Origin of the sequence: Kitasatospora sp. NPDC005856, from assembly GCF_040629945.1 — a bacterium.
Taxonomy (GTDB): Bacteria; Actinomycetota; Actinomycetes; order Streptomycetales; family Streptomycetaceae; genus Kitasatospora.
Map to the genome: position 1 here is coordinate 111,516 of NZ_JBEXWT010000005.1, position 56,152 is coordinate 167,667.

51 protein-coding genes and 1 tRNA gene (1 of these 52 running past the window's edge) are annotated in these 56,152 nt (G+C 73.4%); 31 read left to right on the top strand and 21 right to left on the bottom strand.

Going from position 1 to position 56,152, the window contains the following annotated elements:
* From ABZ449_RS05575 to ABZ449_RS05590, 4 genes are all read right to left on the bottom strand, one after another.
* Positions 1-629, bottom strand: partial view of an alpha/beta hydrolase gene (locus ABZ449_RS05575; protein ID WP_360340619.1) — the 5' portion only. Its footprint begins 496 nt before the window's first position; only the first 629 of its 1,125 coding nucleotides appear in the window; it begins with the start codon at positions 627-629; the stop codon falls past the left edge of the window.
* A 177-nt stretch (positions 630-806) separates the two neighbouring features.
* Positions 807-1,481: a response regulator transcription factor gene (locus tag ABZ449_RS05580; protein WP_360340622.1), complete on the bottom strand. Its 675-nt coding sequence runs from the start codon at positions 1,479-1,481 to the stop codon at positions 807-809.
* Positions 1,478-2,791 (bottom strand): sensor histidine kinase, encoded by a 1,314-nt coding sequence (locus tag ABZ449_RS05585; protein ID WP_360340625.1) that lies wholly within the window; start codon positions 2,789-2,791, stop codon positions 1,478-1,480. Before ABZ449_RS05585 ends, ABZ449_RS05580 begins: the two co-directional genes overlap by 4 nt.
* Positions 2,792-2,906: 115 nt before the next feature.
* Positions 2,907-3,593, bottom strand: a complete 687-nt coding sequence (locus ABZ449_RS05590; RefSeq protein ID WP_360340628.1) for a TetR family transcriptional regulator — start codon at positions 3,591-3,593, stop codon at positions 2,907-2,909.
* A 218-nt stretch (positions 3,594-3,811) separates the two neighbouring features.
* On the opposite strand from ABZ449_RS05590, the gene ABZ449_RS05595 reads away from it, so the two are divergent.
* On the top strand, positions 3,812-5,410 hold the full coding sequence (locus ABZ449_RS05595) for an MFS transporter (RefSeq protein ID WP_360340631.1): 1,599 nt from the start codon (positions 3,812-3,814) through the stop codon (positions 5,408-5,410).
* A 164-nt stretch (positions 5,411-5,574) separates the two neighbouring features.
* Here ABZ449_RS05595 and aceE read toward each other — a convergent pair whose 3' ends face one another.
* Positions 5,575-8,325 (bottom strand): pyruvate dehydrogenase (acetyl-transferring), homodimeric type, encoded by a 2,751-nt coding sequence (aceE, locus tag ABZ449_RS05600; protein ID WP_360340634.1) that lies wholly within the window; start codon positions 8,323-8,325, stop codon positions 5,575-5,577.
* A 516-nt stretch (positions 8,326-8,841) separates the two neighbouring features.
* Between aceE and ABZ449_RS05605 the strand changes: the two genes are divergently transcribed.
* The 5 genes from ABZ449_RS05605 (at position 8,842) to ABZ449_RS05625 (ending at position 12,981) form a co-directional block, all read left to right on the top strand.
* A complete protein-coding gene (locus tag ABZ449_RS05605) occupies positions 8,842-9,279 on the top strand; it encodes a DUF3052 domain-containing protein (protein ID WP_360340637.1) in 438 nt (145 codons plus the stop codon).
* 364 nt (positions 9,280-9,643) lie between these two features.
* A complete protein-coding gene (locus ABZ449_RS05610; RefSeq protein ID WP_360340640.1) occupies positions 9,644-10,102 on the top strand; it encodes a peroxiredoxin in 459 nt (152 codons plus the stop codon).
* A 230-nt stretch (positions 10,103-10,332) separates the two neighbouring features.
* Entirely contained in the window at positions 10,333-10,908 is a 576-nt protein-coding gene (locus tag ABZ449_RS05615; protein ID WP_360340643.1) for a TerD family protein, read from the top strand.
* A 251-nt stretch (positions 10,909-11,159) separates the two neighbouring features.
* Positions 11,160-11,738, top strand: a complete 579-nt coding sequence (locus ABZ449_RS05620; RefSeq protein ID WP_360340646.1) for a TerD family protein — start codon at positions 11,160-11,162, stop codon at positions 11,736-11,738.
* A 148-nt stretch (positions 11,739-11,886) separates the two neighbouring features.
* Positions 11,887-12,981, top strand: coding sequence for a DUF475 domain-containing protein (locus ABZ449_RS05625; protein WP_360340649.1), 1,095 nt, complete (start codon positions 11,887-11,889; stop codon positions 12,979-12,981).
* A gap of 94 nt (positions 12,982-13,075) precedes the next feature.
* Here the strand turns inward: ABZ449_RS05625 and ABZ449_RS05630 are convergent, their stop codons facing one another.
* On the bottom strand, positions 13,076-14,242 hold the full coding sequence (locus ABZ449_RS05630; protein ID WP_360340652.1) for a DUF2637 domain-containing protein: 1,167 nt from the start codon (positions 14,240-14,242) through the stop codon (positions 13,076-13,078).
* Positions 14,243-14,582: 340 nt separating this feature from the next.
* Between ABZ449_RS05630 and ABZ449_RS05635 the strand changes: the two genes are divergently transcribed.
* On the top strand, positions 14,583-15,323 hold the full coding sequence (locus ABZ449_RS05635) for a Tellurium resistance (protein ID WP_360340655.1): 741 nt from the start codon (positions 14,583-14,585) through the stop codon (positions 15,321-15,323).
* Between the two features lie 209 nt (positions 15,324-15,532).
* Here ABZ449_RS05635 and ABZ449_RS05640 read toward each other — a convergent pair whose 3' ends face one another.
* Complete coding sequence (locus ABZ449_RS05640; RefSeq protein WP_360340658.1) at positions 15,533-16,741, bottom strand: TerD family protein; 1,209 nt, start codon at positions 16,739-16,741, stop codon at positions 15,533-15,535.
* A 359-nt stretch (positions 16,742-17,100) separates the two neighbouring features.
* Here ABZ449_RS05640 and ABZ449_RS05645 point away from each other — a divergent pair, with 359 nt between their 5' ends.
* The 3 genes from ABZ449_RS05645 (at position 17,101) to ABZ449_RS05655 (ending at position 21,973) form a co-directional block, all read left to right on the top strand.
* Complete coding sequence (locus ABZ449_RS05645) at positions 17,101-18,309, top strand: HpcH/HpaI aldolase/citrate lyase family protein (RefSeq protein ID WP_360340661.1); 1,209 nt, start codon at positions 17,101-17,103, stop codon at positions 18,307-18,309.
* A 236-nt stretch (positions 18,310-18,545) separates the two neighbouring features.
* On the top strand, positions 18,546-21,140 hold the full coding sequence (locus tag ABZ449_RS05650) for a phosphoribosyltransferase (RefSeq protein WP_360340664.1): 2,595 nt from the start codon (positions 18,546-18,548) through the stop codon (positions 21,138-21,140).
* Entirely contained in the window at positions 21,140-21,973 is an 834-nt protein-coding gene (locus tag ABZ449_RS05655; protein ID WP_360340667.1) for an HAD family hydrolase, read from the top strand. The genes ABZ449_RS05650 and ABZ449_RS05655 overlap by 1 nt, the downstream gene beginning before the upstream one ends.
* A gap of 36 nt (positions 21,974-22,009) precedes the next feature.
* Here ABZ449_RS05655 and ABZ449_RS05660 read toward each other — a convergent pair whose 3' ends face one another.
* Complete coding sequence (locus tag ABZ449_RS05660) at positions 22,010-22,228, bottom strand: zinc ribbon domain-containing protein (protein WP_360340670.1); 219 nt, start codon at positions 22,226-22,228, stop codon at positions 22,010-22,012.
* A 175-nt stretch (positions 22,229-22,403) separates the two neighbouring features.
* Positions 22,404-23,708: a hypothetical protein gene (locus tag ABZ449_RS05665; protein ID WP_360340796.1), complete on the bottom strand. Its 1,305-nt coding sequence runs from the start codon at positions 23,706-23,708 to the stop codon at positions 22,404-22,406.
* A 300-nt stretch (positions 23,709-24,008) separates the two neighbouring features.
* Here ABZ449_RS05665 and ABZ449_RS05670 point away from each other — a divergent pair.
* Positions 24,009-24,080, top strand: a tRNA-Val gene (locus ABZ449_RS05670).
* A 206-nt stretch (positions 24,081-24,286) separates the two neighbouring features.
* Complete coding sequence (locus ABZ449_RS05675) at positions 24,287-24,907, top strand: HAD-IA family hydrolase (RefSeq protein ID WP_360340673.1); 621 nt, start codon at positions 24,287-24,289, stop codon at positions 24,905-24,907.
* Here ABZ449_RS05675 and ABZ449_RS05680 read toward each other — a convergent pair.
* Positions 24,904-25,077 carry a hypothetical protein gene (locus tag ABZ449_RS05680; RefSeq protein WP_360340676.1) on the bottom strand — a complete coding sequence of 58 codons (174 nt, stop codon included), beginning with the start codon at positions 25,075-25,077 and terminating at the stop codon, positions 24,904-24,906. The two genes, ABZ449_RS05675 and ABZ449_RS05680, sit on opposite strands and share 4 nt — an antisense overlap.
* A gap of 16 nt (positions 25,078-25,093) precedes the next feature.
* Between ABZ449_RS05680 and ABZ449_RS05685 the strand changes: the two genes are divergently transcribed.
* The 7 genes from ABZ449_RS05685 to ABZ449_RS05715 all read left to right on the top strand — a co-directional run bounded on the left by ABZ449_RS05685 (position 25,094) and on the right by ABZ449_RS05715 (position 34,612).
* Entirely contained in the window at positions 25,094-25,798 is a 705-nt protein-coding gene (locus ABZ449_RS05685) for a VIT family protein (RefSeq protein ID WP_360340679.1), read from the top strand.
* Positions 25,799-26,025: 227 nt separating this feature from the next.
* Entirely contained in the window at positions 26,026-28,593 is a 2,568-nt protein-coding gene (locus ABZ449_RS05690) for an ATP-dependent Clp protease ATP-binding subunit (RefSeq protein ID WP_360340682.1), read from the top strand.
* A 163-nt stretch (positions 28,594-28,756) separates the two neighbouring features.
* On the top strand, positions 28,757-30,013 hold the full coding sequence (locus ABZ449_RS05695; protein ID WP_360340685.1) for a sensor histidine kinase: 1,257 nt from the start codon (positions 28,757-28,759) through the stop codon (positions 30,011-30,013).
* Positions 30,010-30,687, top strand: a complete 678-nt coding sequence (locus ABZ449_RS05700) for a response regulator transcription factor (RefSeq protein WP_360340688.1) — start codon at positions 30,010-30,012, stop codon at positions 30,685-30,687. The genes ABZ449_RS05695 and ABZ449_RS05700 overlap by 4 nt, the downstream gene beginning before the upstream one ends.
* 315 nt (positions 30,688-31,002) lie before the next feature.
* Complete coding sequence (locus tag ABZ449_RS05705; protein WP_360340691.1) at positions 31,003-31,290, top strand: SHOCT domain-containing protein; 288 nt, start codon at positions 31,003-31,005, stop codon at positions 31,288-31,290.
* A complete protein-coding gene (locus ABZ449_RS05710) occupies positions 31,287-32,042 on the top strand; it encodes an ABC transporter ATP-binding protein (protein WP_360340694.1) in 756 nt (251 codons plus the stop codon). The genes ABZ449_RS05705 and ABZ449_RS05710 overlap by 4 nt, the downstream gene beginning before the upstream one ends.
* Positions 32,039-34,612, top strand: a complete 2,574-nt coding sequence (locus ABZ449_RS05715) for an ABC transporter permease (protein WP_360340697.1) — start codon at positions 32,039-32,041, stop codon at positions 34,610-34,612. Before ABZ449_RS05710 ends, ABZ449_RS05715 begins: the two co-directional genes overlap by 4 nt.
* Positions 34,613-34,714: 102 nt before the next feature.
* Here ABZ449_RS05715 and ABZ449_RS05720 read toward each other — a convergent pair whose 3' ends face one another.
* The 3 genes from ABZ449_RS05720 to ABZ449_RS05730 all read right to left on the bottom strand — a co-directional run bounded on the left by ABZ449_RS05720 (position 34,715) and on the right by ABZ449_RS05730 (position 36,444).
* The gene (locus ABZ449_RS05720) at positions 34,715-35,599 is read right to left on the bottom strand and encodes a metallophosphoesterase (protein ID WP_360340700.1); all 885 of its coding nucleotides are present in this window, start codon (positions 35,597-35,599) and stop codon (positions 34,715-34,717) included.
* A 233-nt stretch (positions 35,600-35,832) separates the two neighbouring features.
* Complete coding sequence (locus ABZ449_RS05725) at positions 35,833-36,231, bottom strand: hypothetical protein (RefSeq protein ID WP_360340703.1); 399 nt, start codon at positions 36,229-36,231, stop codon at positions 35,833-35,835.
* Between the two features lie 57 nt (positions 36,232-36,288).
* The gene (locus tag ABZ449_RS05730; protein ID WP_224277104.1) at positions 36,289-36,444 is read right to left on the bottom strand and encodes a hypothetical protein; all 156 of its coding nucleotides are present in this window, start codon (positions 36,442-36,444) and stop codon (positions 36,289-36,291) included.
* Positions 36,445-36,564: 120 nt separating this feature from the next.
* Between ABZ449_RS05730 and ABZ449_RS05735 the strand changes: the two genes are divergently transcribed.
* The 6 genes from ABZ449_RS05735 (at position 36,565) to ABZ449_RS05760 (ending at position 43,623) form a co-directional block, all read left to right on the top strand.
* Positions 36,565-37,194: a TetR family transcriptional regulator gene (locus tag ABZ449_RS05735; protein ID WP_360340706.1), complete on the top strand. Its 630-nt coding sequence runs from the start codon at positions 36,565-36,567 to the stop codon at positions 37,192-37,194.
* A 326-nt stretch (positions 37,195-37,520) separates the two neighbouring features.
* The gene (locus ABZ449_RS05740) at positions 37,521-38,375 is read left to right on the top strand and encodes a serine protease (protein WP_360340709.1); all 855 of its coding nucleotides are present in this window, start codon (positions 37,521-37,523) and stop codon (positions 38,373-38,375) included.
* A 181-nt stretch (positions 38,376-38,556) separates the two neighbouring features.
* The gene (locus ABZ449_RS05745) at positions 38,557-40,095 is read left to right on the top strand and encodes a S28 family serine protease (RefSeq protein ID WP_360340712.1); all 1,539 of its coding nucleotides are present in this window, start codon (positions 38,557-38,559) and stop codon (positions 40,093-40,095) included.
* Between the two features lie 225 nt (positions 40,096-40,320).
* Entirely contained in the window at positions 40,321-41,046 is a 726-nt protein-coding gene (locus ABZ449_RS05750) for a TetR/AcrR family transcriptional regulator (protein WP_360340715.1), read from the top strand.
* Positions 41,030-42,664, top strand: coding sequence for an acyl-CoA dehydrogenase family protein (locus tag ABZ449_RS05755; protein ID WP_360340718.1), 1,635 nt, complete (start codon positions 41,030-41,032; stop codon positions 42,662-42,664). Before ABZ449_RS05750 ends, ABZ449_RS05755 begins: the two co-directional genes overlap by 17 nt.
* On the top strand, positions 42,661-43,623 hold the full coding sequence (locus tag ABZ449_RS05760) for an amidohydrolase family protein (protein WP_360340721.1): 963 nt from the start codon (positions 42,661-42,663) through the stop codon (positions 43,621-43,623). Before ABZ449_RS05755 ends, ABZ449_RS05760 begins: the two co-directional genes overlap by 4 nt.
* Before the next feature lie 102 nt (positions 43,624-43,725).
* Here the strand turns inward: ABZ449_RS05760 and ABZ449_RS05765 are convergent, their stop codons facing one another.
* The gene (locus ABZ449_RS05765; protein WP_360340724.1) at positions 43,726-44,529 is read right to left on the bottom strand and encodes an inositol monophosphatase family protein; all 804 of its coding nucleotides are present in this window, start codon (positions 44,527-44,529) and stop codon (positions 43,726-43,728) included.
* A 185-nt stretch (positions 44,530-44,714) separates the two neighbouring features.
* On the opposite strand from ABZ449_RS05765, the gene ABZ449_RS05770 reads away from it, so the two are divergent.
* Positions 44,715-45,707, top strand: coding sequence for an Lrp/AsnC family transcriptional regulator (locus ABZ449_RS05770; protein ID WP_360340727.1), 993 nt, complete (start codon positions 44,715-44,717; stop codon positions 45,705-45,707).
* Positions 45,708-45,873: 166 nt separating this feature from the next.
* Positions 45,874-46,305, top strand: coding sequence for a hypothetical protein (locus ABZ449_RS05775; RefSeq protein ID WP_360340730.1), 432 nt, complete (start codon positions 45,874-45,876; stop codon positions 46,303-46,305).
* Between the two features lie 92 nt (positions 46,306-46,397).
* On the opposite strand, the gene ABZ449_RS05780 is transcribed toward ABZ449_RS05775, so the two are convergent.
* From ABZ449_RS05780 to ABZ449_RS05790, 3 genes are all read right to left on the bottom strand, one after another.
* On the bottom strand, positions 46,398-47,228 hold the full coding sequence (locus ABZ449_RS05780) for a helix-turn-helix transcriptional regulator (RefSeq protein WP_360340733.1): 831 nt from the start codon (positions 47,226-47,228) through the stop codon (positions 46,398-46,400).
* A gap of 131 nt (positions 47,229-47,359) precedes the next feature.
* Positions 47,360-47,842, bottom strand: coding sequence for a hypothetical protein (locus ABZ449_RS05785; RefSeq protein WP_360340736.1), 483 nt, complete (start codon positions 47,840-47,842; stop codon positions 47,360-47,362).
* Positions 47,843-48,017: 175 nt separating this feature from the next.
* Positions 48,018-48,725, bottom strand: coding sequence for a 4'-phosphopantetheinyl transferase superfamily protein (locus tag ABZ449_RS05790; protein ID WP_360340739.1), 708 nt, complete (start codon positions 48,723-48,725; stop codon positions 48,018-48,020).
* 348 nt (positions 48,726-49,073) lie between these two features.
* Here ABZ449_RS05790 and ABZ449_RS05795 point away from each other — a divergent pair, with 348 nt between their 5' ends.
* Positions 49,074-50,492 carry a choice-of-anchor A family protein gene (locus tag ABZ449_RS05795; RefSeq protein WP_360340741.1) on the top strand — a complete coding sequence of 473 codons (1,419 nt, stop codon included), beginning with the start codon at positions 49,074-49,076 and terminating at the stop codon, positions 50,490-50,492.
* A 119-nt stretch (positions 50,493-50,611) separates the two neighbouring features.
* On the opposite strand, the gene ABZ449_RS05800 is transcribed toward ABZ449_RS05795, so the two are convergent.
* On the bottom strand, positions 50,612-50,848 hold the full coding sequence (locus tag ABZ449_RS05800) for a DUF6059 family protein (RefSeq protein ID WP_360340744.1): 237 nt from the start codon (positions 50,846-50,848) through the stop codon (positions 50,612-50,614).
* 220 nt (positions 50,849-51,068) lie between these two features.
* Between ABZ449_RS05800 and ABZ449_RS05805 the strand changes: the two genes are divergently transcribed.
* Positions 51,069-51,653, top strand: coding sequence for a flavin reductase family protein (locus ABZ449_RS05805; RefSeq protein ID WP_360340747.1), 585 nt, complete (start codon positions 51,069-51,071; stop codon positions 51,651-51,653).
* Between the two features lie 99 nt (positions 51,654-51,752).
* On the opposite strand, the gene ABZ449_RS05810 is transcribed toward ABZ449_RS05805, so the two are convergent.
* Positions 51,753-52,064 (bottom strand): co-chaperone GroES, encoded by a 312-nt coding sequence (locus tag ABZ449_RS05810; protein ID WP_360340750.1) that lies wholly within the window; start codon positions 52,062-52,064, stop codon positions 51,753-51,755.
* A 381-nt stretch (positions 52,065-52,445) separates the two neighbouring features.
* Here ABZ449_RS05810 and ABZ449_RS05815 point away from each other — a divergent pair, with 381 nt between their 5' ends.
* Both ABZ449_RS05815 and rfbH read left to right on the top strand, forming a co-directional pair.
* Entirely contained in the window at positions 52,446-53,051 is a 606-nt protein-coding gene (locus ABZ449_RS05815) for a TetR/AcrR family transcriptional regulator (RefSeq protein ID WP_360340752.1), read from the top strand.
* 517 nt (positions 53,052-53,568) lie between these two features.
* Positions 53,569-54,870, top strand: a complete 1,302-nt coding sequence (gene rfbH / locus ABZ449_RS05820; RefSeq protein WP_360340755.1) for a lipopolysaccharide biosynthesis protein RfbH — start codon at positions 53,569-53,571, stop codon at positions 54,868-54,870.
* Here the strand turns inward: rfbH and ABZ449_RS05825 are convergent.
* The gene (locus ABZ449_RS05825) at positions 54,842-55,747 is read right to left on the bottom strand and encodes a sugar nucleotide-binding protein (protein WP_360340758.1); all 906 of its coding nucleotides are present in this window, start codon (positions 55,745-55,747) and stop codon (positions 54,842-54,844) included. The two genes, rfbH and ABZ449_RS05825, sit on opposite strands and share 29 nt — an antisense overlap.
* Before the next feature lie 179 nt (positions 55,748-55,926).
* On the bottom strand, positions 55,927-56,121 hold the full coding sequence (locus tag ABZ449_RS05830; protein ID WP_360340761.1) for a ferredoxin: 195 nt from the start codon (positions 56,119-56,121) through the stop codon (positions 55,927-55,929).
* Between the last annotated feature and the right edge of the window lie 31 nt (positions 56,122-56,152).

The following is a 56,152-nucleotide window of genomic DNA, read 5'->3' on the forward strand; positions in this document are numbered from 1 at the left end:
CGCCCGTCGGTGGCGTCCAGGAGTGCGCGGGCCATGCCGGCGGGGGTGCCGTACGGGTCGGACGCGCGGTCGAAGCGGAGCAGGTCGATGTCCGAGCCGGGGACGATCACGGCGGTGCGGCGGGCGGTGGCGAGGTCGCCGTACACCTCGGCGACCTGGCCGCGGCCGCGCGGGTCGAAGGCGAGGATCCGCCGGCCGCCGTCCAGCAGGGCGCGGTAGCGCTCGGCGCGGGTGCGGGCGGCCTCGTGGTCCTGCGGGGTGAGGGCGGGGTCGGCGGCCCGGGCGAGTTCGCGGGCGCGTTCGGCGGCCAGGGCCAGGGCGTTGGCCCGGTAGCGCAGGGCGACGGGGGCGCCGTCCAGGTTGCCGACCACCAGCGGGTGCCGTACGGCCAGGGCGTCCTGTTGGGCGGGGCTCAACCCGGCGAAGAAGTCGGCGACCCGGGCCGGGGTGGTGCCGGCCGGGTCGGGCGGCCGCAGGCCGAGCGAGGTGTCGGCCGTCCAGGCGGCGCTGCCGGGCGGCGGGCCGGTGACGGGGGTCTGGGTGTCGGCGGCCCAGCCGCCCGTGCCGAGTACGACCGCCAGTGCCAGCGCGGCGGCGGCGAGCGCCCGCCTGGCCCGAGACCTGCGCATGTCCCTGTCCCCCTCGTCCGTTCGGCCGCCGACGGGTTCGGCTTCCGACGGAGGGGAAGGTAGGAACGCGAAGGCCCCGCGGACGTCACACCGCGGGGCCAACTCCCTTGTGCTACCGGGGTATCAGGAGGATTTCCACCCTCCTGGGCGGGTGTCACCGGGGTGGGGGAAGCCCCCCTACTGTCCGGGGGTCACCAGGCCGGACTCGTAGGCCAGGACCACCGCCTGGGCGCGGTCGCGCAGGCCGAGCTTGGCGAGGATCCGCCCGATGTGGGTCTTGACGGTCTGCTCGGCGAGCACCAGCCCGGCGGCTATCTCCTGGTTGGACAGGCCGCGGGCGATCAGCTCCAGCACCTCGGTCTCGCGCGGGGTCAGGCCGTTGAGCCGCACCTTGGGGTCGCGGCGTCTGGCCGGGCGGGTGCGGGCGAAGTCCTCGATCAGCCGGCGGGTCACCGAGGGGGCGAGCAGCGCCTCGCCGGCCGCGACCACCCGGACCGCGGCGATCAGGTCGGCCGGCGGGGCGTCCTTGAGCAGGAAGCCGCTGGCCCCGGCGCGCAGCGCCTCGTACACGTAGTCGTCCACGTCGAAGGTGGTCAGCATCAGCACCTTGGGCCGGTGGGCGCCGGGCACGGTGGGGTCGAGCAGCCGCCGGGCCGCCTCCAGGCCGTCCATGACGGGCATCCGGACGTCCATCAGCACCAGGTCCGGGTGGGTGCGGCCGTTGACCTCCAGGGCCTGGGCGCCGTCCGCCGCGTCCCCCACCACGTCGATGTCGCTCTGGGCGTTGAGCAGGGCCGCGAAGCCCGCGCGCACCATGGCCTGGTCGTCGACGATGATCACGCGGATGGTCATGCGGTGGTCTCCCGGGGGGTGTCTGGGCGGTCGAGGGGCAGGACGGCGGCCACCTTGAAGCCGCCGTCCGGCAGCGGGCCGGTGTCCAGCCTGCCATCGACCAGCCGGACGCGTTCGCGCATTCCCACCAGCCCCTGTCCGGTGCCCTCGACCGAGGCCTCCAGCGACTCGGTGCGCTCCGGCGGGGGCCCGTTGACCACCGTCACCAGCAGCTCCGGGCCGTCGGCGGTCAACGACACCCAGGCCCGCGCGCCGGGGGCGTGGCGCACCACGTTGGCCAGGGCCTCCTGCACGATCCGGTACGCGACCAGGCCGACGGCCTGCGGCACCCCGTCCGCCAGGCCCGGCTCCACGGTCAGCTCGGCCGGCACCCCGGCCCGGCCCACCGTCTCGACCAGTTGGGCGAGTTGGCCCACCCCGGGCTGGGGGGCCCGCTCCCCGCCGGACTCCTCGCTGCGCAGCACGCCGAGCAGCCGGCGCATCTCGGCCAGCGATTCGCGGGCGGTGCCGGCGATCGCGGTGAACTCCTCGGCGGCCTCCTGCGGCACCCCGGCGATCCGGTACGGCGCGCTGGCCGCCTGCACCGCGACGACCGACATGTGGTGGGCCACCACGTCGTGCAACTCCCGTGCGATCCGGGCGCGTTCCTCCAGCAGGGTGCGCCGCTCCCGTTCCACCTCGCTGATCTGCTCCTGCTCGGTGAGCAGCCGGCGGGCCACGGCGCGGTCCCGGACGGCCCAGCCGAGCAGCAGCGCGGCGCCGCTGAGCGCGATCAGCAGCACGGTGGTGCCGTCGCCGGAGCGGGGCAGGCCGAGGGTGGTGGTGAGCGCGGTGAGCAGGACGGTGGCGACCCAGACCGAGACCAGGGTGGCCCGGCTCTCCCGCAGCGCCAGGGCGAGCAGCAGGAAGACGTACGCGATGACCATCGGAGCCGTCCACGGCCAACTGCCCATCACCTGGTGGTGGCGGGCGGTGATGGCGGCGGTGGTGACCATGGTGGCGGCGCTGATCCACCAGGCGGCCAACGGCCGGGTGAGGGCGAGGAACAGCGGCGTGGTCTGGGCGACGGTGAGCGCGGCGGCCACCGGCAGCACCAGGTCGTAGAAGCCGACCAGGCTGGCGATCCCGGTGGGGATCAGCGAGGCCTGGAGGGCGATCACGACGACGTACGGGAGCCGGCGCACCCAGCGCCGGCGGGAGTCGCCGAACAGCGGGGTGTCGTCCTCGCTCGGGGTGGTCAGGTGGTGCCGCAGGGTGCGCAGCTGGCGCAGCGCGAACCCGGGGGCGTCGGCTTTGGTGGGCGTGTTCATCGCGGGCCAGCCTAGGAGGGCGGGGCCCGCGGGGCGTCGCACTGGAGCCCGAACTTCCGGGTGGTACCGGGGTCTCGGGTGATACCCGGGTATGACCGGGGTGTGCCGTCGGGTGCTACGCGGGGCCGCTCCAGTGGCCGGCCAGGGCCGGGCCGAGCTGGTCGAAGTAGCGCTCGATCACCGTGACCATGCCCTCGGGGCCGGCCGGTGCGTGCTCGCTGCTCCAGGAGAGGTGGGCCGCGCGCAGCAGGCTGCCGAAGACGGCGGCGAGCACGGCCGGGCGAAGGTCCTCGGCCGGGTCCAGGCCCTCGCGTTCGGCGAGCACCTGGACGACCAGGCGCTCCTGTTCGGTGACCCGGCGCAGGTGGGCGGCGAGCAGCGGGGGCGTCTCCTCGATCATCCGCATGAGTTCGAGGGCGCTGTGGATCGAACCGGGGCCGGCGGACTCCTCGCTGCCGAGGTCGCGCCAGGCCTTGACGATCGAGGCGCGCAGGGCCTGGAGCGGGGTCTCCTCGGCCGGGCGGTGGCGCAGGCACTCGATGAAGTAGTCCTCGGCCACGGCCATCACGGCGAGCGCGACCTCGTCCTTGTTGGCGAAGTAGCGGAAGAAGGTGCGCTGGGAGACGTCGACGGCGGAGGCGATCTCGTCGACGGTCGTGTGGGCGAAGCCCTGCCGGAGGAAGAGCACGTGGGCGGCCTGGATCAGGGCGTAGCGGGTCTGCTGCTTCTTGCGCTCGCGCAGTCCGGGCGCGCGGTCGGGGCCCGCCGGGGTGCCGGTGGTGCGGGGGGTGTGAGCGGCCATGGCGAGGGCCTTCCGGAGCGCTTGGTGGGGCGGGTGGGATCACGATTTTAGCGCTCTGACAAATGTCAGCAATGGCCAGAAGTCACTGTTTGCCCAATGTCAGCAGCTGACATAATCTGCCGAGGTGGCGTCCGTCGGGCCGGGGCACCTGTGGGGACGGGTGGGCCGGGGCGCCACGCCCAGTCCTGCACCCCAGCCATGCCCCCCGGAGGGCCCAGATGAGTCAGTCCGTCGTGAAGAACTCCGAGGCGGACGCGCCGCCGAATCCACCGTCGGGGGGCGGTCTCAAGGGACACCCCTGGCTGACCCTGCTGACCGTCGCGGTCGGCGTCATGATGGTCGCGCTGGACGGCACGATCGTCGCCATCGCCAACCCGGTGATCCAGGAGAAGCTGAACGCGGCGCCCTCCGAGATCCAGTGGGTCACCAGCGGCTACCTGCTGGCCCTGGCGGTCTTCCTGATCACCGCCGGCAAGATCGGTGACCGCTTCGGCCACAAGGCCACCTTCCTGGTCGGCGCGGCGGGCTTCGCCGCCACCTCGGCCGCGATCGGCTTCGCCGGCAACATCCAGACCGTGATCGCCTTCCGGGTGCTCCAGGGCCTGTTCGGCGCGCTCCTCCAGCCCGCCGCGCTGGGCCTGCTGCGCGGGGCCTTCCCGGCCGAGAGGCTCAACATGGCGATCGGCATCTGGGGCGGTGTGATCGGCGCCTCCACCGCGGCCGGCCCGATCGTCGGCGGCCTGCTGGTCGAGCACGTCAACTGGGAGTCGGTGTTCTTCATCAACATCCCGGTCGGCCTGATCGCGCTGGCGCTGGGTGTGTGGATCCTCAAGGACGTCCGGGCCGAGAAGGCCGCCAAGTCCTTCGACCTGCCCGGCATCGCGCTGCTCTCGGTGGGGATGTTCGCGCTGGTCTTCGGCATCATCAAGGCCCCCGAGTGGGGCTGGGGCGACGCGAGGACGCTGCTGTTCCTGATCGGCGCGGTGGTCCTGATGGTGCTGTTCGCGCTCTGGCAGGGCAAGGCCCGCGAACCGCTGATCCCGCTGAGCCTGTTCCGCTCGGTGCCGCTGTCGGCGGGCGTCCTGCTGATGGTGCTGATGGCCTTCGCGTTCTTCGGCGCGCTCTTCTTCGTGACCTTCTACCTCCAGAACGTGCACGGGATGACGCCGGTCGAGGCCGGCGTCCACCTGCTGCCGATGACCGGCATGATGATCATCGGCTCGCCGCTGGCCGGCCTCGCGATCGGCAAGCTGGGCCCGCGCGTCCCGATCGTGGCCGGCATGCTGATCACCACCGTCGCGATGTTCGGCATGTCCACCCTGGAGACCGGCTCCGGCAACGGCGTGCTCTCGCTCTGGTTCGTCCTGCTGGGCCTCGGCCTCAGCCCGGTCATGGTCGGCGCCACCGAGGTGGTCGTCGGCAACGCCCCGCTGGAGCTGTCCGGCGTGGCCGGCGGCCTCCAGCAGGCCGCGATGCAGGTCGGCGGCAGCCTCGGCACCGCGGTGCTGGGCGCGCTGATGGCCGCCAAGGTCGGCGACGTCCTGCCGGGCAACTGGGCGAAGGCCGGCCTGCCGCCGGTCGAGGGCGCGGCGGGCGAGGGCCTCAAGCAGGCCGCCCAGCTCGGCATCGCCCCGCCGGCCCCGGCCGGCACCCCGCAGCAGGCGGTGGAGGCGATGGCCGGAGCCGTCCACGAGTCCTTCGTGAGCGGTATGTCGCTGGCCTTCGTGGTGGCCGCGGTGGTGGCCTTCGCCGCCGCCGTGCTCGGCCTGCTCACCCGCCGCGGCACCACCGACGCGGGCCCGGCCGTGCACATCTGACGGACCGCGCAACGCCACGGCCCCGGACTCCGCGGAGTCCGGGGCCGTCGTGCCGTTCCCGGTGGGCGCCGTGCCCGCCACCGCCGGCGCCCTCGCGGAGCCCCGCGGACGCCGAAGGGCCGGACCCCCGACGGGAGTCCGGCCCCTCAGTGGCTACGGGCGGATCAGGCGTCGCCGCCGGCGGCGCCCGGGTCGGCCGCGGTCACGTCCAGCAGCTGGTAGCGGTCGATCGCGTCCTTCAGCGCCGAGCGGTCGACCTTGCCCTGCTTGGCGAGCTCGGTGAGCACCGCCAGGACGACCGACTGCGCGTCGATGTGGAAGAAGCGACGGGCCGCGCCACGGGTGTCGGCGAAGCCGAAGCCGTCGGCGCCCAGCGACTGGTACTGACCCGGCACCCAGCGGGCGATCTGGTCCGGCACCGCGCGCATCCAGTCGGACACCGCGACGACCGGGCCCTCGGCGCCCTGGAGCTTCTGGGTGACGTACGGCACGCGCTGCTGCTCCTCGGGGTGCAGCAGGTTGAACTCCTCGGCCTCCACCGCGTCGCGGCGCAGCTCGTTCCAGGAGGTCGCGGACCAGACGTCGGCCTTGACGTTCCACTCCTCGGCGAGGATGCGCTGGGCCTCCAGGGCCCACGGCACGGCCACGCCGGAGGCGAGGATCTGGGCCGGGACCTGGCCGGCGGTGCCCGGCGCGTACTTGTGCAGACCCTTGAGGATGCCCTCGACGTCCACGTTCTCGGGCTCGGCCGGCATCTTGATCGGCTCGTTGTAGACGGTCATGTAGTAGAACACGTCTTCACCGTGCGGGTGCTCGGCCGTGGAGCCGTACATCCGGCGCAGACCGTCCTGGACGATGTGCGCGATCTCGAAGCCGTACGCCGGGTCGTACGCGACGACGCCGGGGTTGGTCGAGGCCAGCAGGTGCGAGTGGCCGTCGGCGTGCTGCAGGCCCTCACCGGTCAGCGTGGTGCGGCCGGCGGTGGCGCCGATGACGAAGCCGCGGGCCAGCTGGTCGGCCATCTGCCAGAACTGGTCGCCGGTGCGCTGGAACCCGAACATCGAGTAGAAGACGTACACCGGGATCAGCGGCTCGCCGTGGGTCGCGTAGGACGACCCGGCGGCGATCAGCGAGGCGGTGCAGCCGGCCTCGGAGATGCCGTCGTGCAGCATCTGGCCGGTCGGCGACTCCTTGTAGGCCAGCAGCAGGTCGCGGTCGACCGACTCGTAGGTCTGGCCCAGCGGGTTGTAGATCTTCGCCGACGGGAACAGCGAGTCCATGCCGAAGGTGCGGTACTCGTCCGGCGCGATCGGCACGAAGCGGTTGCCGATGCCCTTGTCCCGCATGAGGTCCTTGAGCACCCGGACGAACGCCATGGTGGTGGCGATGGTCTGGTTGCCGGAGCCCTTCTTGACCGCCTTGTACGCGTCGTCGCCGGGCAGCACCAGCGGGCGCGGGCGCACCTTGCGGGTGGGCACGTAGCCGCCCAGCTCGCTGCGGCGGTCGTGCATGTACTGGATCTCTTCCGAGTCGCGGCCCGGGTGGTAGTAGGGCGGGTAGCCCTCGTCGAGCTGCTTGTCGGTGATCGGCAGGTGCAGCCGGTCGCGGAAGCGCTTCAGGTCCTCGACCGTCAGCTTCTTCATCTGGTGGGTGGCGTTGCGGCCCTCGAAGTTGGGGCCCAGCGTCCAGCCCTTGACCGTCTGGGCGAGGATGACCGTCGGCTGGCCCTTGTGCTCGCGGGCCGCCTTGAACGCCGCGTAGATCTTCTTGTGGTCGTGACCGCCGCGACCCAGGTGCTGGATCTGCTGGTCGGTCATGCTCTCGACCATGGCGCGCAGGCGCAGGTCGCCGCCGAAGAAGTGCTCGCGGATGTAGTCGCCGGTCTCGGTGGCGTAGGTCTGGAACTGGCCGTCCGGGGTGGTGTTCATCTTGTTCACCAGGACGCCGTCGCGGTCCTGCGCGAGCAGCGGGTCCCAGCTGCGGTCCCAGATGAGCTTGATCACGTTCCAGCCGGCGCCCCGGAACTGGGACTCCAGCTCCTGGATGATCTTGCCGTTGCCGCGGACCGGGCCGTCCAGGCGCTGCAGGTTGCAGTTGACCACGAAGGTCAGGTTGTCCAGGCCCTCGCGGGCGGCCAGCGACAGCTGGCCGAGCGACTCGGGCTCGTCCATCTCGCCGTCGCCGAGGAAGGCGTACACCTGCGAGTCCGAGGTGTCCTTGATGCCGCGGTGCTCCAGGTAGCGGTTCATCCGCGCCTGGTAGATCGCGCCGAGCGGGCCGAGGCCCATCGAGACGGTCGGGAACTCCCAGAAGTCCGGCATCAGCCGCGGGTGCGGGTAGCTGGACAGGCCGTACGGGGCCTTCGACTTCTCCTGGCGGAACGCGTCGAGCTGCTGCTCGGTGAGTCGGTCCAGCAGGAAGGCGCGGGCGTAGATGCCGGGGGAGGCGTGACCCTGGAAGAAGATCTGGTCGCCGGACTCGCCCTCGGCGTCCTTGCCGCGGAAGAAGTAGTTGAAGCCGACGTCGTACAGGGACGCGGAGGAGGCGAAGGTGGCGATGTGCCCACCGACGCCGATGCCGGGGCGCTGAGCCCGGGAGACCATGACGGCCGCGTTCCACCGGGTCGCGTTGAGGATCTTCCGCTCGATCTCCTCGTTGCCGGGGAAGAACGGTTCGTCCTTGGTCGCGATGGTGTTGACGTAGTCCGTGCTGCGCATCTCGGGCACGGCGACGCGCTTCTCGCGGGCGCGCTCGATCAGCCGCAGCATCAGGTAACGGGCACGCTCACGCCCCCGCTCGTCGATGGCCGCATCGAGCGACTCCAGCCATTCCGCGGTCTCCTCGGGATCGAAGTCCGGGACCTGACTCGGAAGGCCGCCAATGATGATCGGGTTGCGATCGGATCCGGAAGCCACGCTGTTCCTTCACTGTCGGTCGAAACTGAGGTGTGTCGCGCCGCCTCCATCGTGCTACCGCGCTCGGAGATCCGTCATCTCTACCGATCGGTAACCGTTCCGCCTTGTGGACGGTCCGGTCTGGCGGCGTGCGGTGCGGGCGTCTTCGTCCGCTCCGCACACCCCCGGGTGTTACGAAAAGAGGTGGTCCGACCTGGTGTCCCGTCCGCCCGATGGCGGGCGGCCGGGGTGAGGGCCAACAGGAGACTCTACGCCCGCGCATGCGCGGACCCGAATGCCGTTCGCATCTCGGGCATGCGTACGGCCTGTGGGCCGGGACCACCCGAAGCATCCTTGTCCCACGCAGAGAAGGGCAAATCGGTGTGATTCCCGACACCTCGCGCGGCGTGTCCCGGTGCGACACGTCAACCTTTGGAGGGGATCGGGGGTCGGGTACTTGCGCGAACCGCCGCGCCCGTGTGGACTACGGCCACAGCCTCGGCATGGATGCCGAGCCGAATACTGGAGGTTATTCCCGTGAGCGCGACCGCGGACCCCGCGGACAAGTCCAACCCGGCGACCCGTCTCGGCTTCGAAGAGGGCCAGATCGTCCAGGAGCTGGGGTACGACGACGACACTGACCAGGACCTCCGCGAGGGCATCGAGGAGGTCACCGGGACGGATCTCGTCGACGAGGACTACGACGACGTCGCCGACGCCGTCCTGCTGTGGCACCGCGACGACGACGGGGACCTCACCGACGCCCTCGTCGACGCGCTGGAGTACCTCGCGGAGGGCGGCCTGATCTGGCTGATGACGCCCAAGACCGGGCGGGACGGCCACATCGAGGCGTCCGACATCAACGACGCGGCCAAGACCGCGGGCCTCTCCCAGACCAGCTCGATCAACATCGTCAAGGACTGGGCGGCCACCAGGCTCGCGACCAAGTCCACGGCGAAGGGCGCCAAGCGCTGAGCGGGCGCTGAAGCCCCGTACCGGGCCCCGTCGGAGGAATCCCTCCGGCGGGGCCCGGCGCATGTCCGCCGCAGCATGTCCGCCGCCGCGTGCCCGCCGCCGCGTGCCCGCCGCCGCGTGCCCGCCGCCGGGTGTCCGTCGCCGGGTGTCCGCCGCCCGTCCGCCGTCGCGGCGGGGCCGGCCGCGCGCCGGTCGGCAATCCGGACGGCACCCCGGACGGTCCGCCGGGGCGTTCGCGGACGGCGAACGCGGCGGGGCCGCGACCACCCTCCTCATCCGTTCGGCCGAACGGCCGTAAGCGAGTGCGAGGATGTGGCCTGCCGCGCCCGCCGCGCGGCGCGGTCGCGTCAGAAAGGTCCCGCCCATGGCCATCGAGGTCGGCACCCCGGCTCCGGACTTCGAGCTCAACAACCAGCACGGCGAGGCCGTCCGGCTCTCCGACTACCGGGGCCGGAAGAACGTCGTCCTGGTCTTCTACCCGTTCGCCTTCACCGGCGTGTGCACCGGCGAGCTGGGCGCGATCCAGCGGGAGCTGGCGGGCCTGCAGAACGACACCGTGCAGGTGCTCGGCCTCTCCTGCGACTCGCAGTTCTCCCAGCGGGTCTTCGCCGACCGGGAGGGCCTGGAGTTCCCGCTGCTGGCCGACTTCTGGCCGCACGGCGAGGTCGCCCGGGCGTACGGCGTCCTCGACTCCGAGCGCGGCTGCCCGCTGCGTGGCACCTTCGTGATCGACACCGCGGGCACGGTGCGCTGGAGCGTCGTCAACGGCCTCCCGGACGCCCGGGACGAGCAGGAGTACCTGAAGGTCCTCGCGGCCCTCTGAGGCCCCGCCCTGGCCCCCTGGCCGCCCCGCGGGCGCCGGGGGCGGCCTCCCGGCACCCTCCGGCCGGGTGCCGGGACGCCGTGTCCGGCCTGATCAGGGGTGCGGACGGGAACCCCGTACTACGCTCGGGCCGTTGGCGGGGTGGGACGCGGGAGCCGATGGGCCTCCCGCCGCCCCGGACCGCACCACCGGGGGCACCACGGACGTGCCTCCCGATTCTTGGAGGACTAGTGGGAGTCAGCCTCAGCAAGGGCGGCAACGTCTCGCTCACCAAGCAGGCACCGGGCCTCACCGCCGTGCTCGTCGGCCTGGGCTGGGACGTCCGGACCACCACCGGTGCGGACTTCGACCTGGACGCCAGCGCCCTGCTGTGCAATGCCCAGGGGAAGGTCACCTCGGACGGCAACTTCGTGTTCTTCAACAACCTGAAGAGCCCGGACGGCTCGGTCGAGCACACCGGCGACAACCTGACCGGTGAGGGCGAGGGCGACGACGAGGCGATCAAGGTCAACCTGGTCGGCGTGCCGGCGGACGTCGAGAAGATCGTCTTCCCGGTGTCGATCTACGACGCCGAGACCCGCGGCCAGAACTTCGGCCAGGTCCGCAACGCGTTCATCCGCGTGGTGAACCAGGCCGACAACACGGAGCTGGCCCGCTACGACCTCTCCGAGGACGCCTCCACCGAGACCGCGATGGTCTTCGGCGAGCTGTACCGCAACGGCGCGGAGTGGAAGTTCCGCGCCATCGGCCAGGGCTACGCCTCCGGCCTGCGGGGCATCGCGCAGGACTTCGGCGTCAACGTCTGATCCGCCCGCGGCGCCCTGCGGCGCGGGCTGCGCGCCGTTCTCCCGGGGCGGCCCCGGACCTCCGTGGTCCGGGGCCGCCCCGGTTGCGTCCCCCCGGTGCCGCCCCGGCCGCGGCGACCCGGTGCCGCGGCGGTTTCCCGCGCTGCGAGGATGTGAGTTCAGGAAGTTCAGCCGACCGGAACCGGTCGGCCGGGGCCGCGGGGGATTACACCTGGATGGCGCCCCGGGAGAAGCAAGGGAGGAAGAACGTCATGGTGGTCACGCTCGCCAAGGGTGGCAACGTCTCGCTCACCAAGGCCGCGCCGAACCTGACGCAGGTCCAGATCGGCCTCGGCTGGTCCGCCCGTTCGACCACGGGCGCCCCGTTCGACCTCGACGCGAGCGCCCTGATCTGCGGTGGCGGCCGGGTGCTCGGTGACGAGTACTTCGTCTTCTACAACAGCCTCAAGAGCCCCGAGGGCTCCGTGGAGCACCAGGGCGACAACCTCACCGGCGGCGACGACTCGGGTGACGACGAGGTGGTCCTGGTCAACCTGGACCTCGTCCCGGCGCAGGCCGACAAGGTGATCTTCGCGGTCTCGATCTACGAGGCCGAGGCGCGGCTCCAGAACTTCGGTCAGGTCCGCAACGCCTACATCCGGGTCGTCAACTCGGTCGACGGCCAGGAGATCGCCCGCTACGACCTGTCCGAGGACGCGTCCAGCGAGACTGCGATGATCTTCGGTGAGCTGTACCGCTACGCGGGCGAGTGGAAGTTCCGCGCAGTGGGCCAGGGGTACGCCTCCGGCCTGCGTGGCATCGCGCTCGACTTCGGCGTGAACGTACAGTAAGGGCGGAAATCGGACTTGTCGCACCCGACCCGATCATGAGAACAGAGGGCAGTGCGGGGGTGACCTGACCGGGCCGAGGCCCGGTCAGGACGTCTCGGGGACGAGGTCGCCCCCGGCACGGCCAGAACCCGAAAGGTAACCAACTCCCGTGTTCCTCCGCACATTCGGCTGGTCGTTCGCGATCACCGCCATCGGCCTGGTCGCGGCCGGACTGCTCTGGGGAGCCCAAGGCTTCGGCATCGTGCTGATCCTCTCCATCCTGGAGATCTCCCTGTCGTTCGACAACGCGGTGGTCAACGCCACGGTGTTGAAGCGGATGAACCCGTACTGGCAGAAGATCTTCCTGACCGTCGGTGTCCTCATCGCGGTCTTCGGCATGCGCCTGGTCTTCCCGCTGCTGGTCGTCGGCCTGACCGCGAAGCTCAGCCCCGCGACGGTCATCGACCTCGCGCTGCACTCCGACAAGACCTACGAGGGCCTCACCTACGGCCAGTACCTGGAGGCGGCCAACCCGGCCATCGCGGCCTTCGGCGGCGTCTTCCTGCTGATGATCTTCCTCGACTTCATCTTCGAGGAGAAGGACTACAACTGGCTGGCCTGGATCGAGCGCCCGCTGGAGAAGGTCGGCAAGCTGGAGGCCTTCTCCACCGTCGTCGCCCTGGTCGCCCTGCTGCTCGCCTCCAACTTCTTCGCCGGGGAGCACGCGGAAACCGTTCTGCTCGCCGGTGTCCTCGGCCTGGTCACCTACCTCGCCGTCAACGGCCTCTCCTCGATCTTCGAGTCGGGGCTGGAGGCCGAGGAGGAGCGCGAGGAAGCGGCGGAGAAGGCCGGCAAGTCGATCGTCCAGGTCGGCGGCAAGGCCGCGTTCTTCCTCTTCCTCTACCTGGAGGTCCTGGACGCCTCGTTCTCCTTCGACGGCGTGGTCGGCGCGTTCGCCATCTCCAGCGACATCTTCCAGATCACCCTGGGCCTCGGCATCGGCGCGATGTACATCCGCTCGCTGACCGTCTTCCTGGTCCGCAAGGGCACCCTGGACGACTACGTCTACCTGGAGCACGGCGCGCACTACGCGATCGGCGCCCTGGCGGTGATCCTGATGGTCGGGATCAAGTACCACATCCCGGAGATCGTCACCGGCCTGATCGGCGTCGCCTTCATCGGGCTGGCGCTCGGCTCGTCGATCCTGCGCAACCGGCGCGAGGGCGCGGACGAGGAGCCGGAGCTGGTCGGCACCGGCAAGTAGTCCTGCCGCAGGGCAAGCGAAACGGCCGCCTCCGGGAAATCCCGGGGGCGGCCGTTCCACGTGGTCCCTGGTGGGTACCCGAGGGGCGCCGGGGTCAGCCGAGCTGCTGCTCGATCGCGCGCAGCTTGCGCTCCAGCGAGTCCAGCTTCGGCATCGACAGCGTGTCGTCGTCGGCCGTCAGGTCGATGCTCGAGCCGCTGCGGGACGACCCGGTGCCGGAGGCGGAGGAGGACGACGAGTAGGACGAGGACGACGAGTAGGACGAGGACGAGTAGGTGGAGGACGTGTACGAGGAGCCGACGGCGGCGCGGGGGCGGTGGCCGGCGTCCAGGGCGGCCGGCTCGAGCGAGTCGGCGGACGGGCGCGAGGTCGAGGTGGAGGCGTCGGGTCCCGCGGCTAGGGCAGGCTCCGTAGCGCTCGGGCCGTCTCCGGCAGCCGTGAGGGCGGGAACCTGGCGGCCGCCGCGGGTCCGGGCGAGCATGCCGCCCTGGCGGGAGATGGCCTTCAGCTCGGCCCGCTCGCGACGGTCGGCCGTACGGGCGCGGGCCTTGGCGTCCAGCTTCGCCTGGCGTTCCTCGCGCACCTCCTCGACCGCCTCGTCCAGGCTGCGGACGTTCTCCAGCAGCATCAGCGACCAGGCCGCGTAGGTCTCGCGCGGGGCGCGCAGCCAGCGGACGATGCGGATCTGCGGCAGCGGGCGCGGCACCAGGCCCTGCTCGCGCAGCGCGGCCTTGCGGGTCTGCTTCAGCGCCCGGTCGAAGAGGATCGCCGCCGAGATCGACATGCCGGAGAAGAACTGCGGGGCACCGTCGTGGGACACGCCGCGCGGGGCGTGCACCCAGTTGAACCAGGCCGAGGCGATCGCGAACACCCAGACCAGCAGGCGCGAGCCGAGCGCCGCGTCACCGTGGCTGGCCTCGCGGACGGCGAGCACCGAGCAGAACATCGCGGCGCCGTCCAGCCCGAACGGGACGAGGTACTCCCAGCCGCCGGACAGGCCCAGGTTCTCCTTGCCGAAGCCGACCAGGCCGTGGAAGGAGAGGGCGGCCGCGACACCGGCACAGCAGAACAGCAGCGTGTACGAGGAGATGCCGTAGATCATCTCCTTGCGCCGACGGCGCTCCTCGCTGCGCTCCCAGGAGTCGCCGGACTCGTCCTTCTTCGAGCTCTTGAATCGCAGTGTCGCCATCAGGACGGCGACGAACAGCAGGGCTGCGCCGCCGACGACGGTCCAGACCAGCTGTATGGAGGTCAGGTTCATTGCGGGTCGGGCCTCGGGTTTCCGCAGGGGACAGGATCACAGCGCGACACAGGCGGTCAGGACCCGCCGTGCGGGCACTGCCTGACGGTTCGTTCGTCGCCGCACGGCATGCCCGCCGCACCCGCGCAGGGGCGGACGGGACACCTGTGCGGCTAGACGATATCGCGTCCGAAGGGGCGGCATGTTACGGGAGGGCGGCTTCCTCCGGCCAATCGACCCGCCGATCGGGCCCGGTTGGGTAGGGGAGGGGGCGGACGGGGTATCCGACGGCCGGGCCGATGCCCGATCATTGGTCGGCGGACCGTCAGAGCGCCTGGCGGGAGCAGGGGGAGAGGACGGGATGGTCTCGATCTGGGAGTACCTGCGCGGGGACAAGAGCTACACCTTCGACAACCCCGGCGGTCAGCACAAGGTCATACTCACCAAGTCGGCCCCGCAGCACGCGATCACCGGGTCGGCCGCCACCACCGGCTACCTCTACGTCAACCTGCACTGGACGATGGGCGCCGGAGGCGCCCCCCGGCCGAGCGCCCGGGAGTCCGTCAGGCGGTTCCTCAGCCCGCGGATCCTGCGGCCGCAGGACCCGGACTCGCCGCAGGGCACCGAGCCGACCAACGTCGACCTCGACCTCGCCTGCATGTACGAGCTCTCCGACGGGAGCACCGGCGTGGTGCAGCCGCTCGGCGGGCTCTTCGGCGACCTCCAGAACGTGCCGTACATCAAGCTCAGCGGCGACGACCAGTACGGGGCGCCGTCCGGCGAGACGATGTACGTCAACCTGGAGAAGAAGGACAAGTTCAAGCGGCTGCTGATCTTCGTCTACATCTACGACGGCACGCCGGCCTTCGAACAGGCGAACGCGGTGCTCACGATCGTGCCGCAGACCGGGCCGCGGATCGAGATCAAGCTGGAGGAGCGGGCCCGGGCGGCGCGCTCCTGCGCGGTGGTGCTGATCGAGAACGCGGGGGACAACCAGCTGACGGTGCGCCGCGAGGTGCGGTACGTCAACGGGTTCCAGGCGGACATCGACCGGCTGTACGGCTTCGGGCTGCAGTGGCAGCGCGGGTACAAGAGCGACTGACGGCGGGCCGCGGGTCCTTGGCGGTTCCACGGCGGCCCGGCGGCGGTCCGTTGGCGGCCCGGGGGTGGGCCGTTGGCGGTTCCGCGGCGGTCCGTTGGCGGCCCGGGGGTGGGCTGGGCCGTTGACGTACCGCACCTCGCGGCGGGCCGGGCCGGGTTCGGTTCCGGCGGGACCGAGGGCCTCGGACGGCCCCGGTCCCGCCGGGGGCGTCAGCGGGGCTGGAACTGCGGGCCCTGCGGGGGCAGTGCGAACTCCTCGCCGGTAGGCGCCGGGGGCTGGGCCGTCGGGGGCTGGGCCGTCGGCGGCTGCGGCGGGACGGGCGGCTGCTGGCCCGTGCCGGGCTGCGGGTAGCCGTAGCCGGCGGGGCGCTGCTGCTGCGGCGGGACGGGCTGGTTCGGCTGGGGGTAGCCGTAGCCGCCCGGCTGCTGCTGGTAGCCCTGCCGGCCGAAGCCGGCCGTGGGCTGCTGCTGGGGGTAGCCGTACCCCGTGCCGGGCTGCTGGGGGTAGCCGTAGCCGGTACCGGGCTGGTGGGCGGGGGGCGCGGTGGGCGGCGGGGGCATGGTCGGAGGGGCGGTGGGCGGCGGCGGGGTCACCGGTGCGGGCGAGGGGCTCGCGGCGCCCGCTGCGGCGGTGGTGGCCGGGGCCGGTGCGGTGGCCGGGCCGGCGGCCGGCGGCTGGGCCGGGCCCTGGGTGGGCCGCTGGGCGGGCTGGGCCGGCGGCGACTGCGGGACGGCCGGGGCCAGGGTGAAGGTGTCCGGCTCGGGAGCGGTCGAGCGCGGGTCCGGCATCGCGGCGCCGCGCGGGTCGGGCGCGCCGGACGGGGTGGCGGTGGACGCGGGCGCCTGGGCCGGCACCGGGTCGGCCTCCGCCGCGTCGTCCACCATGATGCCGAAGTCGGTGGCGAGGCCGATCAGCCCGGAGGTGTAGCCCTGGCCGATCGCCCGGAACTTCCAGCCCCCGGACCGACGGTACAGCTCGCCCGCGACCAGCGCGGTGACGTTCTCGGCGTCGTCGATCGCGAACTCGGCGAGTGCGGGCGCGCCGTCGCCGGCGGTGGCGTCGAAGAGCAGCAGGCGCAGCCCCGGCACCGCGCGGAACGGGCCGCCCTCGGAGGAGCCGGCCAGCACCACGCGGTCCACCTCGGCGGGCAGCTTGCCCAGCTCGACCTCGACCGTGTCGATGATCTCGGCGCCGCCGGAGGTCTGCTGCTTGGGCAGGTGGCGGACCAGGCCGGAGGGGTGACGGGGCTGGTTGTAGAAGACGAAGTCGGCGTCCGAGCGGACCTTGCCGGAGGCGCCGAGCAGCAGCGCGGACGCGTCCACGTCCGGCGCACCGGGCGTGGCGCTCCAGCGCAGCACGGCGCGGACCGCCGCCGCCGGCAGTGCGATGTTGGCGCCCTTGGCCATCACGTGCGTCATAGCCGACCATCCTGCCTGTTCGCCACCCCTTCGGACAACGTGACCGGACCGGTCCGTGCCGGTTCGGACTTTGCCAAGACTTGCGCTTTCCGAGGTTTGCCGCCGTCGTTTCCGGGGTTCGCCGGCGCCACGCCCGTGATCGTCCAAGTGGACCGGGATGTTCCGGGAGTTCAGTGCCGGGGAACCGGGACCGGCCGGATCCCGTCCGTACGATGGGCGGTCGAAAGGTCCCCGGGGATTTTCGGTGGAGGGGCGCCCGGCGGAGGCGTGCCCGGGAACCATGGCGCCCGGTCCGCCGGTTGACCAGGGTGTCGTCGGCAACGGGCCGCAGGCCCGTCCACTTCCTGGAGGAGAGCACCTTGCGCCATTTCGGCCACCTCGCCGAGGACGTACGCCGCCGGCTCTTCCTGGAACAGCCGCGCCCGTTCAGCGCGGACAGCGAGCCGACGGTGCTCGCCACCGCCCTCGGCGGCACCCTCTACAGCCCGGCCACCAGGCCCGCCCTGGCCGCCGACATCCGCAAACTCGCTGGTCGGGGCGTGGTGTCGATGGTGCTCTGCCTGGAGGACGCGATCGCCGACCATGAGGTGGACGAGGGCGAGCGGAACCTGGTCGAACAGTTGAATGACCTGGTCAAGGATTTCACCTCCTGTGCACAGCCCCATCCCCTGCTCTTCATCAGGGTCCGTGCCGCCGCCCAGATCCTCGACCTGGCCGAGCGGCTCGGACCGGCCGTCGAACTGCTCAGCGGTTTCGTGCTGCCGAAGTTCACCCCCGCGAACGGCGGGGAGTACCTGGCCGCGCTGGCCGCCGCCGAGGCCGCGACCGGGCGGCGGCTGTTCGCCATGCCCGTCCTGGAGTCGCCCGAGCTCGCCCACCTGGAGACCAGGCGGGACCAGCTCTTCGGCCTCGCCGAACTGCTCGCCGGCCACCGCGAGCGGGTACTCGCCGTCCGGCTCGGCGTCACCGACCTCTGCTCCGCGTACGGCCTGCGGCGCTCGCCCGACCTCACCGCGTACGACGTGGCGCTGGTCGCGGCGGTGATCGGGGACGTGGTCAACGTGCTCGGCCGGGCGGACGGCACCGGGTACACCGTCACCGGGCCGGTCTGGGAGTACTTCCCGGTGCAGGAGCGGATGTTCAAGCCGCAGCTGCGCCGGACCCCGTTCGCCGGGGCGTCCCTCTCCGCCGCGGCCGGGGCGCTGACCGCCTCCGGGGAGGAGGTCCGCCGGCGGATCATCGAACACGACCTGGACGGGCTGATCAGGGAGGTCGAGCTCGACCGGGCCAACGGCCTGCTCGGCAAGACCTGTATCCACCCCAGTCATGTGCCGGCCGTGCACGCCCTCTCCGTGGTCACGCACGAGGAGTACTGCGACGCCCGCGACATCCTCCGGCAGGAGCAGGAAGGCGGCGGGGTACTGCGCTCGGCGTACACCAACAAGATGAACGAGGCCCGGCCGCACCGGGCCTGGGCGGAGCGGGTGCTGCTGCGGGCGGAGGTGTTCGGAGTGGCCCGGGAGGACGTGAGCTTCGCGGAACTGCTGTCGGCCTGCCTGTGCGGCTGACTGTTTCCGTGGCCGAGCCCGAGCCGTTCCCTCCGGTTCTCCAGGCGCGGGTATGACGGAGCCGTGAGCGCGGACACGACCGGGGCGCGGAGGCGCCGACGTACCGAGGCGCCCATGTGCCTTGCGCGCGAAGCGGCAATGCACCAGCGCGCCAACGCACCAGCGCACCAACGCATGAACGCACCAACGCACCAACGCATGAACGCACCAACGCACCATCGAAGGCAGGACCAGCAGTGACAGCAACACCGCAGACGTGGACCGGCCGTTGGGTCGCCGACCGTGCCGGGATCGCACTGACCGGCTCCGACCGCCTCCCCGAACTCGTCGGCCTGGCGCTGCGCGCGGGGAACCCCAAGCGCGCCCACCTGCTGGTCTCCAACGTGCTCGGCAAGCACGTGCCGCAGCGGCCCTCGGTGGTCCACGGCACCGGGCTCGAACTCGGCCGCCGGGTCCGTGAACTGCTCGGCGCCGAGGCCACCGCGCGTGCCGTCGTGCTCGGTTACGCGGAGACGGCCACCGGCCTCGGCCACAGCGTCGCCGACGGCCTGGACGCCCCCTACCTGCATTCCACCCGCCGACCGGTGCCCGGCCTGGCCCCCGTCGGCGGCTTCGAGGAGGAGCACTCGCACGCCACCTCGCACCTGCTGCTCCCGGCCGACCCCGCACTCCTCGCCGGGGACGGGCCGCTGGTGCTGGTGGACGACGAGTTCTCCACCGGCCGGACGGTCCTCAACACCATCCGCGACCTGCACGCCCGCCACCCGCGCAGCCACTACGTGGTGGTCGCCCTGGTGGACCTGCGTTCCGCCGTCGACCGGCGCCGGCTCGACGAGGCCGCCGCCGAACTCGGCGTCCGGCTGGACCTGGTGGCCACCGCGAGCGGGGCCGTCGAGCTGCCCGAGGACGTGGTGGCGCGGGCCGGGCGACTGATCGCCGAGGCGGCGCCGGGGGAAGCGCCGCCGGCGGCCCCCGCCGCGCCGCTGGCCCGGGTCGAGCTGGACTGGCCCGCCGGGCTCCCGGACGGCGGCCGGCACGGCTTCACCGCCCGCGACCGTGCCCGGCTGGACGCCGCGCTGCCCCGACTGGCCGGACAGCTGGCCGAGGCCCTGCCCGAAGGGGCGCGGCGGGTGCTGGTGCTCGGCTTCGAGGAGCTGATGTACGTGCCGCTGCGCCTCGCCGACGCACTCACCGAGCGGCTCGGCGGCGACCGCGTCCGGTTCTCCACCACCACCCGCTCGCCCGTCCTGGCGGTGGACGACCCGGGCTACGCCATCCGCACCCGGCTCGCCTTCCCGGCCCACGACGACCCGCAGGACGGCGGCTCGCCCGAGCGCTACGCGTACAACGTCGCCCCCGGCAGCGATCCGGCGCGGCGCTTCGACTCGGTGGTGCTGGTGGTCGACGACGTGGCCGACACCCCGGCGCTGCACGAGGGCGAGCGGGCGCTGCTCGGGCAGCTGCGGGGGGTGACCGACCGGGTGGTGCTCGCGGTGCTGCCCTCGCACCGGCCGGTGCCCGGGGCTGCCTCGTCGCCGGTGCCCCCGCTGTCGTCCGCGTCCGCCGCGGTGCCGGTCCCGGTGCCGGTCCCGGTGCCCGCCGCGCTGCCCGCTCCGTTGTACGGGCCGGCGTTCTCCTCGTACCCGGCCGAGGAGGTGGCCTGGCTGCTCAAGGACCTCTCCGGGGTCGCGCTCGAAGCCCCCACCGAGGAGCGCGAGGAGGCCGTCCAGAACGGCGGCGCGCACTACGCCGAGTCGCTGCCGGTCGAGTATCAGCCCAGCCCCGAGTACCAGGAGCTGTTCCAGCAGGCCCTGCGCGGCTCCGCCGGCCGGATCGCGCTCGCGGTCGGCACCGTCGCCGAGACGCTGCTGCGCGAGCGCGGCCCCGGCCTGGTGCTCGCCTCGCTGGCCCGCGCCGGCACGCCCGTCGGCATCCTGATCCGCCGCTGGCTGGCCTTCGCCCACGGCCTGTCCGTCCCGCACTACGCGGTCTCGATCGTGCGCGGCCGCGGCATCGACCCGGTCGCGCTGCGGTACCTGGCGGCCCACCACCGCGCGCAGGACGTGGTGTTCGTGGACGGCTGGACCGGCAAGGGTGCGATCACCCGTGAACTGGCCGGCGCACTGGCCGGCACCGACTTCGACCCGGACCTCGCGGTGCTGGCCGACCCGGGCCGCTGCGTGCGGACGTACGGCACCCGGGACGACTTCCTGATCCCGTCCGCCTGCCTCAACTCCACGGTCTCCGGGCTGGTTTCGCGCACCGTGCTGCGCGCCGGGCTGATCGGGCCGGACGACTTCCACGGCGCCAAGCACTACGCCGAACTGGCCGGGAGCGACGTCTCGGCGGCCTTCCTGGACGCGGTGGCCGCCCGCTTCGGCGAGGTCCGCGCCGCGGCGGTCGAGGGCGCCGACCGGCTCGCCGACGACCCGCGGCGCACGCCCGACTGGGCCGGCTGGGCGGCGGTCGAGCGGATCAGCGCCGAGTACGGCATCGACAACGTCAACCTGGTCAAGCCGGGCGTCGGCGAGACGACCCGGGTGCTGCTGCGGCGCGTCCCCTGGCGGATCCTCGCCCGGCGCGGCGCCGGGGCCGACCTCGACCACGTCCGGCTGCTCGCCGCCCAGCGCGGGGTCGAGGTCGAGGAGGTGGACGGCCTGCCGTACACCTGCGTCGGCCTGATCCACCCCCGCTACAGCCGAGGGGCGACCGGGGGCGACGGACGCGCCGTCACGGACATCGGTGCCGTGACCGACGTGGATGCCGTGACCGACGTGGGTGCCGTGACGGACGGGCGCGTCGTGACTGTGACTACGGGGAGGGATTCCTGATGGGTGTTCTGGTGGCCAGCGACCTCGACCGCACGCTGATCTACTCCGAACGGGCGATGGCCCTGGCCGAGCCCGACCGGCTCGCGCCGCGGCTGCTCTGCGTCGAGGTGTACCAGGGGCGGCCGCTGTCCTACATGACCGAGCGGGCCGCCGGGCTGCTCGCCGAACTCGCGCGGGAGGTCTGCTTCGTCCCGGCCACCACCCGGACGCCGGAGCAGTACGGGCGGGTCAACCTGCCCGGCCCGATGCCGGACTGGGTCCCCGCGTACGCGATCTGCGCCAACGGCGGGCAGCTGCTGGTGGACGGCGTGCCGGACGGCGACTGGCGGGCTGAGATCACCGCGCGGATAGCGGCCGGCTCCGCCCCGCTGGAGGAGGTGACCCGGCGGCTCGCCCTGTGCGCCGACCCGGAGTGGACACACAAGCGGCAGGTCGCCGACGGGCTGTTCGCCTACCTGGTGGTCGAGCGCACCGCGCTGCCGCAGGGCTGGATCGAGGAGCTGACCGGCTGGTGCGCCGAGCGCGGCTGGTCGGTCTCCCTGCAGGGGCGCAAGGTCTACGCCGTGCCCGCGCCGCTCACCAAGAGCGCCGCGCTGGCCGAGGTCGTCCGGCGCACCGGAGCCGACACGGTACTCGCGGCCGGGGACTCGCTGCTCGACGCGGACCTGCTGCTCGCGGCGGACGCGGGCTGGCGCCCGGGACACGGCGAACTCGCGGACAGCGGCTGGACGGCCCCCGCCGTCACCGCCCTGACGGAGACGGGGGTGACGGCGGGGGAGGAGATCGTCCGGCGGTTCCTCGCGGGGGCGTCGGCCCTGCCGGTCGGGGTCTGACCGGAGCGGGCCCCGGTCAGCCGCGGCAACCGCCGGTCAGCCGCAGCAACCACCGCCGCAGCAACCGCCCCCGCCCCCGGCGGCGGGGGCCTGCTGGGCGGCGGCCGCGCCGCCGGTGACGGCGACGGTGGACAGCAGCTTCACGGTGTCGTCGTGGCCCTGCGGGCAGACGGCGGGGTCGTTGGCCTGGGCCATCGGGCGGCGAAGCTCGAAGGTGGCGCCGCAGGAGCGGCAGCGGAAGTCGTAGCGTGGCATACCGGCAGGGTACCCAGCGGGGGCGGCCGCCGGGTGCCGGTTCCGGCGTTACCGAGCGCTCCCGGTGTTGCTGGGGCTGATGACGCTAACCGGCCTTCCGGCCTTCCGGCCTTCCGGCCTTCCGGCCTTCCGGCCTTCCGGCCTTCCGGCCTTCCGGCCTTCCGGCCTTCCGGCCTCACCGGTGACCGCCGAGGTCCCCCCTGATCAGCTCGATCACCCGCGCCGCCGTGTCCCGCACGCCCGCGAGCTCGGTCAGGAAGTGCCAGTAGTCGGGGTGCCGGCCGGCCGCCTCCAGCGTGGCCACCGCGCGGTCCAGCCGGGCCACCGCCTCGTCCAGCGGGGCGGCGTGCCGCGGGTCCGGCGCGCTGCGCCCGGCCATCGCCAGCCGCTGCGCGTCCCGGATCGCGAAGCGGGCGCGCTCGATCTCCCTGTTCGGGTCGTGCTGCACCTCGTTCAGCTGCCGCAGCCTGTCGTTCACCGCGGACACCGAGCCGTCGGCGGTCTCCAGCAGCGCGCGGACCGTCCCGATCGCGGCGGTGGCGTCCGCCCAGCGCTGCTCGTCCCGGGCACGGGCGGCCTCGGCGAGCTTGCGTTCGGCGGCGCGCCCGGTCTCCGCGACCTGGTCCGGGACCCGCTGGAGGTCCTGCCAGCAGGCGGTGCTGAACCGGCGGCGCAGCTCGCTCAGAGCGGGCTCGACCGTCGCGGCCTTGGTCTCCAGCGCCTGGATGCGGGTCCGCAGGCTCGCCACCCGCCGGTCGAGCTCCCGCGCCCGCTCCGGCAGCTGCCCGGCGTCGGCGGCGATCGCCTCGGCGCGGTGCTTCACGTCGTCCGCGCGCCGCAGGGTGTCCGCGACCCCGTGCCGGGCCGGGCCCTCGTTCAGCCGGCCGAGCTCGGGTGCCAGTTCGGCCAGCCGGGCCGCCAGGTCGTCCGCCCGCAGGCCGGCCCCACGCGCCTCGTCCAGCGCGGTGGTGGCCGCGAGCAGCGCGCGCTTGGCCTGCTCGACCGCCGGGGTGACCCGCATCAGCTGCTGCTCGGCGTGGTGGACGGTCGGCTGCAGGCGGCGCAGGAAGTCGTTCAGCTCCGCCCGGGCCGAGCCCAGCTGGCCCTTCACGTCCTCCAGCTGGCGCTTGGCCTGCGCGGCCGTGCCCGCGTCCAGGGTCTCGAGGTCCAGGTTGTGGGCGTCGAGCGCGGCGAGGTAGTTCACGGTGACCTGGTCGACCCGGCCGGAGATCGCCGCCAGGTCGGCCAGCGCGCGCTGCGCCGTCTGGCCCTCCTCGGCCGCGCGGACCGTCTCCACCGCGAGCTGCACCTCGCGCTGGGTCTCCTCCAACTCGTAGAACGCCTCCTGGGCCGCCGCCCGGGCCTCCCGGGCCTGCGCCCGTCCGCCCTCACCGCCGCCGCGTCGGCCCCACCAGCCGCTGCTCCCGGCGGAGGCCAGCCCGACCGCCCCCAGCGCACCCGCCAGCACCACCGGCAACACCAAAGCGTCGGCCAGCGCACCCCCCGCCCGACGCCGCCCCCGCCCGCTCCCGCCGGCCACCGTCACTGCGCGCTCCCTGCTCCGACCCGCTGATCCGGCCCCCATTCTCCCCGATCCCCCCACCCATCCGGCACCCCCTCCCACCCCACCCACCCCACGGCCCACCCACCCCACGGCCCGCCCGGGCGCGGCGTCGGCCTGCCGTCCCGCCCGCGCCCCCTCCCCTGGCATCTGGCCCACACCACCCCCCAGGACCAGGTACCCTAGGCTCTCGTCGTGCGCCCGCCGGGCCACGACAGGGGGCGCGTAGCTCAGTGGTAGAGCGCTGCTCTTACAAAGCAGATGTCGGCGGTTCGAAACCGTCCGCGCCCACCGCCTTGAGGGCCGGTCCGGGAGGTGCACACCTCCTGGGCCGGCCCTCGGTCGTTCTGTGGGGTTCCGGTCGTCATGAGGCCGGGTGTCGAGGGGTTCCGTCTCCTGAAAATCTCCCAAATGATCATGTGGTCGAGGGCCGCACTCTCCCTCCTCGGCGGCAGTCGGGCTGTCGGGGGCGGTGGCCCGGGTGGTAGGGAGGGGGGATGGTGACCGGGGCGTTCGGTGCGGTGTTGTGTGATGTGGACGGGGTGATCCGGTTCTTCGACGGGGGCCGGGTGGCGGCGTTGGAGCGGGCGGCGGGGCTGGGGGAGGGGAGCACGGCGGCGGTCGGGTTCGCGCCGGAGAACGATCTGCCGTTGTTGCTCGGGCGGATCGGGAAGGCGGAGTGGGTGGACTCGATCGCGCGGGGGCTGGCCGGGCGGGTTCCGTGGGCGCGGGCGCGCGAGCTGGCGGAGGCGTTCGCGGACTCGCCGTTCCGGGCGGACGAGGTGGTGGTGGGCCTGTTGCGGCAGGTGCGGGAGCACTGCCGCGTGGTGTTGGTGACCAACGCGACGGTGTGGCTGGACGAGGACCTGGCGCTGCTGGGACTGACGGACCTGGCGGACGACGTGGTGAACAGCTCCCGGGTGGGCAGCGCCAAGCCGGACCGGCGGATCTACGAGATCGCCGCCGAGCGGGCCGGGGTGGAGCCGGCGCGGTGCCTGTTCGTGGATGACCGGCAGGAGAACGTGGACGCGGCGGTGGCGTTGGGAATGGCCGGGGTGCGTTACCGGGGGCCGGAGGACCTGCGGCGGGCGCTGGCGCCGGTGCTGCCCCGGCTCTAGCGGGTGGTGTGGGCGCCGCCGTTGAGGTGGAGGGTCTGGCCGGTGATGTGGCGGCGCCGGCGGAGCGCGAGGCCCTGGCGGGCCTGCTCGACAGGCTGCTGGCGGACGTGCGGTCGCGGGTGGCGGGGGCTGGGGCGGCGGGCGAGGATCGGGGGGACCGGGCGGACCACTGAGAGTGGTGGGCGGATGGCTGAGCAGGTCGGGGAGTCGCGGGCGGAGCTGTCCTCGCGCCTGAACTGGCTGCGCGCGGCCGTGCTGGGCGCAAATGACGGCGTGGTGTCGACGGCCGGGATCGTGACGGGTGTGGCGGGTGCGGCAGGCTCCCGGACGGCGCTGCTCGCGGCCGGGGTGGCCGGGCTGCTGGCCGGGGCGATGTCGATGGCGGCCGGCGAGTACGTCTCGGTCAGCACCCAACGGGACACCGAGCGGGCCGCGTTGGCGCAGGAGCGGCGGGAGCTCGCGGAGGACCCGGAGGGGGAGCTGGACGAGCTGACCGACTACTACCGGGGCAGCGGGCTGGAGGACGACCTGGCCCGGGAGGTGGCGACGGCGCTGACCGAGCGGGACGCGCTGGCCGCCCACGCGCAGACCGAACTCGGCATCGACCCGGACGTGTTGACCAATCCCTGGGAGGCGGCGCTGGCGAGCGCGGCGGCGTTCACGCTGGGCGCGCTGGTGCCGTTGCTGGCGGTGCTGCTGCCGCCGGAGTCGTGGCGGCTGCCGGCGACGGTGGTGGCGGTGGTGGCCGCGCTGACGCTGTCGGGCTGGACGAGCGCCCGGCTGGGTGGGGCCGGAGCGGGCCGGGCGGTCATGCGCAACGTCGTGGGCGGGCTGCTGGCGATGGCGGTGACGTACAGCGGTGGTGTGCTGCTGGAGCAGATCACCGGGTGAACGTGCACTTCAGGTCGTACGGCCGGCTTCACCACCGGTCGTACGACCCGCCGCCGGACTGCTGCTGACCCGCAGCCGAACTGCAGCCGGTCTGCAGCTGCCCCGCCGTACGACCGGTCGGTGGCGAGGCCCCGGCACGCCGTGTGACGGCCCCGACCGACTCGACAGGCGAGGTGCTGCGGCCTGTGTTTGTGTGACTGCAAACCGCTTGGGAGAGGTGAAACGCCGTGACCATGCCCCCGTTCGGATCGAGCGACCCGTTCTCCGACCTGCTCAGCCGGTTCTTCGGGATGAGCCCGATGGCCTCCCCGCCCGCCGTGCAGCGCGTGCCGATCGGGCGGTTGCTCAGCGAGTCCTCGCAGGAGCTGCTCGCGCTGGCCGCGCAGCGGGCGTCCGAGGACGGCTCCAGCGACCTCGACACCGCGCACCTGGCCTGGGCGGCCACCCGGGTGGAGCCCTCGCGCCGGATGCTGGAACGCGCGGGGATCGACCCGGACCGGCTCTCCGGGGACCTGGAGCAGGCCCTGCCCACGGGCGAACCCGATGCCGTGGACGGCCGGCCGGCGCTCACCCCCTCGGCCAAGCGCGCGCTGCTCGCGGCGCACGCCCGATCGCAGGCGGTGGGCGCCTCGTACATCGGCCCGGAGCACATCCTCGGCGCGCTGCTCGACCAGGAGCGCTCGGGCGCCGGCGTGGCGCTGCGCAACGCGGCGCCCTCGCAGGGGGCGCTGAAGTCGGTGCTGGAGGGGCGCGGAACCGGCGGCGAGCGCAGCAGTACGGGCGCCCACCCGAGCGAGACGCCGACGCTGGACGAGTACGGGCGCGACCTCACCGAGGAGGCCCGCTCCGGCCGGTTGGACCCGGTGGTGGGGCGGGCCGAGGAGATCGAGCAGACCGTCGAGATCCTCTCCCGGCGGACCAAGAACAACCCGGTGCTGATCGGTGAGCCGGGCGTCGGCAAGACCGCGATCGTCGAGGGGCTGGCCCAGCGGATCGTCTCCGGGGACGTGCCGCGGAGCCTCGGCGAGAAGCGGGTGGTCACCCTCGACCTGACCGCGCTGGTGGCCGGTTCCAAGTACCGGGGGGAGTTCGAGGAGCGGCTGAAGAACGTGATCGACGAGGTCACCGCGGCCGAGAAGAGCGTGATCCTCTTCCTGGACGAGCTGCACACCGTGGTCGGCGCGGGCGGCGGCGAGGGCTCGATGGACGCCGGCAACATCCTCAAACCGGCGCTCGCGCGCGGCGAGTTGAGCGTGGTCGGCGCGACCACGCTGGACGAGTACCGCAAGCACGTGGAGAAGGACGCCGCGCTGGAGCGCCGCTTCCAGCCGGTGCTGGTGCCCGAGCCGAGCGTCGACGAGACGATCGAGATCCTGGCGGGGCTGCGCGACGCGTACGAGGCGCACCACCAGGTGCGCTTCACCGACGAGGCGCTGGACGCGGCGGCGACGCTCTCCGACCGGTACGTCAGCGACCGCTTCCTGCCCGACAAGGCGATCGACCTGCTGGACCAGGCCGGCGCCCGGGTCAGGCTGCGCAGCCTGAGCGGGTCCACCGAGGCGACCGGGGTGCAGGACCGGATCACCAAGCTGAAGAGGGAGTTGGACGAGGCCGTCGCGGACGAGGAGTTCGTCCGGGCGGCCAACCTCAAGACCGAGCTGCGGCAGACCGAGGACGAGCTGGCGGCGATCGCCGAGTCCCGCGAGGAGGTCGTCGACGTGACGGCCGACGACATCGCGCAGGTGCTCTCCTCCCGGACCGGCATCCCGGTCGCGGAGCTGACCGCGACCGAGAAGGAACGGCTGCTCAAGCTGGAGGAGCACCTGCACGAGAAGGTGATCGGCCAGGAGGAGGCGGTCACCGCCGTCGCCCAGGCGGTGCGCCGGGGCCGGGCCGGGATGGGCGACCCGGACCGCCCGACCGGCTCCTTCCTGTTCCTCGGGCCGACCGGCGTCGGCAAGACCGAGCTGGCGAAGGCGCTGGCGGCGCTGCTGTTCGGGGACCCGGACCGGATGATCCGCTTCGACATGAGCGAGTTCCAGGAGAAGCACACCGTCTCCCGGCTGGTCGGCTCCCCGCCCGGGTACGTCGGTTACGAGGAGGCCGGACAGCTGACCGAGGCGGTGCGCCGCAAGCCGTACAGCGTGCTGCTCTTCGACGAGGTGGAGAAGGCGCACCCGGACGTCTTCAACCTGCTGCTCCAGGTGTTGGACGACGGGCGGCTGACCGACTCCCAGGGGCGTACGGTCGACTTCCGCAACACCGTGGTGATCATGACCAGCAACATCGGCTCCCAGCGGATCCTGGACCGCGTGGGGGACGTGGACGCCCGGAGCGGAGCTCCTGACGCAGCACTGCGCGACGACCTGATGCGCGACCTGCGGCAGCAGTTCCGGCCGGAGTTCCTCAACCGGATCGACGAGGTGATCGTCTTCCACGCGCTCACCCGGAAGGACCTGCTCTCGGTGGTGGACCTGCTGCTGGAGCGCAGCCGTCGCCGGCTGCGGGCCCAGGACGTCGAGCTGGACGTCACCGAGGCGGGCAAGGAGTACCTGGTCAACCGGGGCTACCAGCCGGAGTTCGGGGCCCGGCCGCTGCGCCGGACGATCCAGTCGGAGCTGGACAACCGGATCTCCAACCTGCTGCTGGACGGCTCGGTGCGGGAGGGGGACACGCTGATCGCGGACGTGAGCGACGGGGAGCTGGTGGTCACGCTGGCGCGGCCGGCGGCGTCGGCGACCTTCGAGGGGGCGGAGGCGAAGGCCAGGGCCGAGGCGGCTGCTGGGGAGGGCTGACGGCGACCGGGGTCGGCGTATCCGGGGCCGGGCTCGGGTCTGCTCGCGTTCGGGTCCACTCAGGTTCGGGCGTGTTCGGGTTCGGGCGTACTCCAGCGGGAGTACGCCCGAACGCCACTGGTGGAGGACGCGCGGGGGCGGGGCTCGGGTCTAGCTTGTGGGCATGATGCCGCCCACGTCCCCGCCGACCGGGTCGCCCTCGGCGGAACGGCCGCCGGAGCAGCCACCGGAGGAGCCGCCCGCGCCCTGGCGCCCGCCGTGGGTGCGCGCGGCCAAGGCGGGCTACCCGCTCGGGCTGGCGGCGGCGGTCGCGGTGCTCCAGGTGGTCGGCTCGACGGTCGCCGGGCACAACCAGCACGGGCGGGCCCCGCTGGACGCCTTCGGCTACCTCCTGCTGCTGCTCGGACCGGCCCTGCTGGTGCTGCGCGACCGCCGGCCGGTCGCGGTGGTGGCCGGCACCTCGGTGGTCACCGCCGGATACCTGGCCGCCGGGTACCCGTACGGGCCGGCCTTCGTGAGCTGGCTGATCGCCTGCTGCGTGGCGATCGGCTCCGGTCACCGCCGGGCGGCCTGGGCCGGTGTGGGGGGCGTCTACCTGGTGCACCTGCTCGGCACCTTCGTCCTGCCGGGGAGCTGGCAGCGCGTGGCTCCTCCGTCCGGGAACGTCTGGCTGCAGGAGCTCGGACTGCTGGCCTGGCTGCTGCTGGTGATGGCGGGGGGCGAACTGGTCCGGTTCCGGCGTGAGCGGATCGCCGCCCACCGGGCCTACCGGCAGCAGCTGGAGGAGCGCCGGGCCAACGAGGAACGGCTCAAGATGGCCCGGGAGTTGCACGACATCCTGGCGCACAGCCTGTCGCTGATCAACATCCAGGCCGGGGTCGCGCTGGCGCTGCTCGACCGTCGGCCGGAGGAGGCCCGCAGTGCGCTGGTCACCATCAAGTCGACCAGCAAGGAGGCGCTCGGCGAGGTCCGCCAGGTGCTCGCGACGCTGCGCGGGCCGGGGGCGGCGCCGCGCGGGCCGGCCCCGGGGCTGGACCGGCTGGACGAACTCACCGAGCAGGCCGGCCGGGTGGGCCTGGAGGCGGAGGTGCAGGAGCGCGGAGAGCGGCGCGCGCTGTCCGCCGCCGTCGACCTCACCGCCTTCCGGATCGTCCAGGAGGCGCTCACCAACGTGGTCCGGCACTCGGTGGCCCGGCAGGCGGTCGTGGTGCTGGACTGGACGGACCCGGCCGCGCTGGTGGTCCGGGTGGAGGACCCGGGGCCCGCGGTGCTCGGCGACGCGGGCGGGTCGGGCAGCGGGCTGGCCGGGATGCGGGAACGCGCGGCGGCGTTCGGTGGCACCATCGCCGCGGGGCCGCTGCCCGACGGCGGCTTCCGGGTCCGGGCGGAGCTGCCGACACCGAAGGCGGAGAGCGATTGATTCGGGTACTGCTGGCGGATGACCAACTGCTGGTCAGGGCGGGCTTCCGGGCCCTGCTGGACCTCCAGGACGACCTCACGGTGGTCGGCGAGGCGGACGACGGTGAGGCCGCGTTGCGGCTCGCCCGCGAACTCGTGCCGGACGTCGTCCTGATGGACGTCCGGATGCCGCGGATGGACGGGCTGGAGGCGACCAGGAGGATCGCCGGGGACCCTGCGCTGTCCTCCGTGCGGGTGGTCGTGCTGACCACCTTCGAGCTGGACGAGTACGTCTTCGAGGCGCTGCGCTCGGGGGCCGCGGGCTTCCTGGTCAAGGACACCGAGCCGGCCGACCTGCTGCGGGCGATCCGGGTCGCGGTCGCGGGGGACGCACTGCTCTCGCCGGGTGTCACCAGGCGGCTGATCAGCGAGTTCGCCGCCCGGTCGAAGGCGCCCGAGGCCGTTCCGGAGGGGCTCTCGGACATCTCGGCGCTGACCGAGCGGGAGCGCGAGGTCCTGGCCCTGGTCGGGATGGGGCTGTCCAACGAGGAGATCGCCCGGCGGCTGGTGGTCAGCCCGCTGACGGCGAAGACGCACGTCAGTCGGGCGATGCTGAAGCTCGGTGCGCGGGACCGGGCGCAACTGGTGGTGCTGGCCTACGAGTCGGGGCTGGTGCGGCCGGGCTGGCTGGGCTGAGCCGGCCCGGCTGGGGTGCGGGCCGTGAGCGGGTGAGGCCCCTGAGTGGGCGCGGGTCGTGAGGGGGCGGCCCCTGAGCGGGCGCGGGTCGTGAGGCGGGCGCGCAGTCTGCGCGGTTGTGCCGTCGCCGGGCGGGCCTTCTTCCGGGCGGGCCTACTCTCGGCCCGGCGTGTCGCGGACGGCCCCTACTCTCCTCGGAGTATCCCAACTGTCGCTGCTGGTAGGACGCGTGATGAGAGCTCGCGGCGGGACGCTCTAGGCACCTCGGGAACCACCCGAGGTCCTGGAGGCCCACCACCGAGGAGTTGAACCACGATGTACACCCAGCTGGCCGACTGGCACGGCCCCGGCCCGTGGATCCTGCTGATCCCCCTGGTCTGGATCGCCGTGGTGGTCCTGGTGATCGCGGTGCTGCGCCGCACGGTCTGGCGGCGGCACGGCTGCGGGTTCGGCGTCGGGGTCGGGGCGGCGGCCGAGCATCCGCTGGCCGTCCTGGGCCGGCGCTACGCCGAGGGCGACATCGACGCCGAGGAGTACCGCGCCAAGCGGGCCGTGCTCAGCGAGTCGCCGCGGGACGACGCCAGGGGAGGTGGCGCCAGGTGACCACCCTGGACGTCGTACGGGGCGCCGCCGCCCGGGTCGCCGACGCCGTGAAGATCCACGGCGTCGGCGGCACCGAGGTCCGCGCGCTGGACCATGTGACGGTGGAGTTCCCGGCCGGTCGGTTCACCGCGATCATGGGCCCGTCCGGCTCGGGCAAGTCCACCCTGATGCACTGCGCGGCAGGGCTGGACAGGCTCACCGCCGGCAGCGCCTGGATCGGCGACACCGAACTCGGACCGCTCGACGACCGGCGGCTCACCCTGCTGCGCCGGGAGCGGATCGGCTTCGTGTTCCAGTCCTTCAACCTGGTGCCCACGCTCACCGTCCTGGAGAACATCACCCTCCCGCTCGACCTGGCCGGAACCGCCCCCGACCGGGCCTGGCTGGAGACGCTGGTCGACGTGGTCGGTCTCGGCGACCGGCTGCGGCACCGTCCGAGCGAGCTCTCCGGTGGCCAGCAGCAGCGGGTCGCGGTGGCCCGGGCACTGGCCGGGCGGCCCCAGGTGGTCTTCGCCGACGAGCCGACGGGCAACCTCGACTCCCGCAGCGGCGGCGAGGTGCTCGGCCTGCTGCGCCGGGCGGTGGACGAGACGGGCCGGGCCGTGGTCATGGTCACCCACGACCCGACGGCCGCCGGCTGGGCCGACGAGGCGCTCTTCCTGGCCGACGGACGGCTGGTGGACCGGATGCGGCGGCCCACCTCGGCCCTGGTGCTGGACCGGATGAAGGCCATCGAACGGGGGCGGTCGTGAACGCCGTTCCCCTGCGGCTCAGCCTGCGATCGCTGCGCGCCCACAAGCGGCGGCTGGTCGGCACCCTCCTGTCCATCCTGCTCGGGGTGAGCTTCCTGACCGGCACGATGGTGCTCGGAGACACCCTGCGGGCCAACTTCGACACCCTCTTCGCCGACGCCAACGCCGGTACCGACGTCGTGGTCCGCAGCGCCGACGTGCTGGACTCCGTGGGCACGGTCGGCGGGGTACGGGCGCCGGTCGCGGTGACGCTCGCCGAGCGGCTGCGCACCGTTCCGGGGGTGGCGGTCGCCGAGCCGTCCGTCCAGGGCGCGGGCCAGCTCATCGGGAGCGACGGCAGACCGATCGGCGGTCAGGGCCCGCCCACCCTGGCCGGCAACTGGCTGGCCGACGGCCGGCTCAATCCGTACCGGCTGGCCGAGGGCCGGGCGCCGGCCGCCCCGGGCGAGGTGGTGGTGAACCGTGGCGCGGCGAAGGCGGGCGGGCTGCACATCGGCTCGACCACCGTGCTGCGCACCCCCGATCCGGTGCCGGTCACCGTCGTCGGCATCGCCACCTTCGGGGCGGACGCGGACGGCATGGGGCCGAGCACCTTCACCGCGATGACCTTCGTGGACGCCGAGCGGTACCTCACGCCCAGGGGCGAGGGGCAGGCCGGCTCGATCCAGGTCCGCGGGGCGGGCGGGGTCTCCCAGCGGGAGCTGGTCGACCGGATCGCCCCGCACCTGCCGGCCGGCGTCCAGGCGATCACCGGCGCGGCGGCCACCCAGGAGTCCACCCAGCAGCTGTCCGGGCGGTTCCTGACCATGTTCACCACGCTGCTGCTGGTCTTCGCCGGGATCGCGCTGCTGGTGGCGACGTTCACCATCCACAACACCTTCGCCATCGTGGTGGCCCAGCGGACCAGGGAGAACGCGCTGCTGCGGGCGCTCGGCGCGGTGCGCGGCCAGGTGCTCGGGGCGACGTTGGCGGAGGCGCTGGCGGTCGGTCTGCTGGCCTCGCTGGGCGGGCTGCTGGGCGGGATCGGGGTGGCCGCCGGGCTCAGGGCGCTCTTCTCCGCACTCGGCTTCGCCCTGCCGACCGGCGGCATGGTGATCGGCACGGCCGCCGTCCTGCTGCCGCTGCTGACCGGCACGCTGGTCGCGGTGGGCTCCGCGCTGCTGCCGGCCGTCCGGGCCGGGCGGACGGCCCCGCTCGCCGCCCTGCGGGAGACCGGGGTCGACCGGGCGGCGCAGGGGCGCTCGGGCGCCGTCCGGGTGGTGCTCGGCAGCCTGTCGCTGGCCGGGGGAGTGCCGGTGGCCGTCCTCGGGGCGACGGACGGCCCGTCCGTGCTGCTGACGGCGCTCGGGGCCCTGGCGGTACTGGCCGGCACGGTGGTGCTCGGCCCGGTGGCCGCGGCCTTCGCGGTGCGGACGCTGGGTGCGCCGCTGCCCAGGCTGCGCGGGGTCTCCGGGGCGCTCGCCCGGCGCAACGCGGCCCGCAACCCGCGCCGGACGGCGGCCACCGCGAGCGCCCTGATGATCGGGGTCGCGGTGGTCACGCTGTTCACCGTCTTCGGAGCCTCGATCAAGGCCACGCTGGACTCCACGGTGAGCAGGTCCTTCGCGGGCGATCTCGCCGTCACCACCGCCTCGTTCGGGGCCGGCGGCAGTGGGATCAGCCCCAAGGTGGCGGACGCCCTGGCCGGCCTGCCCGAGGTGCGGCAGACGGTCGGGCTCGGCCGGGGCGTGGCCCGGATCGACGGGCACGGCCGGACGCTGGACGTGACCGACCCGGCCCGGCTGTCCGGGATCGTCGACCTCGGCCGGGTCGACGGCTCGCTGGCCGCGCTCGGTACGGACGGGCTGGCGGTCTCCCGTAGCGAGGCGCAGCAGCACGGCTGGCGGCTCGGACAGTCCGTCACCGTGGGCTTCACCGACGGTGCGAGCGGACCGTTCACCATTCGGGCCCTGTACGAGGGCGGCAGTCTGGCCGGCGACTACCTGATGACCCGGCAGGCCTGGGGCCCGCACCGGGGGCAGGACGCGGACACCATGGTCGCGGTCGGGTTGCGCGACGGCGTTCCGGTTGCCGCGGGCAGGGCGGCGGTGGAACGGGCGCTGGTCCCGTACGGCAGTCCGCAGGTGCAGGACCGCGCCGAGTACGCGAGGAGCGCGGCCTCCGGCGTCGACACGATGCTCTCGGTGGTCTACGCGCTACTGGCGCTGGCCGTGCTGATCGCGCTGCTGGGCATCGCCAACACCCTGACGCTGGCGGTGCACGAGCGGACCAGGGAGCTGGGGTTGCTGCGGGCGGTCGGTCAAAGCCGCGCCCAGCTGCGCGGCATGGTGCGCTGGGAGTCGGTGCTGGTGGCGGCCTTCGGGACGGTCGGCGGGCTGGGGCTGGGAGCCTTCCTCGGCTGGGCGCTGGTGCGAGCCTCGGACAGCGCGGGGACGGGATCGTTCGCGATACCGCCGCTGCAGCTGGCCGTGGTCCTGGCGGCCGGGCTGCTGGCGGGTGCGGTGGCCGGACTCCGCCCGGCGGGCCGGGCGGCGCGGCTGGACATCCTGCGGGCGATCGCGACGGAGTAGGAGGACGGAGTAGGAGGTGATGTACGGGAGTTGGCGCAACCGGAAACCGGCGCAGCCGGGGAGGGCGGAGGAGAAGGAGGGGGGTGCGGGTGAAGCGGAGACTCAGCCCGCCGTCTGCGGGAAGACCTCCCGCAGCAGCGGGTCCGGCAGTCCTCGCTTGCGCCACTCGCGCGGATAGCCGAGCGAGACCTCCGTGAACGGGACGCCGTCGTAGGTGGTCCGGCGCGGGATGTGGAGGTGGCCGTAGATCATCGCCGCGGTGTTGTACCGGGTGTGCCAGTCGGCGGTCAGCTCGGTCCCGCACCACTGGGCGAACTCGGGGTACCAGAGGATCTCGGTGGGCTGGCGGACCAGCGGGTAGTGGTTGACGAAGACGAGCGGGATGTCCGGGTCGCATTCCGCCAGCCGCTTCTCGGTCAACCGGACGCGCTCGCGGCACCAGGAGTCGCGGTCCGGGAACGGGTCCGGGTAGAGCATCCGCTCGTCCGCGCAGACGACGCCGGTCTCGTAGGCGGCCGCCAGGGAGGCCTCCTTGGTGGTCGTGCCCGGCGCACGGAAGGTGTAGTCGTAGAGGAGGAAGAGCGGGACGATGCGGACCGGTCCGCCGGGGCCCTCCCAGATCGGGTACGGGTCCTCGGGGGTCACCACGCCGAGTCGACGGAAGCGTTCCACCAGGTGCTCGTAGCGGGCCACTCCGCGCAGCTGGACGGGATCCTCGGGGTGGGTCCACAGCTCGTGGTTGCCGGGTACCCACACCACCTTGGCGAAGCGCTCGGCGAGTAGGCCGAGGGCCCACTCGATGCTGGTGGTGATCTCGGCGACGTCACCGGCGACGAGCAACCAGTCGCCGGGGTGGGAGGGTTGGATCTTCTCCACCAGGTCGCGGTTCTCCTGGTAGGAGATGTGCAGATCACTCACGGCGAGCAGCCGTCCACCCGTCGGGGTGAGCCGTTCCGGCTGTGTGTCGCTGCGGTTCTCCGTAGTCACTCCTGCCCCCTGAGGTCGCCCGGCCGATGGGGCCCACCCTACGTGGCGGGCGGGGAGAACGGGGCGGGTTGACGGGATCAGTCGTTCGAACAGGCGGCCCGGGAGCCGGAGACCGTCGGGCGAGTCGTTCGGCGGATCGCCGGGGCGAATCGAGCGCGGAACGGTGGACCGGGGCTGGAGAGCGAGGGCGGAGCGAGAGCAGGATCCGGATACGGAAGGGGAGTTGGGGTGTCTCAGGAGCCGAGGTCGATGAGTACCCCGTGGGAGGTGACGATGGTGACGGCGAGGATCACCAGTGAGGCGACGCCGAGGGTCAGGCCGAGGAGGGCGCGGCCGCGCCGGCTGGTGCCGCGGACCAGGGCCAGGGTGGCCAGGGTGATGGCGATCGGGCCGAGGACGATGTTGAACAGCAGCAGGCCGGGCAGGCCGAGGAGGAAGGAGGCGATGGCGAGGCCGTCGGCCTCGGCGGATGGCTGACGGCCGGTGTCCTGACGGCCAGTGCCCTGTCGGTCGGTCCCCTGACGGCCAGTGCCCTGTCGGTCGGCCCCCTGGCTGCGGCCCTCCGGGTGGCTGACGCGCCAGGGGCCGGCGACCGGACGGGAGGTGGTGAGGCGTTCGGTGACGGTGCTCATGATGGTGCGGGTCCTCTCTGTGGAGTGGCCGCGGGTGCGGTCCGCGGAGCGGCCGGGTCAGCGGTGCCGGAGGCGGGCGATGCCCTCCCGGGCGCCGAAGGCGAGCAGCCAGGCGGTGATGCCGGCGGAGGCGGCGAGGAAGACCGGGAGCGAGGTGTGGGCGGCGGTGCCGATCAGGACGCCCATGGCGACCAGGGCGGAGAACAGGATCACGGCTGGCTCCTTCGGCTGCGGCTGGGACTGCGCCGATTTCGGTTGACAAGTGTTCACTGACTTCGGCATCACTGTATGCCCGACTGGCCAATCTCAGCAAACGAATGTTTACTGAATGGCGTGAGTCACACCGTTGGGGCCAGGCAGGCCCAGAAGCAGCAGAGTCGGCGGGCCCTGCTGGACGCCGGGCTGCACCTGTTGGCCGATCAGAACCTGGCGAGTCTGGGTGTCCGCGAGGTCACCCGGGAGGCGGGGCTCTCCCCGGCCGCCTTCTACCGGCACTTCCCGGACCTCGCCGCCCTCGGGGTGGCGCTGGTCGAGGAGTCGCTGGCCAGCCTGCACGTCATGATCCGCGCGGTGCTCGCCGAGGCCGGCGATGCCGAGGAGCTGATCGACCGTGCGGTGGACGTGATCGAACGGCACGTCCGTGAGCACCGGGGGCACGTCCGCTTCCTGGCGCGCGAGCGACACGGTGGGGTCCGGCAGGTGCGGGAGGCGATCGACGCCGAACTCGGTCGCTTCGCCGCCGAGGTGGGGGCCGCGCTGGCGCTGCAGCCGCAGTCGCGGGGGTGGAGCGAGCGGGATCTGCGGATGCTCGCCGAGCTGTACGTCGACCACATGGTCTCCACGGCCGCCGCCTTCCTGGAGGCGCTGGAGACGGACCCGGCGCGGGAGTCGCGGATCGCCGCCACCGCGCGCTTCCAGCTGCGCCTGATCAGCCTCGGTCGGGAGCACTGGCAAGCGGGTTGACCGTACCGGCCCGGCAGTTGGCCGGGCGGTGGAGGCGCGCGGCCGACCTGCGGTGGGCCGTGGCTCGGCCCGCGGTGCGTCCATGGCTCGGCCCGCGGTGCGTCCATGACTCGGGCCGCGGTGGGCCTATGGCCCGGCCCGTGGACCGGCCCGCGGTTCGGTCGCGAATCGGCCCGTGCACCGAGGGGTGGGTCGGGTGGCGGTGGTAACCGGCCATTGCGGCTTGGGCGGTTCTTGGTAGTGCTTTGACTCTTGACAGTGGGTCATGTCCGCGACAGCTTTGGTGGACCCCCACCCGTGGACCCCCCCACACCGAGAGGTCTCTCATGAAGAAGCCGCTCATAGGCACGGTTGCCACGCTCCTGGTCGCCGGGGCCACCGCCCTCGTCGGAGCCATCCCCGCCCAGGCCGCAGCCCCTGCCACCAAGCCCGCCGCCAATCCCGTCAGTGCCGTCAGCTTCGCCGGGACGGTCGCGCTCAGCAACTGCTCCGGCTCGCTGGTGCGGATGCCCGGCTCGGCCGCGAGCGACCCGGCCCTCATACTCTCCAACGGTCACTGCCTGGAGACCGGTATGCCCGGCCCGGGTCAGGTGGTTCTCAACCGCTCCTCCAGCCGGAGCTTCACCCTGCTCAACGCGAGCGGCGGCGGCGTCGCCACGCTGCGCGCGACCAAGATCGTCTATGGCGCGATGACCGACACCGACGTGTCGATCTACCAGCTGAACACCACCTACGCGTCGATCCAGTCCCGGTACGGGATAGCCCCGTTGACCCTCGCCGCCACCCACCCGGTCCAGGGCGCCTCGATCCGGGTCGTCTCCGGCTACTGGAAGAAGATCTACTCCTGCTCCGTCGACGGCTTCGCCTACCGGCTGAAGGAGGCGGACTGGACCTTCAAGGACTCGCTCCGCTACACCTCCACCTGCAACGTGATCGGCGGCACCTCCGGCTCGCCGGTGGTCGACGCCTCGACCGGCCAGGTGGTCGCCGTCAACAACACGATCAACGAGAACGGCGAGACCTGCACCCTGGACAACCCCTGCGAGGTCGACCAGAACGGCGTGGTGACGGTCCGTCCGGGCATCGGCTACGCCCAGGAGACCTACGGGATCCCGGCCTGCTTCGCCGCCGGCAACCGCTTCGACCTCACCCTCCCCGGCTGCGCCCTGCCGCGCCCGTAAGCAGCCAGGACAACCCCGCTGACCAGCACGTTTCCACCGATGGGCCATCCGCGAACGGCGGGTGGCCCATTCGGCCGTCCATCGGTCGGCCGCCGCACCACCCCGCACCACCCCGCACCACCCGTGCCGCCCGGCCTGCCTGGCAGGTGGCAGTCACGTCAGTCGAACAGATGGAGAGTTGATGACCACCACCGTGAGAAAGCTGATGGCTTCGGCCCTGCTGATACCGCTGCTCGCGATCGGCGGCCTGGCGAGCCCGGCGTTCGCCGCCGACGGCCAGGGCGTGCAGGGCGCTCAGGGGGCGCAGGGCTCCCAGGGCGACCAGGGCGACCAGGGCAACCGCCCCCGCCATGGCCGGAGCCCCGCCGACGACCCGACCGCCGACATCAAGGACCGTCTGGCGGCGATCCCGGGGGTGACCATCACCGAGGAGAAGCCGACCACCACCGGTCACCGCTACTTCATCGCGACCTACACCCAGCCGATCGACCACAACCGCCCCTGGCTGGGCACCTTCCAGCAGCGCTTCAGCCTGCTGCACCGCGGCTACGACCGCCCGACCGTCTTCTACACCAACGGCTACACCCTGGGCACCAACCCGTCCCGCACCGAGCCGACCCGGCTGGTGGACGGCAACCAGGTGTCCATCGAGTACCGGTACTTCACCCCGTCCCGTCCGGAGCCGGCGGACTGGTCCAAGGCCGGCATCCGCCAGGGTGCCGCGGACTCGCACCGGCTGGTGACCGCGCTCAAGCGGATCTACCAGGAGGAGTGGCTGTCCACCGGCGCCAGCAAGGGCGGCATGTCCTCCACCTACTACCGCCGCTTCTACCCGGACGACGTGGCCGGCACGATCGCCTACGTCGCGCCGAACAACACGAACGTCAACGACTACGAGGCGTACAGCGAGTTCTTCCGCACCGTCGGCACCCCCGAGTGCCGGGACAGGCTGAACGCCGCCCAGCGTGAGCTGCTGGTGCGCCGCGACCGCCTGGAGGCCCGCTACGTCGCCGACAACCAGGCGGCCGGCTCGACCTTCAACACCCTCGGAACTCCGGAGCGCGCCTACGAGGCCGGTGTGCTGGACGTGGTCTGGGCGTTCTGGCAGTACAGCCTGGAGTCCGACTGCGCCAAGGTCCCGGTGGCCGCCACCGCGACCGACGACGAGCTGTACGCCTGGTTCGACTCGCAGTCCGGCATCACCGGCAACAGCGACCAGTCGCTGGCGAAGTACACCGCGTACTACTACCAGGCCGCGACCGAGCTGGGCGCGCCGTTCTTCGACGTCTCGCACCTCAAGGGCGTGCTGCACTACGACTACAAGGAGCTCTACTCGGTCCGCACCTTCGTGCCGAAGGAGATCCCGACCGTCTTCAACCGGAACGCGATGCCCGACATCGACCGCTGGGTGAAGCGCGAGGGTGAGCGGATCATGTACGTCTACGGCGGCAACGACCCGTGGGGCGCCAAGCCGTTCCACCTCGGCCGGGGCAGCGAGGACAGCTACGTCTACACCGTGCCCGGCGGCAACCACGGCTCGAAGATCGCGCAGCTGCCCGCCGCGCAGTCGGCGGAGGCCACCGCCAAGGTGCTGGAGTGGGCCGGCCTGAGCGACCCGAACGCCGCCCGTTCGCTCGCCAAGTCGCCGCAGGCCGCCGCGGACTTCGGCCCGCTGGACGTCGAGGGCCAGCGGCTGGAGCAGGAGCGTCGCCCGCTGTAGCGCTCGCCGTTCCAGCGCTTGCGCGCTGTAGCCCTCGCCCGCCGCAACGCTCGCCGTTCCAGCGCTCGCCCGCTGTAGCGCTCGCGCGCGGCAGGCCGCGCCGCGAAGTACGAGGAGGAGGCCGCCCCGAGCCCGGGGCGGCCTCCTCGCGTCGTTCCGGGAACGCCGGGACGGCAGGCGGTCGAACCCCTCCCCGAAGCAGTGAATCAGTGCTTCAATGCTTCCATGGCCTACCGACGCACGCCCGCCGTACAAGCCCGCCTGGACGCCCAGCGCGAAGCGGTGCTCCAGTCGGCGGTCGGCCTGCTCGCCGAGCGCGGCTACGGCGGCTGCACGATGGCCGCCGTGGCGGACCGCGCCGGGATCGCCACCGGCAGCCTCTACCAGCACTTCTCCGGCAAGGCCGACCTGTCGGTGCAGCTCTTCCGCCGGGTGGTCACGCACGAGATCGACGCGGTCAACGCCGCCGTCGCCCTCCGGGACACCCCGCGGCAGCGGATCGCGGCCGTGGTCGAGACCTTCGCGGCCCGCGCCCTGCGCGCGCCCCGGCTGGCGTACGCGCTCCTGGTCGAGCCGGCCGACGCGGTCGTGGACGAGGAGCGACTGGTGTTCCGGCGGGCGTTCCGGGACGTGATCGCCACCGAGATCGCCGCCGCCGTGGCGAGCGGCGAACTGCCCGAGCAGGACCCGGTGCTGACCGCCGCCGCCCTGGTCGGCGCGGTCGGCGAGGCCCTGGCCGGCCCGCTCGCGGCCGCACCGGTCGCCGCCGGGCCCGAGCCCGGCCACAGCCTCGACAGCGACGGCACCACGACCGGAAGCACCACGAGCCACAGCGCCACGGGCGACGACGCCACGAGCCACAGCGCCACGGGCGACAACACCTCGGTGGTCCCCGCCCTGGTCTCCTTCACCCTGCGTGCCCTGGGAGGACGCGATGACAGCGACGCATGAGGTCACCAACCAGGTGCCCCTGCCGTACGGCCACGACACCGCCGCCGACCCCACCCTGCTCGACGCCCTCCGGCGGGCCGACGCCGGCTGGGCCGAGCCCGAGCTGCGCGAGCTGGGCCGGCTGGCCGGCTCCGAGCAGGCCGCCGAGTGGGGCCGGCTGGCCAACGAGAACCCGCCGGTGCTGCGCACCCACGACCGCTTCGGCCACCGCATCGACGAGGTCGAGTTCCACCCGGCCTGGCACGAGCTGATGCGCACCGCCGTCTCGTACGGCCTGCACGCCGCGCCCTGGCGCGACGAGCGCCCCGGTGCCCACTCCGCCCGTGCCGCCGGGTTCTTCGTCTGGGGCCAGGTCGAGGCCGGTCACACCTGCCCGATCTCGATGACCTACGCCGCCGTCCCGGCGCTGCGCGCCAACCCCGCCCTGGACGCCGAGCTGGAGCCGCTGCTGGCGGCGCGGGAGTACGACTACGGGCTGCGCGAGCCGCGCACCAAGCGCGGGCTGATCGCCGGCATGTCGATGACCGAGAAGCAGGGCGGCTCGGACGTCCGTACCAACACCACCACCGCGGTTCCGCAGCCGGACGGCACCTACCGGCTGACCGGCCACAAGTGGTTCACCTCGGCGCCGATGTCCGACCTCTTCCTGACCCTCGCCCAGGCCCCGGGCGGCCTCAGCTGCTTCGTGCTGCCGCGCGTCCTGCCGGACGGCGGCCGCAACCGCCTGCAGCTGATGCGACTCAAGGACAAGCTCGGCAACAAGTCCAACGCCTCGGCCGAGCTGGAGTACGACGGCGCGGTCGGCCTGCTGGTCGGCGAGGAGGGCCGGGGCGTCCAGACCATCATCGAGATGGTCAACATGACCCGCCTGGACTGCACCATCGGCGCGGCCTCCGGCATGCGCTACGGCGCCACCCGGGCGGTCCACCACGCGCTGCACCGGCGGGCGTTCGGCAAGGTGCTGGTCGACCAGCCGCTGATGCGCAACGTGCTCGCCGACCTGGTGGTGGAGTCCGAGGCGGCCACGATCGTGGCCATGCGGCTCGCCCAGGCCACCGACCGGACCCTCGCCGGGGACGAGAGCGAGGCGCTGGTCCGGCGGCTGGGCCTGGCGGTGGCCAAGTACTGGGTCTGCAAGCGCGGTCCGGCGCACTCCGCCGAGGCGCTGGAGTGCCTGGGCGGCAACGGCTACGTCGAGGAGTCCGGGATGCCCCGGCTCTACCGGGAGGCGCCGCTGGTGTCGATCTGGGAGGGCTCCGGCAACGTCGCCGCCCTGGACGCGCTGCGCGCCATGGCCAAGCGTCCGGAGAGCGTCGAGGCCTTCCTCGGCGAACTCGACGCCGCCGCGGGTGCGGACCGCCGGCTGGACGCGGCCGTCGCCGCGCTGCGCAAGGAGCTGACCGACCTGAGCGACCTGGAGTACCGCACCCGCCGGTTGGTCGAGTCGATGGCGCTGGCTTTCCAGGGCTCGCTGCTGGTGCGGTACGGCAACCCGGCGGTGGCCGACGCGTTCTGCGCGAGTCGGCTGGGCGGTGACCACGGCGCGGCCTTCGGCACCCTGCCGGCCGGGGTCGACACCGCGGCGATCATCGACCGCGCCCGCCCGGTGATCGTATGACCGATCAGGACGCGGCGAGTGACGAAGACCGGGTGGCCGATCAGTGCCAGGCGGCCGATCAGGACCGGGTGGATGATCAAGAAGCGGACGGCGTACGGCAGTTCTGGCGGGATCTCGGCCTGCCCGGGCTGATCGACGTGCACACCCACTTCATGCCGAAGAACGTCCTCGACAAGGTGTGGGCGTACTTCGACGCGGCCGGCCCGCTGGTGAACCGGCCCTGGCCGATCACCTACCGCGAGGCCGAGGAGCAACGGGTCCGGCGGCTGCGGGAGTTCGGCGTCCGGGCGTTCACGTCCATGCTCTACCCGCACAAGCCCGGCATGGCCGGCTGGCTGAACGCCTGGGCCGCCGACTTCGCCGCCCGCACCCCGGAGTGCCTGCACACCGCGACCTTCTTCCCCGAGCCCGAGGCGCCCGGCTACGTGGCCCGGGCGGTCGAGGACGGGGCCCGGGTGTTCAAGGCGCACCTCCAGGTCGGCGGCTACGACCCGACGGATCCGCTGCTGGACGAGGTCTGGGGACTGCTCGCCGCGACCGGCACCCCGGTGGTCACCCACTGCGGGTCCGGGCCGGTGCCGGGCAGGTTCACCGGCCCCGGCCCGATCGGCGAAGTGCTGGACAGGCACCCGGGGTTGGTCCTGGTGGTCGCCCACCTCGGGATGTCCGAGTACCGCGACTTCCTCGACCTCGCCGAGCGCCACCCGTCCGTCCGGCTGGACACCACCATGGCGTTCACCGACTTCGCCGAGGCCGAGGACCCGTTCCCGCGCGAGGAGCTGACGCGCCTGCGCGGGCTGGGGGAGCGCGTCCTGCTCGGCAGCGACTTCCCCAACATCCCCTACCGGTACGTGCACCAGCTGGAGGCACTGGCCGGGCTGGGGCTGGGGGAGGAGTGGCTGCGGGCGGTCTGCCACGACAACGCGGCCGCCCTCTTCGACATCAAGCCCGAGGGCTGACCACCCGCGACGGCTGGCCACCTGCGGCGGCTGACCACCCGCGACGGCTGGCCACCTGCGGCGGCCGATCACCCGTGAACGCCGATCACTCGTGAAGGCCGATCACCGCACCGCCCGCAGCACCTCCAGCGCCCGGGCGTGCAGCTCGGGCGCGGCGGCGAGGAAGCCGTCGGAGCCGGCCGTCCAGGCCGCCCCGGCGGCGTCCGTCACCGCCGCGCCCGCCTCACGCGCGATCAGCGCGCCGGGCAGCAGGTTGCCCGCGTCGAGGCCGTACTCCCAGAACAGCGCCAGGTGCCCGGAGCCGACCTGGGCCACCTGGAGCGCGGTCGGGCCGAGGTTGCGCACCGCCAGGACCGCGCCCGCCATCGCGGACAGCGACTCGCCCGCCCGGCGCAGCGCCACCGGGTCGGCGGCCACCCCCGGCGGCTGGCTGGTGGCGGCGACGGTGACGGCCAACTCCCGCTCCAGGGGTGCGATCGGCCGCCCGTCCAGCTGGGCCCCGCCACCGAGTACCGCCCGGTAGGTGCGGCCGTCCTGTTCCGGGGCGTGCACCACGGCCAGCACCGCCGCGCCGTCCCGCACCAGCGTGGCGGTCACCGCCCAGTGCGGCTGCCCGAGCAGGTACTGCACGGCGCCGTCGGTCGCGTCGCAGAGCCACCACTCGCCCTCGGCGGGCACCGACCCGTCCAGCTCCTCGGGCATCCATCCGGCCTGCGGGCGCAGGGCGGTCAGCCGTTCCCGCAGCGCGGCGGCGGCCGGGCCGTCCAGGTCGGCGAAGCGGGCCGCCGCCTCCTCGACGGTCCGCGCGGTGACCGGGTCGGCGGACCGGCGCGCCGCCAGCCCCGCACCGACCTCCCGCACCGCGGCCTCCACGCCCTCCGTCAGCGTCCACAGCTCGTTCGTCACGGTGACTTCTCCTCGACTCGGTTCCTCGACTCGGTTCCTCGCTCCGGGCTGGAGCTCCGGGCTGGAGCCCGGGACGGACGCCGGATCTCCGGCCGGTGTGCGCTCCGGCCGCCCGGGACAAGGAGTACCGTCAGCGCTGCCGAACAGGACGCAGTAGCCGTCGGGAGTGACGGGGATCGGACACCATGGACCTCTCCACCGCTGATCCGGACAGCGTGCTGGACATCCTCGACCGTCGCCTGGTGTGCGCGCTCCAGGTGGACGGACGGGCCGAGCCCGGCCGGATCGCCGAGGTGCTGGGCGTCTCCGCGCGGACGGTCACCCGCCGACTGGGCCGGATGCGGCAGGCCGGGGTGCTGCGGGTGGTCCGGCTGCCGGACGTCGAGGACGCCGCCGTGGGGGCGCTGCTGCTGCGGGTCCGGGTGCTGAGCGGCCGGGTGGACACCATCGCACAGGCCCTCGCCGACCGCCCCGACGTCCCGTTCGTCGACGTGATGCTCGGCGGCCACGAGGTCGGCGCCGTGGTGCTCACCGACGCCGGGTCCCGCGACCGGCTGCTGTACGGGCAGCTGCCCGCGACCGGCGCCGTCACCGAGACCACGACCCACGCGGTGCTGCACGCCTTCGCCGACGCCGGGCAGTGGCGGGCCGGGTACCTGACCGAGGAGGAGGCCGTCGCGCTCGCCCGGCCCGCCGTCCCGCGCCCCGCCGCACCCCCGCCGCTGGACGCCCTCGACCGCGCGCTGCTGGAACGGCTGGGCGAGGACGCGCGGTGGTCGCACGCCGTGCTGGCCGCGGCCGTCGGCGCCCCTGAGTCGACCGTTCGCCGCCGACTGCGCCGGCTGGACGAGGCCGGGATGCTGCGCACCCACGCCACCGTGGACCCGCGGCTGCTCGGCATGGCCGTGGACGCCAACCTCTGGCTGGACGTGCCGCCCGGCCGGATCGCCGAGGTCGGCACGGTGCTGGCCCGCCACCCGCAGGTGCACGGGGTGTTCGCCACCAGCGGCCCGGCCAGCCTGCTGGCCACGGTGTTCTGTCCGGACCACGGCGAGCTGTACCGCTTCCTCACCGACACCCTCGGCCCGCTCGGTGCCGCCCGGGCCGAGACCACCATCACCGCGCGCGCGGTGAAGCGGGCGGGCGTGCTGCTCCGGCAGCCGCCCCGGCGGCCGTAGGCCCCCAGGCCCCAGGCCCCCAGGGTTCCGGAGTCCCGGACCTCCGGAGCCCCGGGCCTTACCTGCGGGGTAATCGACGCCCGCCGCCGGGCCCGGCAGGGTGGAGGCAACCCGGCGAGGCCGCCACGGCCCCGGGCTCCCACCCCCTGACAGGAGGCGATCCGTCATGTCCGCCCACGCGAACACCCTCACCCCCGCCGACCCGGGCTCCGCCTTCTCGCCCTGGTCGGTGCGCGGCGCCCTCGCCCTGGATGCCCTGGCCACCGGCGGCAACGGCCTGGCCTACCTGGCGTTCTCCGGCCCGCTCGGTGACCTGCTCGGCGTCGGCCGCGCCACCCTGCTCGACATCGGGGTCTTCCTCACCCTCTACGCCCTCGCGGTCGGGGTGCTGGCCGTCCGTCGGCAGCCGCCGCGGCTGGGCGTGCAGACGGTGATCGACCTCAACCTCGTCTGGGTGGTGCTCAGCCTGGTCGCGATGGAGGTGTGGCTGGAGCCGACCACCGCCGGGTTCGTCTGGATCCCGATGCAGGCCGCGACGGTGGGCCTGTTCGCCGTCCTGCAGTTCACCGCCCTGCGCCGGAGCGGTCGCTCCGGCTGACTCAGGACGAAGCCGATTCCGGACGAAGCTGATTCCGGACGACGCCGACTCAGGACGAAGCCGGCTCCGGAAGTGGCCGCGGCGGGCGGTCGCTACGGCTGCCGCTCCGGCCCCACCGCGGACTGCAGGAACCGCACCGTCTCCGCGTCGGCGGGCAGGAAGGTCTCCAAGGCCAGCTCGGAGACGGTCACGTCCAGCGGGGTGTTGAAGGTCGCGATGGTGGAGAGGAAGGAGAGGACCCGCCCGTCGTGGCGGATCCGCATCGGCAGCGCGAAGGGGAAGTCGTCCTCGGCCGGGTCGTCCGCCGGGTCGCCGTCCGGCTCGGGGTAGCCGCGGACCTCCTCGTACAGCCGGCGCAGCGGCTCGGCGCGGACCAGCTCCAGCTGGCGCTCCATCCGCTCCAGCAGGTGACGCCGCCACTGCCGCAGGTTGACGATGCGAGGCGCCAGGCCGTCCGGGTGGAGGGTGATCCGGATCGCGTTGAGCGGCGGCTGCAGCAGGTGCGGGGCGACCCCGTCGAGGAGCAGCCCGAGCGAGCGGTTGGCCGCCAGCACCCGGAAGGACCCGTCGACGACGACCGCCGGGTACGGGTCGTGGGCGGCCAGCAGCCGTTCCATGCCGCCGCGCAGCGCGTCCATCGAGGGGTCGTCCAGCGGCGTCTCGGGGTAGTGCGGGGCGTAGCCGGCCGCGAGCAGCAGGGTGTTGCGTTCGCGCACCGGGACGTCCAGCTGCTCGGCCAGCCGCAGCACCAGCTCCCGGCTCGGGCGGGAGCGGCTGTTCTCGACGAAGCTGAGGTGCCGGGCCGAGGAGTCCGCCCGCAGGGCCAGTTGCAGTTGGCTGAGCTGCCGTCGTTCCCGCCAGCCGCGCAGCAGCGGGCCGACACCGGTTCCCGTCGGGCTGCCCATGCCCGCCATGATCGTCATGGCCCAGGACGGTACTCGAACGAGCCCGGTCGGCGGGAGGGGGCAGGGGGCAGGGGGCAGCGGGATCGAAGGGGATCCGGCGGGCTTCGCGGGCTTCGGGCTTCCGGTGGGCGCTGCTGGGATCCGGGGGATCAGACGCCGGTGCTGGAACCGGGCCGGATGACCATGAGCACCACGACCACGGCCCACAGGAGGTTGAACACCCCGGCGGTCATCGGCAGCATCTTCAGACCGCTGACGGCCTTGGTGTGCTGCTCGTCCGACGGGTCGAGTTCGAGCGCGTCCACCGCGGCCTGCTGGCCGGGCAGCACGAAGAGCAGCAGCGCGAGCGCGGCGACCGCGGTCAGCACCATCGAGACGATCACCCAGGACTGCCCGAGCACGTCCATCACCTGGGCCAGGCCGATGCCCAGCACCGGCACCGCGACCCCGAGCAGCGCGTAGACCTGGGTGATCCGGTGCAGCACGCGCAGCACACCGGCGTCGGAGGCCCGGTCCGGGCCCCCGGCCAGCGCGGCCTTCGCCCGGCGCGGGAACATGCTGACGGCCACCGCGACCGGGCCTATGAACAGGACCGACACGAGGACGTGCAGGCTCAGCAGGAACTTGGCCATGGCGGGGCACCCTTTTGAATCCGGTGGGCAGCTGGTCGGCGGGCACCCGCGTTCGGCGTGCCCACGACCAGGCACGCTAACACCGCTTATTCCCCGGCCCACCGCTCGGGTGGGCGCCGTGAGCCGCCCCGGCCCGGCGCTCGGCCCGCCGCCGCCAGTCGCCTCGGCCCGGCGCTCAGCCCGCCGCCGCGAGCTCCACGAGCCGGGGCGGGACGGTGCTGACGGCCCCGACGGCGGCGGCGTGCTCCGGGTCGGTCCAGTCGAGCAGGTGCAGGTCCTCCCAGCTGCTGCGCAGCGGCGCGCCCGATGGGACGGCCAGCGGCAGGGCGGAGAGGTCGACCCGGGCGAGGGTGTCCAGGGTGGCCCGCCCGATCTTGATCAGCGATTCCTTGCGCACCCAGAGCCGCAGGAAGGCCTGCTCCGGCTCCGGGTCGGCCTCGACCAGGGCGAGCTCGGCCGGGGCCAGCACCCGGCGGGCGACCGAGCCCAGCGAGCCGCCCCGGGCGGACAGCTCCACGTCGACCCCGACCGGCTGGAACCCGGCGCCGGCGGCGACCACGCCCCGGGTGTGCGACAGGCTGACGTGCACCCCGGGGTGGTCCGGCAGGTAGGGCTTGCCGTGGTCGGCGAGCCCGCAGTCCGGGCACTGCTGGGCGAGGACGAGGCCGGCCACCGGCACGTCGAGCAGCCGGGCGGCGCAAAGCCGGACCAGCAGGTGTCCGGCGGTGAAGTCGATCCGACCGGACTCGTGCCGGAAGCGCGCGGCGCGCTCACGCTCCATGGCGGTCAGCAGGTGCTCGCCCGCCTCGGGGTGCCGCAGTACGGCGTCGGCGGACGCGACGGAGACGAGCGGCGCGCTCAGTTCCTGGGCCTCGGTGGTCATGCCCCAAACCTAGGCCCTCGCCGATCCGGGCCCTCGCCGGCCCGGGGGCTCTCGTCGGCCCGGGCTCCCGGCGTCGGTCGCCGCCTCTCGGGGGATCGCTGCTCCATTCGTATGAATTTCAGATCCGACCTGAGGATCCGTAGGGTGCGATAAGTCCGTTTTGATGTTGGATATCCCGGATCTGTGGGATCGCCGCCAGATCATACGGAACACGGCGAGTCGTCCTGGCTCGCCCTTTTCTCGCGCACGGAGGAATTGTCGATGGGTCAGGCCACCGGTTCGCCGGATCACAGAACGACCGCCGTGAGGACTCCGGCCACGCGCAGGCGCCGGGCCGTCAGGATCGCGGTGGCGACCGCCGTCACCGCACTGCCGCTGGCCGCGGTGCTGACGGTCGGTTCGGCCGCTCCGCTCGCTCCGCCGCTGGGCGCCTGCACCGGGCCCGACTGCCCCAGCACCTGGCCGCCGCCCCACAACGGCGACTTCCCCGGTCGCGACGCCTCCATCAACGTCTTCACCGGTGGCGACTACACCGTGAACGGCCGGGCCGCGGAGGCCGAGGGCAAGATCGTCGCGCTGGGGAACCTGACCGTCGACAAGAACGGCGGCGGCGTCTACAACATGGGCGTCGTCGGCGTCGGCTCGCGCGTGGTGCCGCCGAACGGCAGCGACTTCGTGACCACCGGTGGCAACGTCGACGTCAGGACCGGCAACAGCATCCTGATCGGCGGCAGCGACTCGCACGGCCCGGCCTTCGGCAACCTGCGCCACGCGGGCTCCGTCAGCGGCACCGTGAGCATCGACCCCACCGGTCAGTCGATCCAGGACCCGAACGCCGCCGCGCCCTACCAGTCGGTACTGGCCCAGATCGAGGAGGTCTCCGACTGTGTCGGCCGGGCCACCGCGACCGGCACCGTCAACGTCTCCTCCAGCGAGGCGACCTTCACCGGTGACGGGACCAGCGCGAAGCAGGTCTTCAACGTCACCCAGAACCTCGCCTCGCCGTCCGGCGGGCAGATCGGCCTGGTCTTCAACAACATCCCGGCCGGCGCCACCGTCGTGGTGAACATGCTCGGCGACAGCCCGATCATCAACACCTACACCGGCACCGGTCTGCCCGGCGACCAGACCACCGACATGCGCTCGAAGCTCATGTACAACTTCCCGACCGCGACCTCGGCGCAGATCCTCGGCAGCGCCCAGTTCCAGGGCTCGGTCCTGGCCGGCAACCCCGGCGGCACCACGACCATCGCCCAGGCGGGCATGAACGGCCGGGTGTACCTCGCCGGCAACCTGATCCACACCGGTACGGGCGGCTACGAGATCCACAGCTACCCGTTCGACGGGGACCTGCCGGACTGCATGGTGACGCCGAGTCCGTCGCCGACCTCGTCGACGCCGTCCCCCTCGCCGACGTCCCCGTCCCCGACCTCGTCGCCGACCTCGCCGAGTCCGACGTCCCCGTCCCCGACCTCGCCGTCCCCGACGTCCCCCGCGCCGACGTCTCCGGCACCCACTTCTCCGGCGCCCACCTCTCCCGCGCCGACCTCGCCGTCGGCCAGCGCGACGACGTCGAGCGCCGGCCCGGCCCCGACCAGCCACAACCCGACCGAGGAGCCGACCGGCCACCACCCCGGTGGCGGCGGTGAGCTGCCCTCCACCGGTGCGGGCAACGCCACGACGGTCTTCGGTCTGGCGGGCGTCGGCCTGCTCGGCCTCGGCGGTCTGGCCGTGCTGGCCGCCCGCCGTCGTGGCCGCCACGGCTGACGGCCGCCGCGGCTGAGCCGCTGAACGGCGGCGCGGGCCGCCCGGATCGAGTCGGTCCGGGCGGCCCGCGCCGTTTCCTCCGGCCGCCGCCGGGCCCGGCCCGCTCGGGCTCCGGTGGGTCAGCCGGGGAAGCGGAGGACGAGTTCCTCCCAGAGGCTGCGTTCGAGGGGGCTCATGCGGTCGGTGGCGAGGCGTTCGGGATGGCCGGGCGGGAGGGCCCGGTGCGGGTCGCCGTCGGCGGGAGCGTGGTCGTAGGGCGGGGGTGCCCAGCCCATCAGGTATCCCAGGTCGCCGACCCCTTGCCACCAGTGGCACAGGGCGGCGAGCGTGGTGCGCCATCGTGCTCGGTGCGGCATGGCGGTCCCTCCACCGTCCGTGGGCGCCGGTCTCCCAGCCTGTGGAGGAAGATTCTCGGAGCGGCCGCTAAGCCGGGGCTAAGCCCGGTCTCCGGCCCCCGCCAGGGCCCCGCCGTGGCGGCCCCTAGCCGGAGGCAAGGCCGGTATTAGCCCCGCCGGGGAGCATGGCCGGGACAGCAGAAGGGTCGGCGGTCCAGGGAGCACCGGTGGAGGGGTCCGGATGGCAGCGAACCGAAACGAAGCACGGAACGACCTGCTCGACGCGCCCCCGGGCGACGGGCCCGACCCGGCCGGGTTCCGGCGGGTGCTGGGCCACTTCGCCACCGGTGTGGCGGCGGTGACCGGGATGGACGCCGGGGTGCCGGTCGGGCTGTTGGTGAGCTCGTTCACCTCCGTCTCGCTCGACCCGCCGCTGGTGTCCTTCTGCGTGGCGCACACCAGCACCAGCTGGCCCCGGCTGCGGGGCGGTCGGCGGCACGGCATCTGCTTCCTGGCGGCCGGTCAGTACGGGCAGGCCCGGCGGCTGGCCACCGCCAGCGGGGACTCCAAGTTCCACGGGGTGGCCTGGTCGGCGTCGCCCTCGGGCCTGCCGGTCCTCGACGGTGCGCTGGCCTGGCTGGAGTGCTCGGTGGAGGCCGAGCACCCGGCGGGAGACCACGTGATCGTGGTCTCCCGGGTGCACCGGCTGGCCAAGGCCGGGGACACCTCCGGGGCCGGGCCGTTGGTGCTGTTCCGCGGCGGCTACGGGAGGTTCACCGCGGTCGCCCCGGCTCCGGTCGACACCGTCGCGCGGTCCTCCTCGTGAGCCCGTGCGCGGGCGCGCGACGAGGACCGGCGGCCGCCCGGGGCCGCCCGGCGCGGGGCCGCCCCCGCCGGTTCCGGGCGGCGGAGCGTCCCGCCGGTGCTACCGCTTCCCGATGACGGCGAGCAGGTCGCGCCCGGACAGCACCGGGTAGTCGGTGTTGTCGTGCTTCGGCGCGGTGCCGCCGTGCCTGGCGTAGACCACGGTGTCGCCGACCTCGACGTCGGGCGGGATCCTGGCCGAACCGCCGGCGCCCCGGCCGGCCGGGGCGCCGGCGACGACGGTGCCCTCCTGGGGCTTCTCCCTGGCGGTGTCGGGGATCACCGGACCCGAGGCGGTGACCTGCTCGGCCTCGGAGGGCCGGACCACGACGCGGTCCTCGAGCGGCTTGATCGCCATGCCGCTGTCGGTCATCCGTCTGCCTTTCACGGTGCTGTCCGGGATGCGGCGCCGGCCGGGACGGCCGCTCGCGCGCCGGGAGCCGAGGAGGCTCCGGACGGATCGGATCGCGTGCCGCTCGTGGCGCCGCTCCGGCGGGCAGGGCATGGCGCCGCCGAGTGCGCGCGCCGGTCGGTGCGGTCGGCTCCTGGCGGTCGTGCGTGACGGCTGCACGCCAGCAGAGGATGCGTGCCACGCATATAGTGCGAGGGCGTAGGCAGTGGCGGGCCCGGGAGCCGGACCGGAGGGAGCGCGGATGCCCGCGGGGGCCGGGCCGGTGCGTAGGCTTCGGGCGATGAGAGGAGGACGGGGGTCGGCTGACCGTCCGGCGCGTTCCGGCCAGTCCCCTGATCAGTCATGACCGCAGACGAACCCATGGACATGCGGGCCCGCAACAAGCAGGCCACCCGCGAGGCGATCGGTGCCGCCGCATTGCGGCTGGCGCTGGAGAAGGGCCCCGACGGGCTGGCCCTGGTGCGGGTGCGCGACATCGCCGAGGCCGCCGGGGTCGCGCCCCGGACGTACAACAACTACTTCTCCAGCCGGGAGGAGGCGATCTGCGCGGGCCAGACCGACCAGTCCCGCCGCCTCGGCGGGGCGCTGAAGGCCAGGCCCGCGGCGGAGCCGCTCGACGAGGCGATCATCGCGGTGGTGGTCGAGGTCTTCGCGAATCCCGAACCCGACCGGGCCGGGCTCGCCATGATCATGTCCACACCCGCGCTGCGGGGCGAGGCACTGAAGGCGTTCAGCATGGCCGAGGAGCCGCTGGCCGACGCGATCGCCGAGCGCACCGGCGCCGGACGCTGGGAGCTGGCCCCGGCGGTGACGGCCGCCGCGGTCGCCGGTGCGGTCCGGGTGGCCGGCCGGTACTGGCTCGGCACCACCAACTCCCCGCCGTTCGCCGAGGTGCTGCGGGCGGCCCTGCGCCACGCGCTGGGGACCGGCCCCGGCGGCCGCGCCTGACCCCGGCGCGGCAGGGGCGGCCCGGGGGCCGCTGATCCGGTACGGGGGCCGGCCCGGGCCCTCGTGCGGGAGGCCCCCCGTACGGGCCGCCCGCCTTCAGCGGTCCTTTAGCCGGCGCGGCTGCACTGGGGGAGCGCCCGACCCGGTCACCCGTCACCGTCGCAGACAGTCACCCGCCGCCGCCGCCGGCGGCCGGCCCCGGCCGGGCCGCCGCCCGGCAGCGGCCGAGCCACCGGTTTTAGATCCGGCCAGGCTCGCTGTTAGGGGCTGCGGCGACCCTTTCCCCGTGGGCTCCCGGCGAGGGTGCCCGCGGGTGAGACGTTTCGCCCCCGAATCGGCCCGGCCGCCCGGTCGTGCCGCCGGTCGCGGCTGCCCGGACGGGCCCGGACGGAGCGGAGGCCCTGCCGGTCGGACACCCGGCCCCGGTCCGCCCGGAGCCCCGGCAGAGCCGAGCCACGCCCTCGAACCGCCTGACGGAAGCGCGCCGCACCGACAACGGCTACGGAGGTACCACCACATGGGTGAGGACAAAGAAGCGATCCTGAAGCTGGTAAGGGAGTACCACCGGGGCCAGGCCGAAGGGGAGTTCGTCCCGGGGAGGACGCCGGTGCTCACCTCCGGCGCGGTCCTGGACGAGGAGGACCGGGCGGCGCTGGTCGAGGCGGCGCTGGACATGCGGATCGCGGCGGGCCCGAGCGCGCGCCGCTTCGAGCGTGACCTCGCCAGGTACTTCAAGCGGCGCAAGGCCCACCTGACCAACTCGGGGTCGTCGGCCAACCTGCTCGCGCTGACCGCGCTGACCTCGCCGCAGCTCGGGGACGTGCGGCTGCGCCCCGGCGACGAGGTGATCACCGCCGCCGCGGGCTTCCCCACCACGGTCAACCCGGTCCTCCAGAACGGGCTGGTGCCGGTCTTCGTCGACGTCGAACTCGGCACCTACAACCCGACGCCGGAGGCCATCGCCGCGGCCATCGGGCCGCGCACCCGGGCGATCATGACCGCGCACGCGCTCGGCAACCCGTTCGCCGCCGAGGAGATCGCCGAACTGGCCCGCCAGCACGACCTGTTCCTGATCGAGGACAACTGCGACGCGGTCGGCTCGCGCTACCGGGGCAAGCTCACCGGCACCTTCGGCGACCTCTCGACGGTGAGCTTCTACCCGGCCCACCACATCACGGTCGGCGAGGGCGGCTGCGTGGTCACCAACGACCTGGCGCTCGCGCGACTGGTGGAGTCGATCCGCGACTGGGGCCGGGACTGCTGGTGCGAGCCGGGCGAGGACGACCGGTGCCTGAAGCGCTTCGACCAGAAGCTCGGCACCCTCCCGCAGGGCTACGACCACAAGTACATCTTCTCCCACGTCGGTTACAACCTGAAGAGCACCGACCTGCAGGCCTCGATGGGCGTGACCCAGCTGCGCCGCGTCGAGGAGTTCGGCGCGGCGCGCCGCCGCAACTGGCGGCTGCTGCGGGAGGGTCTGGACGGCGTGCCCGGCCTGCTGCTGCCGGAGCCGACCCCCGGCTCCGACCCGAGCTGGTTCGGCTTCGTGCTGACCGTCGAGCAGGACGCGCCGTACACCCGCCGCGAGCTGGTGGCGTTCCTGGAGGAGCGGCGGATCGCGACCCGCCGGCTCTTCGGCGGCAACCTCACCCGCCACCCGGCCTACGAGGACGTCGAGTTCCGGGTGTCCGGCGATCTGTCGGTCAGCGACATCGTCACCGAGGACACCTTCTGGATCGGCGTGTACCCCGGGATCACCCCCGAGATGATCGACTACGTGGTCGGCTCGATCAGGGAGTTCGCGGGAGTTCCCCGCTGAGGGCGAGTTGGTCCCGCATCGCGGTCAGGGCGTCCTCGATGCGGGAGAACCGCACCCCGAGCACCCGGGTCGCGTGCTCGTTGGACACGTTGAGCCAGCGCGGGTAGGGGCGTTCGGCGTCGCGCAGGAAGTCCGCGAGGCGGCCGCGGGCGGCCGGGGCGGCGTCGAGACCGAAGGTGCGGGCCACCGTCACCGTGAGGTCGTAGGGGGACAGCGAGGAGCCGCCCGCGCAGTGGAACAGCCCGTTCCGGGGCCGCAGTCGCGCCACCCGCTCGACGGCCGCGACGAACTCGTCGACGAAGGTGGGGGTGACCAGGGTGTCGTCGAACATCGGCGGGATCCGCCCGGCGGCGAGCCAGCCGATCAGCTTGCGGACCAGGTCCTCCTTGCGCCGGTAGCGGGCCCGGAACGGGAAGGACGGGCGCAGGACGGAGTGCGCGCAGCCGGACTCCTGCACCTCGCGCTCGGCCCAGAGCTTGGTGCGGCTGTACCAGTCCAGCGGGTCGGGGAGGTCGGACTCCCGGTAGGGCTCCTCCTGGCCGCCGCTGAAGACGTAGTCGGTGGAGACGTGGATCAGGTAGCGGCCGTGCCGGCGGCACGCCGCGGCGAGGTTCGCGGTCCCGTCGACGTTCACGCGGTAGCAGGGGCCCTCGCGGTCGCCGGTCTGCGCCGCCGCCGCGTTGAGGTCGGTGAACGCGGCGAAGTGCGCGACCACCTCGGCGGGGCTCTCGGCGACCGCCCGGTCCACCGCGGCGGCGTCCGTGAGGTCGCACTCCAGCGGGTGCCAGCGGTGCGGGCCGCCGAGTTCGGCGGCCCGGTCGCCGACCATGCCGCGCAGGCCGGTGCCGGCCAGCGGGGACGGTCGCTCGGTGTCCATGGGGTTCTCCCGTCATCGGTTCCCGACGGCGCGTCGGGGGAGGTCGGCGTACGGCCGGTCCTCGGACCGGGACGGTCCGGGCGGCCGGCCGCCCGGGGCGGCGCAGGGCGTTCGGCCAGCGGGTACCGGGGCACGTCGGAGGAGGCCACCGGAACCGGCGGCCTCCTCGCGGCGGGCGGTCAGGCCTCGATCGACAGTGCCCGGCCGGGGCAGAGGGAGACCGCGACCCGCACGTTCTCGGCCGTGCCGGTGTCGGGGCGGTCGGTCCGTACCTCGACCATGCCGTCCTCGTCGTTCTGCTGGAAGACGCGGGGCTCGGTGAGCACGCACTGGCCGGCGCCGATACAGGCGTCGCGGTCGACGACGATGCGCACAGAGGTTTCCTTTCCGGTCGGAGTGGTCGGA

Excerpts from the sequence above, each read along its gene's own strand:
- ABZ449_RS05655 (WP_360340667.1), top strand. The coding sequence starts at position 21,140 with ATGGGTGTTCTGGTGGCCAGCGACCTCGACCGCACGCTGATCTACTCC.
- ABZ449_RS05585 (WP_360340625.1), bottom strand. The coding sequence starts at position 2,791 with ATGAACACGCCCACCAAAGCCGACGCCCCCGGGTTCGCGCTGCGCCAG.
- ABZ449_RS05595 (WP_360340631.1), top strand. The coding sequence starts at position 3,812 with ATGAGTCAGTCCGTCGTGAAGAACTCCGAGGCGGACGCGCCGCCGAAT.
- ABZ449_RS05590 (WP_360340628.1), bottom strand. The coding sequence starts at position 3,593 with ATGGCCGCTCACACCCCCCGCACCACCGGCACCCCGGCGGGCCCCGAC.
- ABZ449_RS05775 (WP_360340730.1), top strand. The coding sequence starts at position 45,874 with ATGTCCGCCCACGCGAACACCCTCACCCCCGCCGACCCGGGCTCCGCC.
- ABZ449_RS05675 (WP_360340673.1), top strand. The coding sequence starts at position 24,287 with ATGGTGACCGGGGCGTTCGGTGCGGTGTTGTGTGATGTGGACGGGGTG.
- ABZ449_RS05770 (WP_360340727.1), top strand. The coding sequence starts at position 44,715 with ATGGACCTCTCCACCGCTGATCCGGACAGCGTGCTGGACATCCTCGAC.
- rfbH (WP_360340755.1), top strand. The coding sequence starts at position 53,569 with ATGGGTGAGGACAAAGAAGCGATCCTGAAGCTGGTAAGGGAGTACCAC.
- ABZ449_RS05740 (WP_360340709.1), top strand. The coding sequence starts at position 37,521 with ATGAAGAAGCCGCTCATAGGCACGGTTGCCACGCTCCTGGTCGCCGGG.
- ABZ449_RS05800 (WP_360340744.1), bottom strand. The coding sequence starts at position 50,848 with ATGCCGCACCGAGCACGATGGCGCACCACGCTCGCCGCCCTGTGCCAC.
- ABZ449_RS05825 (WP_360340758.1), bottom strand. The coding sequence starts at position 55,747 with ATGGACACCGAGCGACCGTCCCCGCTGGCCGGCACCGGCCTGCGCGGC.
- ABZ449_RS05790 (WP_360340739.1), bottom strand. The coding sequence starts at position 48,725 with ATGACCACCGAGGCCCAGGAACTGAGCGCGCCGCTCGTCTCCGTCGCG.
- ABZ449_RS05780 (WP_360340733.1), bottom strand. The coding sequence starts at position 47,228 with ATGACGATCATGGCGGGCATGGGCAGCCCGACGGGAACCGGTGTCGGC.
- ABZ449_RS05660 (WP_360340670.1), bottom strand. The coding sequence starts at position 22,228 with ATGCCACGCTACGACTTCCGCTGCCGCTCCTGCGGCGCCACCTTCGAG.
- ABZ449_RS05810 (WP_360340750.1), bottom strand. The coding sequence starts at position 52,064 with ATGACCGACAGCGGCATGGCGATCAAGCCGCTCGAGGACCGCGTCGTG.
- ABZ449_RS05760 (WP_360340721.1), top strand. The coding sequence starts at position 42,661 with ATGACCGATCAGGACGCGGCGAGTGACGAAGACCGGGTGGCCGATCAG.
- ABZ449_RS05685 (WP_360340679.1), top strand. The coding sequence starts at position 25,094 with ATGGCTGAGCAGGTCGGGGAGTCGCGGGCGGAGCTGTCCTCGCGCCTG.
- ABZ449_RS05755 (WP_360340718.1), top strand. The coding sequence starts at position 41,030 with ATGACAGCGACGCATGAGGTCACCAACCAGGTGCCCCTGCCGTACGGC.
- ABZ449_RS05705 (WP_360340691.1), top strand. The coding sequence starts at position 31,003 with ATGTACACCCAGCTGGCCGACTGGCACGGCCCCGGCCCGTGGATCCTG.
- ABZ449_RS05635 (WP_360340655.1), top strand. The coding sequence starts at position 14,583 with ATGGTCTCGATCTGGGAGTACCTGCGCGGGGACAAGAGCTACACCTTC.
- ABZ449_RS05695 (WP_360340685.1), top strand. The coding sequence starts at position 28,757 with ATGATGCCGCCCACGTCCCCGCCGACCGGGTCGCCCTCGGCGGAACGG.
- ABZ449_RS05610 (WP_360340640.1), top strand. The coding sequence starts at position 9,644 with ATGGCCATCGAGGTCGGCACCCCGGCTCCGGACTTCGAGCTCAACAAC.
- ABZ449_RS05630 (WP_360340652.1), bottom strand. The coding sequence starts at position 14,242 with ATGAACCTGACCTCCATACAGCTGGTCTGGACCGTCGTCGGCGGCGCA.
- ABZ449_RS05750 (WP_360340715.1), top strand. The coding sequence starts at position 40,321 with ATGGCCTACCGACGCACGCCCGCCGTACAAGCCCGCCTGGACGCCCAG.
- ABZ449_RS05580 (WP_360340622.1), bottom strand. The coding sequence starts at position 1,481 with ATGACCATCCGCGTGATCATCGTCGACGACCAGGCCATGGTGCGCGCG.
- ABZ449_RS05785 (WP_360340736.1), bottom strand. The coding sequence starts at position 47,842 with ATGGCCAAGTTCCTGCTGAGCCTGCACGTCCTCGTGTCGGTCCTGTTC.
- ABZ449_RS05640 (WP_360340658.1), bottom strand. The coding sequence starts at position 16,741 with ATGACGCACGTGATGGCCAAGGGCGCCAACATCGCACTGCCGGCGGCG.
- ABZ449_RS05815 (WP_360340752.1), top strand. The coding sequence starts at position 52,446 with ATGACCGCAGACGAACCCATGGACATGCGGGCCCGCAACAAGCAGGCC.
- ABZ449_RS05805 (WP_360340747.1), top strand. The coding sequence starts at position 51,069 with ATGGCAGCGAACCGAAACGAAGCACGGAACGACCTGCTCGACGCGCCC.
- ABZ449_RS05725 (WP_360340703.1), bottom strand. The coding sequence starts at position 36,231 with ATGAGCACCGTCACCGAACGCCTCACCACCTCCCGTCCGGTCGCCGGC.
- ABZ449_RS05620 (WP_360340646.1), top strand. The coding sequence starts at position 11,160 with ATGGTGGTCACGCTCGCCAAGGGTGGCAACGTCTCGCTCACCAAGGCC.
- ABZ449_RS05745 (WP_360340712.1), top strand. The coding sequence starts at position 38,557 with ATGACCACCACCGTGAGAAAGCTGATGGCTTCGGCCCTGCTGATACCG.